This window comes from Paraburkholderia aspalathi (genome assembly GCF_900116445.1).
GTDB lineage: Bacteria > Pseudomonadota > Gammaproteobacteria > Burkholderiales > Burkholderiaceae > Paraburkholderia > Paraburkholderia aspalathi.
This window is the reverse complement of sequence record NZ_FPBH01000040.1, coordinates 1-55496: the sequence shown is the minus strand read 5'-3', so window position 1 is coordinate 55496 and position 55496 is coordinate 1. Positions and strand designations below refer to the sequence as shown.

Here is a 55496-nt window from a genome sequence, read left to right as displayed (position 1 = left end):
CGCATTGCCATTCGACGGCGGCACTTCAACGATCTGCGGCTCTTCCAGCATGCCCGACTGCGTCTGCGCATTGGTCTGGCCCGGCGCGGTGTTCGGCGGCGCCGGTTGCGCGGCTTGCGGCACCGGCTGGCCCGGCGTCTTGCCTTGCAGCGGACGGTTCGGGTCGTATTGCTGCGCCTGGCTCGCGCCGGTGTCGGGCGCCGCGGGCGGCGCGACCTTCGAGACGAACGGCGTAGGCGCACGGGTGATATACAGCGCCACCACTACCGCGATCGCGAGACCAACGATCAGGCCTAGCACGATGCCGAGAAAAGTCCCCCCGGTTTGTTTCGATTGCGATTGCTTTGTTGTGCGGCGTGGTTTTGCCATCGTATGAATCACCTGCAAAAAGAATCCTGGAACGGCCGTCGATTATAACGACGGCCGCATGCATGTTACGCCGGAGGACTTACATCTTGACGGGAGCGGAGACGCCGATCGTCGCGAGACCGTTGGCCAGCACCTGACGTGTGGCCGCAAGCAGCGCGACGCGTGCATTGCGCTCGGCGGCGTCGTCGACCAGCACGCGTTCGGCTCTGTCATTGTAGAACGAGTGGAATTCCCCGGCGAGGTCGCGCAGATAGAACGCGACCGCGTGCGGCGCGAGTTCGCCGGCGGCGTGCTCCAGCATGTCTGGGAATTCGGCGAGCTTGTTCAGCAGGGCCATGGCGCGTTCGCTGGTGAGCGGCGACACGTCCACCGTGGCCAGCGTGCTTTCGTCCGTGTTGTAGCGCGCCTTGCATTCCGCGATGACCGAGCAGATCCGCGCGTGCGCATACTGCACGTAGTGCACCGGATTTTCGTCGTTCTGTTTCAACGCCAGGTCGATGTCGAACACGAATTCCGTATCGGCCTTGCGCGAGATCAGGAAGAAGCGCACGGCGTCGCGGCCGCGGCGAATCGTCTCTTCGTCGATCAGGTCGACGGCGGCTTCCGAACCCGGCGTCGCGCCGCCCGACCATTCGATCAGATCACGCACGGTCACATAGCTGCCCGCGCGCTTCGAGATCTTCACCTCTTCACCGTTGCGCATCACCGTGACCATCTTGTGCAGGATGTAGTCGGGATAGCCCTTCGGAATGCCGATGCCGAGACCTTGCAGGCCGGCGCGCACCCGCGCGATCGTCCCGTGGTGGTCCGAGCCCTGAATGTTGATGACCTTGGTGAAGCCGCGTTCCCACTTGGCGACGTGGTAGGCGACGTCCGGCACGAAGTACGTGTAGGTGCCGTCGGTCTTGCGCATCACGCGGTCTTTGTCGTCGCCGTCGTCGGTGGTGCGCAGCCACAGTGCGCCTTCCTGTTCGTAGGTTTTGCCGGCGGCGATCAGCGCCGCGACGGTCTTCTCGACCCGGCCTTCCTTGTACAGCGATGACTCCAGGTAGTACTCGTCGAACTTCACGCCAAAGGCCTGCAAGTCCATGTCCTGCTCGCGGCGCAGGTAGGCGACCGCGAAGCGGCGGATCGCTTCGAGGTCTTCGACGTCGGCCGCGCCCGTGACGGGTTCGCCGTCGCTCGCGGCAACCGTGACGCCGTTCAGATAGTCTTTGGCGATGTCGGCGATGTACTCGCCGTTGTACGCCGAGGCGGGCCAGCCTTCATCGCCCGGGGCGAGGCCGCGGGCGCGCGCCTGGGTCGACAGGGCGAGCGTCTGGATCTGCACGCCGGCGTCGTTGTAGTAGAACTCGCGGTGCACGTCCCAGCCTTGCGAGGCCAGCACGTTCGAGAGCGCGTCGCCGAGTGCGGCCTGGCGGCCGTGGCCGACGTGCAGCGGGCCGGTCGGGTTGGCCGAGACGAATTCGATCAGCACATGCTTGCCGGCTTCGCGCTGCGAACGGCCGAAGGCGTCCTTTTCAGCGAACACCGCGGCGATCACGGCCTGCTTGGCGGCGGCCGCGAGGCGCAGGTTGATGAAGCCGGGGCCAGCCACTTCGGCGGCTTCCACGAGACCCTTGGCTTGCGGTTGCGCGAGCAGCGCGTCGACAATCTGTTGCGCCAGCTGGCGCGGGTTGGCGCGCAGCGGCTTGGCGAGTTGCATCGCCACATTGCAGGCGACGTCGCCGTGCGCGGCGACCTTGGGACGCTCCAGCGTGATCGTGGGCGACACGAAGGCGGCTTCGCTCGCGCCCTGGGTTGCGTCAGCAACCTGCTTCACCGTGTCGGCGAGCAGGGTTTCGAGGGTATGTTTATGTGCAGGCAGCATGCTTGTTGCGAGTCCAGTGAGGCAATCCGGTGATGCGGAAGAAGCGGCGGCCGCGCGCGAGGCGCAGCCGATTCGTCAGAAGCGTGGAAAGCGGCGCTGCACCGGCCGGGATGCGCCGGGCACGTCGGGGCGTCATCGGGCACGTGGCGTGCAACGCGTCTGGCGCGGTGTGCGGCGCGCTTTTCCGTCCAGACGGATTTTAGCAGGTGCTAATATGTTCAATGAGATGCCCACCAAGGGCCGTGGCCGCCGTGCCTGATCGGCGTGTCAACGTAACGCGCGCCGACGGTCGGCTTACAGCCGTTCGCGCGTCAATCCAACATAACGAAAAAGGGAACAGTCATGCTGATTACTTTCAAATGTCGCGCCGCGCCGGACGTGATGATGCTGGAAAATCTCGCTCAGTACCTGGTCGGCATTGTCGGCAAGCGCCTGGGTGAGCGTGGTGTCATCACCCACGACGAACTGAGCGTCGCGATCACGAAACTCGAATCGGCGATCAGCGTCGACAAACAGGAACGTGCCGAGCACGACGGCCATTTTCACGAAGGCGAAGACGGCCACGAGCATCATGAGATCCCGCCGGGACTCGCCCAGCGTGCGTATCCGTTCCTCGACATGCTGCGCGCCGCGCAGAAGGAAAACGCGGATATCGTCTGGGGTATCTGATCCCGCGGCGGTCCGCTGGCGGTGGAGTTCGCCGCGCTCGCGGCGCTGGTCGTGACGTGTCAATGAAAAGAGCCCGCATCTGCGGGCTCTTTGTCTTTCACGGGTCTTGACGGCCCTTCTGCCGAAACGGCTTACTGGCTGGCGGCGTCCGCCGGGGCAGCCGCCGGTGCCGACGCACCCTTCTTGGCTTTTTGCTTCTTGGGCTTCTTGACATGCTTCACGGTGGGCGGCGAATACGAACTGACCGCGCTGGAGCCGGCCGGAGCGGCGGGCTGGGCCAGCGCCACCGAGGCGCCTGCGGCGAGCGAAACAGCAGTCAATAACAGCGTCAGCTTCTTCATACGATTTTCTCCGTTGACGATTGCAATTTGATAAGCCGACGCGTTTTGGCCGCGTCTGGCGGGTTGATGCCGTTTCAGTCTACAAAGCCGAAAATTACACTGCCGCAAATATTCAGCCTAGCGTGCCCGATATAGTAGGTCGCCCGCCCCGCAAGGCTTACAGCAAAGGCGCGAGCGCCCGCTCAGCGTCTGTTTTCGACAACGACATGCGTTTTGCGTAGTCTTCCAGCTGGTCCTGGCCGATCTTGCCAACCGAGAAATAGGTGCTGTCCGGGTGCGCCAGATAGAAGCCGGAGACGCTGGCCGCCGGCAGCATGGCCAGCGATTCGGTCACGCTCATGCCGATTTCAGTGGCTTGCAGCACGTCGAACATGTCGCGTTTCACGAGGTGGTCCGGACAGGCCGGGTAGCCCGGCGCCGGGCGGATGCCGTGGTACTTTTCGGCGATCAGGTCTTCGTTGGAAAGGGTTTCGGCGTTCGCGTAGCCCCACAGATCGCGCCGCACGCGAGCATGCAGTCCTTCAGCGAAGGCTTCGGCGAAGCGGTCGGCGAGCGCTTTGAGCATGATCGCGCTGTAGTCGTCGTGATCCTTTTCGAACTGCTTTTCCTTCACGTCCACACCCAGACCCGCTGTGACCGCGAACATGCCGATATAGTCGGCCACGCCCGAGTCCTTCGGCGCGATAAAGTCGGCCAGCGACCGGTTCGGGCGCATCACGCCGTCCACCACTGGCCGCACGCTTTGCTGGCGCAGGTTGCGCCACGTGAGCGCGACTTCCGAGCGCGATTCGTCCGTGTAGATTTCGATGTCGTCGTCGTTCACCGTGTTGGCCGGCAGCAGCGCGATCACGCCGTTGGCCTGCAGCCAGCGGCCCTGAATCAGGCGCGCGAGCATCGACTTGCCGTCCGAGAACACGCGGCGGGCCGATTCGCCGACGATCTCGTCGTTCAGGATCGCCGGATACGGGCCGGCCAGGTCCCAGGTCTGGAAGAACGGACCCCAGTCGATGTAGTTCGCCAGCTCGTTCAGATCGTAGTTCTTGAACACGCGGCGGCCGATGAACTTCGGCTTGACCGGCTTGTAGCCGGCCCAATCGACCTTGGTCTTGTTCGCGCGGGCTTCGGCGAGCGTGACCATGGGCAGCGCTTTCTTGTTGGCGTGCTGGTCACGGATGCGGTCGTAGTCGGCTTTGAGGTCGTCGACGTATTTCGCTGCGCCTTCATCGGACAGCAGGCTCGACGCCACGGAGACTGAGCGGGAAGCGTCCGGCACATACACCACCGGTCCCTCATAGTGCGGCGCGATCTTGACCGCGGTGTGCACGCGCGAGGTAGTTGCGCCGCCGATCAGCAACGGGATCTTCTTCACGCGGAAATAGTCGTCGCGCTGCATTTCCGAGGCGACGTAGGCCATCTCTTCGAGGCTAGGCGTAATCAGTCCGGACAAGCCGATGATGTCCGCGCCTTCGACCTTCGCCTTGGCGAGAATGTCGTTGCACGACACCATCACGCCCATGTTGACCACTTCGAAGTTATTGCACTGAAGCACCACCGAGACGATGTTCTTGCCGATGTCGTGCACGTCGCCCTTCACCGTAGCGATGACGATCTTGCCCTTCGCGCGCACATCGGCGCCGGCTTCGGCCATCAGCTTCTTTTCTTCTTCGATGTACGGGATCAGATGCGCGACTGCCTGCTTCATCACGCGCGCCGACTTCACGACCTGCGGCAGGAACATCTTGCCCTGACCGAACAGGTCGCCGACGACGTTCATGCCATCCATCAGCGGGCCTTCGATCACATTGATCGGACGGCCGCCGGCTGCGGCGATTTTCGCGCGCACTTCCTCGGTATCTTCGACGATGAAGTTGGTGATGCCGTGCACCAGCGCATGCGACAGGCGCTTCTCGACGGGCTGGTTACGCCACTCGAGGTTCTCTTCCTTCTTCGCGGCGCCGGTCTTGAACTTGTCGGCGATTTCCAGCAGACGATCGGTGCCGTCTTCGCGGCGGTTCAGCACGACGTCTTCAACCCGCTCGCGCAACTCCGGATCGAGGTCGGCGTACACGCCGAGTTGACCGGCGTTGACGATGCCCATGTCCATGCCGGCCTGAATCGCGTGATACAGGAACACGGTGTGGATCGCTTCGCGCACCGGATCGTTGCCGCGGAACGAGAACGATACGTTCGACACGCCGCCGCTGATCTTCGCGTAGGGCAGGTTTTCCTTGATCCAGCGCGTGGCGTTGATGAAGTCGACGGCGTAGTTGTTATGCTCTTCGATGCCGGTCGCAATCGCGAAGATGTTCGGATCGAAGATGATGTCTTCCGGCGGGAAGCCGACTTCGTTCACGAGGAAGTCGTAGGAGCGTTTGCAGATCTGCGTCTTGCGTTCGAACGTATCGGCCTGGCCTTGCTCGTCGAAGGCCATCACGACCGCAGCCGCGCCGTAACGGCGAATCAGGTTCGCGTGGTGACGGAACGCTTCTTCGCCTTCCTTCAGCGAGATCGAATTGACGATTGCCTTGCCTTGCACACATTTCAGACCGGCTTCGATCACGTCCCACTTCGACGAGTCGATCATGATCGGCACGCGCGCGATGTCCGGTTCCGAGGCGATCAGATTCATGAAGCGGACCATCGCCGCTTTCGAATCGAGCATCGCCTCGTCCATGTTGACGTCGATGATCTGCGCGCCGTTTTCGACCTGCTGCCGCGCGACCGCGATCGCGTCGTCGAACTGGTCGTTCAGGATCATTCGCGCGAACGCCTTCGAGCCGGTCACGTTGGTGCGTTCACCGACGTTGATGAAGAGCGTCCCGGTCGTGACGTTGAACGGCTCGAGGCCGGAAAGGCGCATGGTGTGATCGGTCATGGCGTAGGTGCGGTTCGGTTGCGTGCGATTACTTGCGTCGGGTTCGATAGCGGACGTGCAGCGGATCAGGATCGAGTCGCCGGGCTCAGGCCGCGTCGCGGTATTGCGTCGGCCATTGGCGCGGCTTCACTTCAGCCAGCGCCTTGGCAATCGCCGCAATATGCTCCGGCGTCGTGCCGCAGCAGCCGCCGGCGATATTCACGAGGCCTGCCTGCGCGAACTCCTTCAGCAATCCCGACGTATCCGCCGGCAATTCGTCGAAGCCCGTATCGCTCATCGGATTCGGCAAACCGGCGTTCGGATAGCACGACACATAGGTGTCGCACAGCTTGGCCAGTTCGGCGATGTACGGGCGCATCAGCGCCGCGCCCAGTGCGCAGTTCAAACCAAAGGTGAGCGGCTTGGCGTGACGCAGCGAGTTCCAGAAGGCCTCGACGGTTTGTCCCGAGAGAATCCGGCCCGATGCATCCGTGACGGTGCCCGAAATCATGATCGGCAGACGCTCGCCGGTGTCTTCGAACAGCTCGTCCAGCGCGAACAGCGCGGCCTTGGCGTTGAGCGTGTCGAAGATCGTTTCAACGAGGAACAGATCGCAGCCGCCGTCGAGCAAAGCCTTTGCCTGCTGGTAATACGCCGTGCGCAGTTCGTCGAACGTCACGTTGCGTGCGCCCGGATCGTTCACGTCAGGGGAAATGCTCGCTGTTTTCGGCGTCGGTCCGATCGCGCCGGCGACGAAGCGTGGCTTGTCGGGCGTCGAGTATTTGTCGCAGGCAGCGCGTGCCAGCTTCGCCGATTCGAGATTCATCTCGATGGCGAGGTCTTCCATTCCGTAGTCGGCTTGCGCAACCGTGGTCGCACCGAACGTGTTGGTTTCGATGATATCCGCGCCCGCCGCGAGGTACTGCTCGTGAATCTCGCCGATGATCTGCGGCTGCGTGATCGACAGCAACTCATTGTTGCCCTTGATGTCGCGTCCATAGTCCTTGAAGCGCTCGCCACGATAGCGGGCTTCGTCGAGCTTGTAGCGCTGGATCATCGTGCCCATTGCGCCGTCCAGAATCAGGATGCGCGACTTGAGCAGCGCGGGCAGCGCCGTGCCGCACGTGTAGGCGGCGTCGGGACGGACTGGCGTGGCGGATTGAGCAGGCTGGTTCATGGCGGACGAGGGCTTGCGCCGGCTTTTCGGGAAACCTGTCATTGTAGCCGCTGTGGGGCGGTCCCGCCCGGCATGCGCTCAGCAGGCGGATGCGCGTGCCGCGGCAACGGTGGCTGGGGCTGTGGCCGCAGCGGAAACAAACAGAGGAAATGACAAAGGAAACTACAGGGGAAACAAAACGGCCCAGTCAGGTGAAAGCCTGCTGGGCCGCGTTACTTCAACTGACCGCCTTATAGAGGCCGCCGGCTAAGCCGGTCGGCGCGGTCGATATATGTCGCCAAACCGTTACGTTTAACCCTTCAGTTAGTGAAGAATCACCGGTTGATGCATCAGGCTGTCGAATTGCCCGAGGAATTCGTCTACCTCATCCAGCGACGGTTCCTCTTCGATCAGCTTTTGCACATGCTCGCGGAAACGCGCTGCCATTGCACCATCAATGTAGATTTCGCGCTGCATGTTCTTGTCGACGATCTCGTAGCCGCCTGATTTCATGGCCAGCGGGCCTTCCTGCGGCGGAAACTCGACGACACAATAGTTGGGGCTGTTATAGATCATTTGCATGGCGACACTCCTTATTTCCGTTGGCTCCTGGCCATTCCTGCGCCATAGGTGGAGCTTGTGGTGTGGAATTCAAGGGGTGGGTCCGGATTGACGCTTGTACAGTTCCGAACCTACCGGTTAGACCGGCTTTCCAAGAAACGTTTCAAGCAGTGCAGCAAAACGGTGAGATTGCTCGATGGGCGCGAGATGAGCGGCATCGAGTAGTTCGAACTGCGCGCCTTGGATGGCGTCTGCTATTGCCTGCGTAGCAGCAGGTAGCGTGCCCGTGTCATGGCGGCCTCCCACGGCCAATGTTGGGCGACGAATTGTTCCCAGCTTACCGCGTAGATCGAAATCGCGCAGGGCTTCGCACGCCATGGCGTAGCCTTCTGGCAACGTATGGCTCAGCACGTCGCGAATCTGCTCGACGGCTTCGGGATGTGCTGCCTGGAAATCGGGCGTCAGCCAGCGGCTCAATGTTGCGGGCACGAGGGACGCCATGCCCTCCGTGCGCGCCGTTGCCGCACGTTGGTCCCATATCGCGCGGCCTTCGGGCGGCGTGCCGCTCGTGGTGTCGGCAGCGGTCAGCGTGTCGACGCGCGACGGGTAGTCCAGCGTGAATTGCTGCGCGATCATGCCACCCATCGACATGCCGACGAGATGCGTGGTGGGTGCGCCGAGCGCATCGAGCAGCGCGGCGAGATCGCGGGACAGATCGGCGACGCTGAACGGTTCGCTCGATACCGCAGTCTTGCCGTGGCCGCGCAGGTCGTAGCGCAACACGGTGTACTCGTCGCGGAAATAGCCGGCGAGCTGGTCCCAGACAGACAGATCGCCGCCGAGCTGATGAATGAACGTCAGCCACGGGCCGCCGCCCTCATTGCTCAGGACATAGCGCGTCTCGATACCGTTGATTTTCACTTGCATGCAGGCTCCTTGAAGGGAACGCGGTGGAAAGAGCCGTTTGCGCGCTTCTCCCGCCGTCACTATACCTACGTGGCGGCCGCGCGAACGGTTGCGGTTCACGTGCGATTGAGCCGCGTCGCGGAAGTTTCAGCGATCTGTTCGAGACTCTGCTCGGGTTCAGGGTTTTTCGGGCGCGTTGCCGGGCACGGTCGTATCGACCGAGGGGGTGGTTTCGGGTGTTGGTGCGGGTGAGTTGCCGGGTGGCTGGTTTGCCGAATTGTCAGGTGAAGTATTGCCGGCGCCGCTGGTGCCATTAGAACCACTCGTGCTGTCAACGCTGCTGCCCGTACCGTCCGCATTGAGCTTGCCGCGCCACACCAGTTCGAATTGCGTGCCATTCGGCTCGGTCTGCATGATTCGCGCGGGCAGCCAGCCAAGCGAAGGCGCGAGCCAAACGTCGATACGGCGCAGATCGCCGTCATGGCGAGGCAAGCGTTTGAAGTGGCGCGTCTCGAGGTAGCCCTGCGCGGTGCGGATGGTTTCGTCGCCGATCGTCTCGACTGGCCAGTTCTCGCCGCTGTTGTTATCGACCACAAAGAATTGCCGCGTCACGCCCGGCTTATAGGCGGCCGGGTCGCCGCGCACGAGGCTGGCGAGTTGCATCACCATGCTGAAACGGTCTTGCGCGCCGTCGGGCAGCGGCAGCGTGGTGGGCGTGCGCGTGAAGGCGATATTTTTATCGGTGCGATTGAAGATCGCCACGTCTTCCGGACGACGGCCGCGCTTTTCGATGTATTGATCCGGCGCGAGGCCGAATGCGTCGATGCGGCCATGGCTCGAATACACGAACGTGCCGACGAACGGCAGCGGCACGGAGACGACCATTTCGTAACTCTGCGCGTTGCTGGTCCAGTGGATGGTGCCGGGCTGGTTGCGCACGCCGTTGTAGAACGTGTCGTACTGCAGTTCGCCTGATGGCGGAACGGAGAATTTCACGCCCGCGGCAGCGTGAGGCGCGCTCGCAGCAGCGGGTGCGCTGGCCGTGCCGGCGGCGGTTGCGCCCGCCTTGGCGTTGGTATCGGGTTGACTCGCTGCAGCCGATGCGCTCGCCGCGGCATCCGATGCGGCCGCGACCGCAGGTGCCTGCTTTGCCGGTTGCGTCGCCGTCAACACGTGTTCACGCGGCTTGCTTGCAACGGCCTTGTGCGCCGGAGCCGGCGTTGCTGCTTGCTGCGCGTCGGTAGCGGGTTTGCGTTCGACACGCTCGGGTGTCAGCAGTGCAACCTGCACGGGGACATGTTCGTTGTCTGATGGATTGAGCGACGCGCGGTTGCGCTCGACCCATTGCGCCGCAATCCAGTGCAGGACGGCCACCGCCAGCAGAACCGCCAGCCATCGCCCCACCCGCAAACCGGCGCGCGGCCCGACGGGCGGCGTGCGATCAGAGCGTTGTGCGGCGGAAGGTGAGGACATGGGTGAATCGTCAGCGTGGCGTTGCACTATACCCGAGCTCATACGAGAGCTTTTGCGCACATTCGCGCAGCGCCGTATCGATCTCGCCGCCCCAGCGGATATCGAATGCACCCTCATGACCGAGCGCGACCAGGCCGAGCGCGAGATCACCGGTCGAGTCGAAGACCGGCATGCAGAACGCGTGGATGGTCGGCAGCAACATGCCCTCCACACGCGCTGCTTCGTGCTGCCGCACGTCTGTCAGCGCCCGTTCGACTTCGTCCCGCGTGCGCGGCCCGCCCATGTGCGACGAGCGGCGCGAATCGGCCAGTTCGCGCTCCAGCATCGCGGCGGTCTTGCTCGACGGCAGATAGGCGGCAAACAGCAGGCCGGTGGCGGAACTGAGCAGCGGCATCACGTCGCCGAGCTTGAGCGACGCCTTGGCCGGATGACTCGATTCCATCCAGTGGACCATCGTCGGCCCCTGATTGCCCCACACCGCGATGCCTACGGTCAGATCGAGCCGGTCGCGCAGTTCGGCAAGCGCAATGCGCGCGAGCTTCACGCCATCGACGCGCGCAAGCCGCGCGAGCCCCAATTGCAACGCGAAGCCGCCCAGTTCGTAGCGGCCCGACAGCGGATCCTGCGCCACCACGCCGAGGCGCAGGAAGCTCACCAGATAGCGGTGCGCTTTCGCCGGGCTCATACCGGCACGCTGCGCCAGATCGCGCAGCATCATCGCGCGCGGTTCGTGGGTGAGCACCTCGAGCAATCTGAAACCGACTTCGATCGACTGGATGCCCGAGCGCAGTTTTTCCTCGCCGGTCTCGACGCTTTCGTCGTCGGATTCGGGCGCGTCGAGCGGTTCCTGCGGTTCAGCGGAAGCGGAGTCGGTATCGGTGCGGATCGCGCCGGAGCGGGCAATTGGAGGCATGAGCGAGGCGCATCGAGCGCGTTCAAAAGACAGTGAGAGAGGCGTTAGACGCAAGGGCGCTTGGGCCGCGCCGATTCACCATCGTAGAATAGATTCCTTCTATCGTCACTAACGGTTCACTCCCCTATGAAACTTGCCACGCTGAAGGACGGTACGCGCGACGGTCAGCTGATCGTCGTGTCCCGCGACCTGCATACCGCGGCCGTCGCCGACGCGATCGCGCCCACCATGCAGCGCGTGCTCGACGACTGGGCCTTCTACGCGCCGCAATTGCAGGATCTGTACGACGCGCTCAACCAGGGCCGGGCGCGCAACACCTTCCCGTTCGACGCCAAAGAATGCATGGCGCCGCTGCCGCGCGCGTTCCAGTGGGCCGACGGTTCGTCGTACGTGAATCATGTGGAGCTGGTGCGCCGCGCGCGTGGCGCGGAAATGCCGCCGGAATTCTGGACCGATCCGCTGATGTATCAGGGCGGCAGTGACGACTTCATCGGCCCGAAAGACGACGTGCTGTGCGCATCTGAAGAATTCGGCATCGACTTCGAAGCGGAAGTCGCCGTGATCACCACCGACGTGCCGATGGGCGCCACGCCCGACCAGGCGCTCAGGAGCGTGCGTCTGGTGACGCTCGTCAACGACGTTTCTCTGCGCAATCTGATCCCCGCCGAACTCGCGAAGGGCTTCGGCTTTTTCCAGAGCAAGCCGGCCACGTCGTTTGCGCCGGTCGCGGTCACGCCCGACGAACTCGGCGAGAGCTGGCGCGAAGGGCGCCTGCACCGGCCGATGATCGTCCACTGGAACAACAAGAAGGTCGGCCAGCCCGATGCCGGCACCGACATGGTGTTCCATTTCGGCCAACTGATCTCGCACGCGGCGAAAACGCGCAACCTTCGCGCCGGTGCGATTGTCGGCTCGGGCACGGTGTCGAACAAGGACGCTAAGCGCGGCTATTGCTGTATCGCTGAAAAGCGCTGCCTCGAGACCATCGAGCACGGCGCGCCGCAAACCGAGTTCATGAAGTTCGGCGATACCGTGAAGATCGAGATGTTCGACGAAGCCGGCAAGTCGATTTTCGGTTCAATCGATCAGGGCATCGCGCCGCTGGATTGATGCGCCGGTTTGGTGCGGACCGCGGCAATCAGGACCGCGCCGCGTGCGCTTCATTGCTTACGAAAGGGTTTCGCCCGATGCCGCCGTCACGACGCGCCGCTACACTGACTGGCGCGGCGGCGGCCCCGGGATAGCGGCTGTCCGTTGATCGCGAAACCAATGCAAAACCATCGCGAAGCCGCACGTGAGCAGGACATAAGCAACGCATAAGTAACACCCAGCAGCACATCGGCGCTACATCAAAACGAAAAACCGAGGTGAGGAGACAGCATGCCGCGATTTGAAACCACCGAACGAGGAATCCAGGGCGCTCGCGCATTGAGCGTACGCGCAACACCATCGTGCCGCGGACTCGCCCGTCTTGCCGCCGCGCTGTGTGCCGCGTTGCCCGCCATCGCCATTGCGCAGGCGAAGATCGGCCTCGTGCTGTCGCTGACCGGGCCAGCAGCTTCGCTCGGTATTCCCGCGCGCGACACAGTCACACTGCTGCCCAAACAGATCGGCGGTCAGAGCGTCGAATACATCGTGCTCGACGACGCGTCCGACACCACGCAGGCCGTGCAGGACACGAAGAAGCTGATCTCCGAGAATCATGTCGACGCGATCATCGGCTCGTCGATCACGCCGAATTCGCTCGCGATGATCGACGTGGTGGCCGATGGCGAAACACCCATGATCTCGCTGGCCTCGTCGGCGAAAATCATCGACCCGGTGGATGCGAAACGCCACTGGGTATTCAAGACCCCGCAGACCGATGCGATGATGGCCTCGGCGATTGCCGCTCACGCCAGTACGCACGGCGTCAAAACGATCGCGTTCATCGGCCAGGCCGACGCGCTCGGCGAAACCTTCTACACCGAAGTCGCGAAGTTCGCGCAACTGCATCACATCAACGTGGTGGCGAGCGAGCGCTTCAATCGCACCGATCCGAGCGTGACCGGCCAGGTTCTGAAGATTCTTGCGACTCATCCGGATGCAGTGGTGGTCGGCGCGGCCGGCACGCCCGCCGCGCTGCCGCCGAAAACCCTCAGGGAACGCGGCTACAAAGGGCTGATCTATCACAATCACGGCGTGGGCAATAACGACTTCCTGCGGGTGTGCGGCGCCGACTGCAACGGCACGTTCCTGCCCGCGAGCCCGGTGCTGGTCGCCGCGCAATTGCCGGCGGACCATCCGGCCAAACGTCTCGCGCTCGACTACATCGCGCGCTTCGAGGCGTTGCGTGGACCGGGCAGCGTGTCGGCGTTCGGCTCGTACACGTGGGACGCCGGCATGCTGCTCAGCAACGCGGTACCGATCGCGCTCAAGGTGGCCGCCCCCGGCACGCCGGAATTTCGCGGTGCGTTATGCGATGCGCTGGAAGCGACGCGTGGTCTTGCGGATACCAACGGCGTGGTCAACATGAGCGCCACTGATCACCTCGGACTCGATCAACGGGCGCGTGTAATGGTCGAGATCATGAATGCGAAGTGGGTTTATCAGCCGCATTGAAATTTTGCTGGGTTTGCGCGGGTCTAGCGCGGAATATGGCAAATGTGCCCTTAGCTTAGGGCGACGGTTTCAACCGACATACCGATAGACGGATTGCTCATCATGTCTCAGGCAACACACAGTAACGACGCGTTTTACGCGCACTACCACTCGCTGCAATTGCACCGCCATCCGCATGGCGTGCTCGAAGTCGTGATGAGCGGCGAGGGTGCGAACAAGAGCGGCCTCGCCACCGCTAATGCGCGAATGCACTTCGAACTCGCCGAAATCTGGCGCGATATCGATCGGGATCCCGACACGCGTGTCGCGATCATTCGCGGCGAGGGCAAGGGCTTTTCGGCCGGCGGCGACCTGCAACTGGTCGAAGGCATGGCGACCGATTTCGACGTCCGCGCACGCGTGTGGCGCGAGGCGCGCGACCTGGTCTACAACGTGATCAACTGCAGCAAGCCGATCGTTTCGGCAATGCACGGTCCTGCGGTCGGCGCGGGGCTCGTGGCCGGGCTGCTCGCAGACATCTCGATCGCGACGAAGTCGGCGCGCATTATCGACGGCCATACGCGTTTGGGCGTGGCAGCCGGTGATCACGCGGCCATCGTCTGGCCACTCCTGTGCGGCATGGCCAAGGCCAAGTACTACCTGCTGCTGTGTGAGCCGGTGAGCGGGGAGGAGGCTGAGCGGATCGGCCTCGTGTCGCTCGCCGTCGACGAAAACGATCTGCGGCCCAAAGCCTTCGAAGTCGCGCAAAAACTCGCCAACGGCTCGCAAACGGCGATTCGCTGGACCAAGTACGCGCTGAACAACTGGCTGCGCTCGGCGGGGCCGGCGTTCGATACGTCGCTGGCACTGGAATTCATGGGCTTCGCCGGGCCGGATGTGCGCGAGGGCGTGAACTCGCTGCGTGAGCGGCGCGCGCCGGATTTTGGCGGCGCGGACCCGTGGAATGGGCAGCCGCGGCACACACCGGGCGGCGGCGCATCGGGCGGTGGGCGCTCCTGAAACAGGAGGCCGGCGCGTATTGCGCAAAGCCCCGCCGGTCGGCACTTGAGGTGCTGCGCGAGCGGGGCAAACATGGGGCAAGCAGCAGCCCAAACTAAGCGCGATTCGCAGCACCGCGCGCGGTATGATCGAATTCGAATCAAACGCGCGCGGGACGGCGCTATTTCCTTCCCTTTATGCAGCGAGGCGACAAGCATGACTGATACATCTGGCACCACGCCGCCCTTTCCGGGCTTTCCCGGTTTCCCGCCCGCTGAAATGCTCGAACGCATGTGGGGCATGATGCGTCTCTCGCCGTTCGGCTCGGCGTTTTCGGGCGCGCAGCCTGGCAGCAACCTCGGGCCGTCGCTGTCGATGATGTCCGACATGATGGCGCCGCTTACCAACGTCGAAGAGCTCGATAAGCGCATCACCGATATGCGCGCGGTCGAGCAGTGGCTCAAGCTGAATCTGAACATGCTGCAGTCCGCCATTCAGGCGCTCGAAGTGCAGCGCGCCACGCTCGCGACGCTGCGTGCGTTTGGTGCGTTCGCGCAGTCGTCGATGGCGCAGCCGGCTTCCGCGGCTGCCGCGCCGAGTCCCTCGCCGACCGGCTGGCCGCACCCGGAAGCCTCTGCGGCTTCGGCCAGTGCAAGCCCATCGGCCGCGCCCGAACCGGCAGCCGAAGAAGGCGAAGCCGCCGCGGCACCGCCGTTCGATGCCTCCGGCTGGTGGAACCTGCTGCAATCGCAGTTCAATCAGATCGCCCAGTTTGCGATGACGCAGCCAGGCGCCGCGGCGGAAGGTTCGGTAATGGACTCGCCAGAAGGCGCGGCGAGCGCTTCAGCATCGGCCGGCGAAGCGGCGGCTGACGCGCCGGAAGGGGCCGCGGCCAAACGGCCTGCAGCGAAACGGGCAGCGCCGTCGGCTTCAACGACTACGAAGCGCGCAGGCAGTACGAGCGCCGCTCCCCGAGCGACGAAAAAGGATATTTGACGGCAGGAATGAAACGGGTCGGCGCGATCTGTGCGCCGACAGCGTGCGCAGCCGTGCCGACCGGCGGCGCTAACGAAGTGAATTCGCCGCCTGTCATGGTTTTGACCCCGATCGTCCGCCACACTCCGTGAATCGGGCTGTTTATTGAGACAAGTCAATCAGGCGCGGGAATTGCGTCTGCTAAGGCACGGGAACCGTAAAGTCAGCGTGCTATCATTGTGTAAGCTTCATTTGGCTTTTGGGCGTGCGCTGAAAACAACCCATGCGACCCGTCCTTGCGCCATTCGCCGCCGGTACCACCGGCGCAGAGCTGGACGGTGCGGATTCATCGCAGACTGGCTCGACCTCAGGCATAGGGTATCCCTCACCCACGGTTGGCCGCGCAGCGCGTAACTTCTGGTTAGCAGCGCCGCGCAAACGCCGGACTTCTTTGCTGCCCGGTGCATCTAGGCGGCCGATTACCGCGTAAAATTGAATGCTTGGCCGATAAACGGTGCACAAAACGGTGCGTTTCGTTCGTCATAAGCAAAAGTGCTACACGTAGTAGTTACAGACACAGACAGTATGCGCAGAACAGGGGTGGGACTATGAACACCATGCTTTATCCGGAACTTTATAAATCGCTCGAATCCGTTCGATGGGACATGGAGAAAGACATTCCCTGGGACAAGTTCGATGCATCGCTATTGACCGACGAGCAGGCAGCGACGATCAAGATGAACGCGATCACCGAATGGTCGGCGTTGCCCGCCACGGAAATGTTCCTCCGTGACAACCATCACGACAGCGATTTTTCCGCGTTCATGAGCGTGTGGTTCTTCGAAGAACAGAAGCATTCGCTGGTGCTGATGGAATATCTGCGCCGTTTCAAGCCGGAAATGTGCCCGACCGAAGAAGAACTGCACGCCGTGCGCTTCGAATTCGATCCGGCGCCGCCGCTCGAAACGCTGATGCTGCACTTCTGCGGCGAAATCCGCCTGAATCACTGGTATCGCCGTGCTGCCGAATGGCACACCGAGCCGGTCATCAAGGCCATCTACGAAACCATTTCGCGCGACGAAGCGCGTCATGGCGGCGCATACCTGCGCTACATGAAGAAAGCGATGGTGCAAACCGGCGACATCGCGCGTGCTGCGTTCGCCAAGATCGGCGTCCTGATGGCATCGGCGCGCCGCACGGAAAAGCCGCTGCATCCCACCAACCTGCACGTGAATCAGGCGCTGTTCCCGCGCGACACGATTCAATCGCGTCTGCCGGATCCGGAATGGCTCGAACGCTGGCTCGACGAGCAGATCCGTTTTGACGACGGTTGGGAAAAGAAGGTAGTCGAGCGGATTCTGCATAACCTGTCGATTCTGTTCGAGCGCACGTTCAACACGGCGCAGGAACTGAACCGTTATCGCAAGGAAGTCGTGCTGCGCTTGCAGGCCGATCAGAAATCGGCTGAACAGCCGGCTTGATGGGTTCAGGTTCGCGGTTTTAGAGTTTCAGGAACGGCCCGGCAGGCGTGAGCTTGCTGGGCCGTTTTGCTTCATGCCGTCCGGCGTGTATCGTGGCGGCACTTCTTTTTTCTTTTGCGACTCCGTCATGGCCGCTACTTTTGAACGCAAGATTTTTACGCGCGATGCGCTGGTGAAGCTCCGCGCTTCGATGTCCGCACCGGTTGTATTTACCAATGGTGTGTTCGACATCCTGCATCGCGGGCATGTGACATATCTGGCCGACGCCAAAGCACTCGGCGCTTGCCTGATTGTCGGCGTCAATAGCGATGCCTCCGTGCGCATGCTAGGCAAAGGCGATGACCGGCCGATCAATAACGAGGCTGACCGGATGGCTTTGCTGGCGGCGCTGGAGAGCGTCGATTATGTGGTTTGTTTTGGCGAGAAGACGCCCGTGGAGCTGATTTCGGCGCTGCGTCCGGATGTGCTCGTCAAAGGCGGCGACTACGACATGGATGTGTTGCCGGAGTCGGCCATTGTGCGGGGCTGGGGAGGCAAGGCTTTAGCGATTCCGTTCGAGCATGAACGGTCGACTACCGCGTTATTGAAGAAGGTTCGCGCGCAAGGGTGATCTTTACTGCGGCAGCGCAGATGCCGCGATCGGCGCCGTCGGCGCCGGGCCGCCTACCACGGCCTGGTCGGCGGCTTCGGCTGCCGTGACGGGCCGCACCTTCAACCACTCCGCATGGAGCTGGCGGTTCAGGTGGTTCGGCTCTCGGCCGCCGGCTGTGGGCGTCGGGCCGAATACGCCGCGCATCGCGACGAATGCCAGCATATTGGCAAGAAACAGGATGGCGATCAGCCAGCGCAGCATCGTTAGTATTCCCCGTTAATAAGTTCAGCCGCCGTTCTCGCGCTGCTATCCCGCCGTTGTCCGGAAGGTCGCGGCTCAGGCGTCGCGTTCCATCGCGTGCTCGGCCGCAATCAGCGCAAGCCCCGACAGCACCAGCGAATCGTGGCGAGTATGCGGCACTTTTAGCGCACTTGTCACTTCGTCCACGGCGCCGCCGCTTACCACCAGGCGCACCGGCACCTGCCATTCGTCCTGCAAGTCACGCCACATGCGTTCGATCAGACCGGCTTGCGCCAACGTGCATCCGGCCGACAACGAGCGCGGCGTGTCTGTCGCGAAGAATGGGCCGCGACGCTCGCGCTCAGACGGGGCGTCCTCATCGAGCAGGCCGCGCGCAGCATGGGCGTCGAGTGTCGGCAGTTGCGCCGTGTGCTCGCCGAGCGAGCGCATCATAAGAGTCCAGCCCGGCGCAATCAGGCCGCCGACAAAGCTACCGTCCGCACGCAGCGCTTCAAGCGTGGTTGCCGTGCCGAACGTTGCAATGAGCAGGTTCTCGCCGGGAAACGCCGCGTGCGCGCCGATCAGGCCCGCCCAGCGATCGCTGCCGAGCGCATGCGGCGTCGTGTAGCTATTGGTCACGCCGCACTGCTGCGCAGAGGCGCGGATCGTCGTGCGCGGCAGTTGCGGCCAGTGAGCGTCGAGTAGCGCGGCAATCCGTGCCGCGACGCTTTCGCCCGCCACGTTGGATAACCATGCGCCGCTCGGCGTCGGCAACGTCGACCATTCCGGCAGGTCAACGCCGCCGTGCGCGAGCGCGCCGGCTGCGATTTGCGTACCGTCCGGCTGCACCAGCGCCCACTTGACGCGGCTATTGCCCGCGTCGATTAACAGATAAGGCGCGCCGCTCGTCATGCCGTATCGTCGGCCAGACGCAGCGAGACGTCACCGGTCGCGACGGCGAGACGCCCGGCCGCCGTATTGAGCAGCAGTTGTCCGCTTTCGTCGACACCTGTGGCTACGCCGCGCGCCAGCTCTTTACCTTGCTCCAGCAGCACGACTTCGCGGCCTGCGTAGGCGTGCACCGCGTTCCAGCGCGTCTGGAACGGTGCGAAGCCTTCCGCGCCGAAGCGCTGCAGCGCGGGTTCGAGCGCGTTCAGTTCCGCAGCCAGCGTATCGGTGAGGTTCGCATTCGGCAGCGCGCGTTGCAGTGCGGTCGGTGTGGCGCCGCGCGCTTGCGCCGGCACATTCGCGTTGAGCGCGCCGACCTTGGCGGCGAGCTCGTCCGCACCCTTTACATTGGTGCCGATACCGATCACCACGGCGCTCGCTTCGTCCGTGCTCCATGCGGTTTCGATCAGGATGCCGGCCAGCTTGTCGCCTTCGAACAGCACGTCGTTGGGCCACTTCAGCGCGATCTGCCCCGGACCCGCGACCGGTAACGAACGCAGCCCGTCGACCAGCGCCACGCCCACCGCGAGACTCAAGCCCGCCAGCCCTTCAAGCGGGCGCGGCAGCACACATGCCACCGAAAACAACAACGCATTGCCCGGTTCCGCATACCATGGGCGGCCACGACGGCCGCGGCCCGCGGTTTGCAGATACGCGACCCGCACGATCGGTCGCGGCAGTGCGCCGGCCTTGCGCGGCAATGCCTTGACGCGCGTCATCAGGTCGGCGTTGGTCGAGCCGGTTTCCTCGACGATTTCGATCGGCCAGTCGTGCGCATGCGCACCGAACAGCGCGACGGCGCGCTCACGGTCGATGCGCCAGTCGGAGGCCGCAGCGGCTTGGGGTGGGGTCTTGGAGGCGTTCATGTCTCATATTGTAGCCACTGCGAACGCCAGGAGTCCGTGAGCACGGTTCAAGCGCCGCGCCTTCGTTACAATGACCCCTAATCCGATAACCAGATTCCAGCGATCCTTGAACTACGACACTCCGCCCGGCCTTGAAGTCGCGGCCGGCAGCCAAGGCAAGATCGTCCGGCTTTCGGGCCAGTGGACGGCGCTCGCGCTCGCACGCGACAAGGCCACTGGCCACGTGATCCCGCTGTTGCACTCGCTGGCTGGCGCTACGGGCATCCGCCAGTGGGACCTGTCGCGTATCGACCGGATGGATCACGTCGGCGGTCAGGCGCTGTGGCGCGTGTGGGGCCACAAGATGCCCCCGGACACCACGCTCACCGATACGCAACGCGACATTTTCGAGCGCATCGCGCTGCTCGACACGGCGCGCGAAAAAGTCGAGCCGGTGGTCAAGTTCGATCCGTTCACCCGGCTGGGCCTCTCGATCTTCTCGTTCTTCGAGCACCTGTACGGCGGGTTCGGCATGCTCGGGCAGGTCGTGCTCGATCTTCTCGCGATCGCGCGCAAACCGAAGATCACGCCGTGGACTGAGATCTCCGCGAACATCTATAACGCCGGCGCCAAGGCCTTGCCGATCACCGCGCTGGTCGCATTTCTGATCGGCATCGTGCTGAGCTATCTGTCGGCGCAGCAACTGCGGCTTTTTGGCGCGAATCAGTACATCGTCAATATTCTCGGGCTGTCGGTGATTCGCGAACTGGGACCGGTGCTGTCGGCGATTCTGGTGGCGGGCCGCTCGGGCTCGGCGATTACCGCGCAGATCGGCGTGATGCGCGTCACCGAAGAACTCGACGCGATGCGTGTGATGGGCATCCCGCACGGCCTGCGATTGATTTTGCCGCGCGTGGTCGCGCTCGGCGTCGCCATGCCGCTCCTCGTGATGTGGACTAACATCATCGCGTTGACGGGCGGCGCGCTCGCCGCGAAGATCGTCCTCGGAATCGACATGAGCTACTTCGCGCGCGCCTTGCCGGGCGTGGTGCCGGTCGCGAATTTGTGGATCGGCCTTGGCAAAGGCGTTGCGTTCGGCATGCTGATCGCGATTGTCGGCTGTCACTTCGGCTTCCGTATCAAGGCGAATTCGCAAAGCCTCGGCGAAGGCACGACGACCTCGGTGGTGACCTCGATCACCATCGTGATTCTCGCGGACGCGGTGTTCGCGATCCTCTTCCAGAACGTGGGGCTAGGATGATCGCGCCACTCACCCAGGCCGTACGCGGCCAACCGATGCCCGAAATCGCGGAGCCGGTGATCGAGGTGATCGACATCACCAAGCGCTACGGCCGCAACATCGTGCATCAGCATCTGAATTTCGACGTGCGGCGCGGCGAGATCGTCTCGATCGTGGGCGGCTCGGGCTCGGGCAAGACCACGCTGGTGCGGCAGATTTTGGGCCTGGAGCGGCCGTCGTCGGGAACCATCAAGCTGTTTGGTCAGGACATTGCGACCATTTCGCCCGAAGACGCGCTGCTCATGCGTAGCCGCTCCGGGATGCTGTTTCAGCGCGGCGCGCTGTTCTCGTCGCTCTCGGTGTTCGACAACGTCGCGCAGCCCTTGCGCGAACTCGGCAAGGTGCCCAGCGACCTGCTGCGCGACATCGTGATGCTCAAGCTCGAAATGGTCGGTCTGCCGTGCAAGCACGCGTCGAAGATGCCGTCGGCGCTGTCGGGCGGGATGATCAAGCGCGTGGGCATTGCGCGCGCCATCGCGCTCGAGCCCGAGTTGCTGTTTCTCGACGAACCGACCGCCGGCCTCGATCCGCAGGCGTCGGATGAATTCGTCGAACTGATTTCCGCGCTGCATCGCGCGCTCGGTCTGACGGTGGTGATGGTCACGCACGATCTCGACACGATGATCGCGCTGTCCACCCGCGTCGCCGTGCTGGCGGATCGCAAGGTGCTGGTCGCCGCGCCGGTCGAAGAGGCGGCGGGCGTCGATCATCCTTTTATCCGGGAATATTTCCTCGGCCTGCGCGGGCGTCGCGCGCTGCAGGCGCTGCCGCCGGAACGCCGCGCGAAATTGCCGCGCGCCGCGCTCGAATCGGCATCGTCCGAATTGCCGCTGTGAACCAGGGAACCTGACTATGGAAAACAAATCACATGCCTTCTGGGCAGGGATCTTCACGGTGGCCTTGCTGGCTGCGATCGCAGTGGCGGCTTTTTTGTTCAACGTCGACCGTTCCGTGCGGGTGCCGTACGATCTGATTGCGCGCACCAATGTCACGGGGCTCTATACCGACGCGGCGGTGCGCTATCGCGGGCTCGACGTCGGCAAGGTGCAGTCGATCAAATTCGATCGGGATCATCCTGGGCAAATCCTGATCCGCATCCTCGTCGACACGCACGCGCCGATTACGCATTCCACGTTCGGCAGCCTCGGGTTCCAGGGCGTGACGGGTATCGCCTTCATTCAGCTGGATGACAGTGGGCGCGATCCGACGCCGCTCGCGTCGTCGGCGAAAGCGGTGGCGCAATTGCCGATGCGTCCGGGCTTGCTCGATCAATTGCAGCAACGCGGCGACGTTTTGCTGCGCAAACTCGAAAGAGTCACTGACGACGTCGACAATCTGTTATCGCCGGAAATGGTCAGCCAGTTGCAGGGCACGGTAGCGAGCCTTCAGAAGGCCGCCGACGGCGTCGCCACGCTGACCCAGCAGATGGCGCCGGCAGCCGGCAAGCTGCCCGGCACGATCAACGCACTGGATCGCACGCTGGCGTCGACCAATCAGTTGATCACCAGTCTGAACCGCCCGGACGGGCCGTTCGAAACCAACCTGAACAAGGTCGGAACGGCGGCGCAGCAAGCGGGCGACGCACTGGTGTCGATGGACAGTTCGATCCAGGAGTTGTCGGCGCGCGTCGGTTACGACACGCTGCCGCGCGTCAATTCGCTCGCCGAAGACGTGCGCTCGGCGGCCCGTTCCGTGGACCGCGCTGCCGATACGTTCAGCACCAATCCGCGCAGCGTGCTGTTCGGTGCGCCGCGTTCGGCGCCGGGTCCTGGAGAGGCCGGTTTCTCATGGCCCGCCGCGCGCGCTGCTGCGCCCGGGGTTACACCCGCCGCCAAATGAAATGATTTGCAGGTTTTGAAGAAGGAAGATTGTCATGTCACGCTTGACCCACCGATTGTTGTCCTCTGGCGCCACGCTTGCGATGCTGCTCGCGTTCGGCGTGCTGGCCGCGGGTTGCGCCGGCACCCCCGCGGCGATCTCGGACATCCGCTACGACCTCGGGCCGCCGAACCCGGCGGCCTCGGCCGGCACGCAGCCGGCGGTGAAGGTGCTCGATGTCACCGCGCCCGACAACCTCGAATCCGACAAGCTGATTTACCGGCTCAGCTACGCCGACGCGCAGCAAACGGCGTCGTACGCGAATAGCCACTGGACCATGGCGCCGTCGCAACTGCTGACCCAGCGGCTGCGCGGTGCGCTCAGTTCGCGTGGCACCGTGCTGACCGGGGCCGACGGCGTGCACGCAGCGGTTCTGAAAGTCGATCTGAGCGAGTTCGAACAGGTCTTCGATAGCCAGTCGGAAAGCCACGCCGCGGTGACCGCGCGCGCCACGTTGACGCAAAACGGCAAAGTGATCGGCCAGCGTACCTTCCTCGCACGCGCGCCGTCCAGTTCGGCGGATGCCGCCGGCGGTGCGCAGGCGCTCGCTACGGCCAGCGACGACCTCGTCGCGCAGATCGGTGCATGGCTCGGCGTGCAGGCGCTGGTCGCCGCGCAATGACCGGCTCGCAGCGCAAAGAACGGAGCGCTGCATGAGCGTTAAGCCCTGGCAGCGCCGCCCGTCGGCGCTCGCCCGGCAGACGTTGGGGCTGTATACGGCGCTGATCGTCTACGGTTCGTGGTATCCGTTTTCCGGTTGGCGTTCGCTCGGCCTTGCTCCGTTTGCCTATCTGTCCGATCCCATGCCGCAGTACCTGACGGCGTTCGACGTCGTCACGAACGTGCTCGGCTATATGCCGTTCGGCGCGCTGGTGGTGCTCGCGGTGTATCCGCGCTGGCGGGGCACGCTGGCGGTCGCGTTGGCTTTCGTGCTCGGTGGCTTGCTGTCGGGCGTGATGGAAGCGGTGCAAACCTATCTGCCGACGCGCGTGGCCTCCAACCTCGACCTGGCCGCCAATGCGCTCGGTGCGCTGCTCGGCGCGGCGATCATGTCGCCGGCCACCGGCGCGTTGCTCGATCGCGGTTTGCTGCGGCGTGCGCGGCTCCTCTGGTTCGAGCGCGAAACGGCAGCGCTTGCCTGTCTCGTCGCCTTGTGGCCGTTCGCGACCATGTACCCGGCGCCGCGGCTTTTCGGTCTAGGCAACTGGCCGCGCGAGCTGTGGCTGCGTTTCGATTCGACGACGCAAGATGCCTTGCTCGCGTGGACGCCGACGGCCTGGCACGTCGGCGCGTGGCCGGCGCTGGTGGCCGCCTGGCTGCCGGACGACGCCTGGGAAGCCGTCATCACCACGCTCAATCTGTTCGCCGCACTGGCTCTCGCCTCGCTGCCGGTGCGCCGCCATGCGCCGCTCGTGCGCCTGTTGATCGTGTTTATCGTCATGACCTTGTGCGTGAAGGCGGGCGCGACCTTTCTGCAATCGCAATCCGGTCTTGCGTTCGACTGGGCGACGCCCGGCGCACTGATGGGGCTCGTGTGCGGCACCGTCGCCGCATTGCTGGCGCTGCGCTTGCGGCGCAGGTCGCGGGCGGCGCTCGCGGGATGCGCGCTGACGGTCGCGCTGGTGTTCGTCAATCTGCTGCCGGTCAATCCGTACTTCGATGCCGTACTGGCGGACTGGCGCCAGGGACGGTATCTGCACTTCAACGGTCTCGCGCACTGGATCGCGTGGATCTGGCCGTATGCGGCGCTGGTGTGGCTCGCCTATCTGGTTGAACAGGTGTGGCTCAAGCGGCGCGTGAGGGGTGCATGAAGCGCGCATGAAGCAGCGGCGGCGCATGCGTGCGGCCCGCCGTCCGCCGTTCAGCGACCGTCAGCCCCGCTCGCTATAATCTTCCGCACAACAGGCGCGCTGCGGCGCTTCCAGCGCCATCCCCACTCTTACAGTCTTGCCTCTCCGGACATCATGGATTCCTACTACAAGTACCACGTCTTCTTCTGTCTCAATCAGCGCGATCCCGGCGCGGAGCGTCCGAGCTGCGCGAATTGCAACGCGCAGGCGATGCAGGAACATGCGAAAAAGCGCGTGAAGCAACTCGGCCTTGCAGGCCCGGGCCAGGTGCGTATCAACAAGGCCGGCTGTCTCGAGCGTTGCGAACTCGGCCCGGCGCTCGTCGTGTATCCGGAAGGCGTCTGGTACACGTATGTCGACGAGAGCGACATCGACGAAATCGTCGATTCGCATCTTGTGAACGGCAAAGTCGTCGAGCGTCTGAAAATCGATCAATAAACCGCGCCATGAATGTACATACGAAGAAGTATCTGATCGACGGCCCAGTGGGCAAGATCGAAGTCGCGCTGGATCTGCCTGACGAGATGCGTGAGAACGGCGCCGCGCCGCGCGGCATCGCGCTGGTTGCGCACCCGCATCCGCTGTTTGGCGGCACGATGGACAACAAGGTCGCGCAGACGCTTGCCCGCACGCTCGTGCAGTTGAATTACGTGACGTACCGCTCGAATTTCCGCGGTGTCGGCGAAACGCAAGGCGAGCATGACGCCGGTATCGGCGAGCGCGACGATCTGCGCGCCGTGCTCGACCACATGCGCGCCCAGGCAGGGCAGGGCGATCTGCCCCTCGTACTGGCGGGTTTTTCGTTCGGCACCTTTGTGCTCTCGCACGTGGCCGCGAAGCTGCGCGAAGAAGGCCAGGCGATCGAGCGAATCGTGTTCGTGGGCACCGCGGCGAGCCGCTGGGAAGTCGCGCCTGTGCCGGAAAACACGCTCGTGATTCACGGCGAAATCGACGATACCGTTCCCATCCAGTCGGTTTTCGACTGGGCGCGGCCGCAGGAATTGCCGGTGGTCGTGATTCCGGGGGCAGAGCATTTTCTGCATCGCAAGCTGCACGTTCTGAAGCGGATCATCGTCGACGCGTGGCGCTAAGGGGCACACTTGGGGACGCACGCGAAGGGCGCCGCGCGTGTTTTCCGGGGTACAGGTATGTGCAAACGCAAATTAATCGCCGACCTTTGCTCAAAGATACCAGGATAGCGCGCGTATAATGAGCGCTCTTTTTTGGGCGCAGCATTGCCCACCCGGCAGTTCGCGCGACGCGTAGCTTCTTGCTCGTGCGCAGCGGTGCCGGATGCGAGGCGTGCTGCGCGAACCGATCGCGTCGCCGGAAGTCCAATGGGCGCCGCGCCGTTTTTACGGCCTGACGCTCGCCGACCGGCTCCTCCAATCTGTGCGCCCTGCGCGCGATGTATTTTTCCGCACGAATCGACCCTATGCGTTTCTCCACCTCCGGCCGCACGTCATTCCCGTCAGTTTCTTCTTTCGTTCCCACTACGCTTCGCCGTGCCGTGACCCTCGGCATCGTGCTGCCGGCAACGCTCGTTGCCAGCACGGCGTTCGCGCAGGTGCCGCCGCCGGCGGTGAACGCGCGCTCGTGGGTGCTTGTCGACGCCACCAGCAATCAGGTGCTCGCCTCGGGCAATGCCGACGAACGCGTCGAACCGGCCTCGCTGACCAAGCTGATGACCGCGTACCTCGTCTTCGAAGCACTGCAGACGAAGAAGATCACGATGGACCAGACGGTGATGCCGAGCGAAGCGGTGCGCCGTGTGCGCACCGACGAATCGCGCATGTTCATCGAAGCCAACAAGCCGGTGACCGTGCACGATCTGGTGTACGGCATGATCATCCAGTCGGGTAACGACGCGGCGATCGCGCTGGCCGAACTGGTGGGCGGGAGTGAAGCGCAGTTCGTCAACATGATGAACACCGAAGCGCAGAAACTCGGCATGAAGAACACGCATTTCGCCGACGTGAACGGCATGCCCGACGCGCAGCACTACACCACGGCGGGCGACCTCGCGGTGCTGTCGGCACGCCTGATTCGTGACTTCCCCGACTACTACAACATCTTCTCGGTCAAGGAATTCACGTACAACAAGATCAAGCAGCCGAACCGCAACCGTCTGCTGTGGATCGACCCGACGGTGGACGGCCTGAAGACCGGTCATACGCAAGCGGCCGGCTACTGCCTGATCGCCAGCGCGAAGCGTCCGCTGCCGGGCGCGGCCGACGGCTCGCGCCGTCTCGTCTCGGTGATGATGGGCGAGGTCAAGGAACACGACCGCGTGCAGGACAGCCTGAAGATGCTGAACTACGGCTACACCGCGTACGACACGGTGCGTCTGTACAAGGCGAACCAGGTGCTGGGCACGCCGCGCGTCTACAAGGGTGCGCAGGACACCGTGCAGATCGGCGTGAAGGGCGATCAGTACATCACCGTGCCGAAGGGCATGGGCGACAAGGTGAAGCCGCAGATCGAGCAGATCGATCCGCTGATCGCACCGATCGCGAACGGTCAGCAGGTCGGCACCGCGAAGCTCGTGGCCGACGGCAAGGTGCTGGCGCAATTCCCGATCGTCGCGTTGCAGGCTGTTCCCCAAGCCGGTGTGGTCGGCCGCGTGTGGGATTCGCTGATGCTGATGTTCAACAAGAAGAAGTAAGAGCCCGATTGCGATGACCGCTGTTTCCGATGTTTCGCTCGATCCGATCGTTTATCTGAACGGCGAGCTGGTGCCCTTGTCCGAAGCGCGCGTGCCCGTTCTCGACCGCGGTTTTATTTTCGGCGACGGCATTTACGAAGTCGCGCCGCTGTATCCGCATGCGAGCGGCCGTACGGCGTTTCGCTTCCGGCATCATCTGGCGCGCCTCGCGCGTTCGCTGGACAAGATCGGCATCGTCAATCCGTTCGACGATACCGGCTGGCGGGAGCTGATCGACCACGTAGTCGCGGCCAATGAAGCAGACGCCGGCCTGCGCGCCGATCAGGACGCGATTGCCTACGTTCAGATCACGCGGGGCGTGGCGAAGCGCGGTCACGCGTTCCCGGCCGGCATCCAGCCGACCGTGTTCGTGATGGTCACGCCGCTGAATCTGCCGGACGCTGCCCAGCGCGCGCAGGGCGTGCGCTGCGTTACCGCCGAAGACCGTCGCTGGCTCAATTGCGATATCAAATCGGTCTCGCTGCTCGGCAATGTTCTGATGGCGCAATACGCAGCTGAAAACGACGCGTTTGAGACGATCCAGTTTCGCGACGGCATGCTGACCGAAGGTTCGTCTTCGAATATCTGGATGGCGAAGGACGGCGTGTTGTATGCGCCGCCGCGCAGCCACAAGATTCTCGAAGGGATTCGCTACAGCCTGATCGAAGAGCTGACGGGCGAATGCGGCATTCGCTTCGAAGCGCGCGAGATCGCCGAAGCCGAGTTGCGTGCCGCCGACGAGATTCTGGTCAGCTCCGCCACCAAGGAAGTGCTGCCGGTCACGCAGCTGGACGGCCAGCCGGTCGGTAGCGGTAAGCCGGGTGCGGTGTTTGCGGCGTTGTACGCGGCCTATCAGCGCGCCAAGGCCAAGGAAGCGCAAGAAGCGCAAGGAGTAGAAAGTGAATCCAGCGAAAGAATCATTGCTTGAGTTTCCGTGCGACTTTCCCATCAAGATCATGGGCAAGTCGCATCCCGAGTTCGCCGAGACGATCGTCACGGTGGTTCGGCAGTTCGATAACGAAGTCGATCCTGCTCGCGTGGAAACGCGGCCGTCGAGCGGCGGCAATTACACCGGTTTGACGGTTACTGTGCGCGCGACCAGCCAGGCGCAGCTCGACGATATTTATCGCGCGCTTACTGGTCATCCGATGGTGAAGGTGGTGCTTTAAGGCCAGCCAGGTCTGTGCCTACGGATGCCTCCGGATTACGGCGTGACGCGCAATGCGTCCGCCGGGAGATCGGCGCTTGCAGCAGAGCCCACCTCGCAAGCCTGCTCGAAAAGCTGTTTGAACCGTCCCACTTCTTCGAATACCCAGGCGCGGAACGCCTTGACGCGCGCGGTTTCGAGCATCTGCGGCGGGCAGATGAAGTAGTACTGCCACGGGCTCGGTCCATCCACATCGAATAGCCGCACAAGGCGGCCTGCCGCGATCTCGTGCATCGCCAGAGAACGGCGCGTGAGCGCGACTCCCTGGCCGTCGATGGCCGCCTGCAACAGGTTCGACGAATCCTGATACAACACACCGCGTTTCGGCTCAGGCCAGTCTGTGAGGCCGGCGGCGTCGAACCACGGGCGCCAGAGTTCGTCGTCCGAGCGCAGCAACTGAACCTTGGCCAGATCGGCCGGCGTTTGCGGCAGCTTGCCGCCGTTGAAATTCGGCGCGCAAGCCGGAAAGAAGATCTCCTCCAGCAGCAACTCCGCGTGCAGCCCCGAATATTTGCCGTAGCCGAAGCGGATCGCCACGTCGACGTCGTCGCGCGCGAAGTCCGTCAGCGCGTTGGTGGACAGCAGTTCGAGGTCCCACTGGGGATGCGCCTCGATAAAGCTGCCGATGCGCGGCGTCACCCAGCGCGCCGCAAACGAGGACAGCATGGACACGACGAGGCGCCGTTCGCGGTCGCCGGCGCGGACTTCACGGGTGGCGTCAGCCAGCGCCATTAACGCGGTGCGCACGCGCGTGGCATAGCGGCGGCCCGTATCCGTGAGCCGCACGCGCTTGCCGTCGCGGGCGAACAGTGCGATGCCCAATTCCTCCTCCAGCGCGCGAATCTGGTGACTGACGGCGCCGTGCGTGACGAACAGCTCGTCGGCGGCGCGCGAGAAGCTCTCGTGGCGGGCGGCGGCTTCGAACGCCTTGATGGCGTTCAGCGGAGGCAATTGCCGGAGATCCATCGCAATATTTCTCACATAGAGGTGAAAATAGATCGTTTTGCGTAAACCCTTGCTACGCCTAGGATTGTAGTCACGAAACGAATTTTGGCGAGGGCATCATGCGAGAAATTTCCTCTAGTATCGGCTTTGAAATCCGCAATGGCGAAACCATTCCTATGAAGGTAGCACGCAGCACCAAGCTGGTCGTGCATGGTGGTGCGGTGTGGGTCACGCGCAGCGACGATACCGAAGACTACTGGCTGCAGCCCGGCCACACGCTGCGGCTGCGGCGCGGTGAACGGCTGTGGTTGAGCGCCGAGGGCAGCACGCATGCGAAGGTCGCGTTTTCAGTGCCGACACGCTGCGATGAGCGTGCGCTCAACTGGCTCGCGCGGGTGGGCGAACGGCTGGCGGCCCGCATGCGTGGGGGCTGGCGCACGGTGTGAGTGCTGGCGGCGCCGTGACGCGATGGCGGAGGGGCGCTGAAGTTGAACGGCGCTCAGGCGCGAAACGAAGCGCCCCGAGTCCTGAAGTGGGCGCGTCCGGCGGGGATGCCCAGATTTCGGTAAACTGCCGGGATCATGTGCACCACCCCGGTTTCCCCGTCCCCCTTGCCCGCCACGGCGCCGCTTACGCTGCGCTGGCTCGGCAACGAACCTTACGAAGCCAGTTTCGAAGCGATGCGCGCGTTCACCGACGCGCGCACCGCCGATACACCCGACGAGATCTGGCTGGTCGAACACCCCCCCGTCTTCACGCTTGGCCAGGCCGGCGACCCGGCGCATCTGCTGGCCGCCGACAGCGGCATTCCGCTTGTGAAAGTCGACCGGGGCGGGCAGATCACGTATCACGGGCCCGGACAGGTGGTTGCCTACCTGTTGCTGGACCTGCGCCGACGCAAGCTGATGGTGCGCGAGATGGTCACCCGGATCGAGCAGGCCGTGATCGACACCCTCGCGGCGTATAATCTCGCCGGAGAACGCAAGGCGGGCGCCCCCGGTATCTACGTGGCGCCAGGGCCAGACGCCGGGTTGCATACCGGCGCCAAGATCGCCGCGCTGGGTCTGAAAATCCGCAACGGCTGCAGCTATCACGGCGCGAGCCTGAATGTGAACATGGACTTGCGGCCGTTTCTGGCCATCAACCCATGTGGCTACGCGGGGCTCGAAACAGTCGATATGGCAACGCTGGGCGTTGCCGCCGGCTGGGACGACGTGGCCCGTACCTTTGCAGCACGCCTCACCGCAAACCTCGACGGCAGTCCCGCGGCCGTCGCCCAACCGCAGGCCGGTGCTCTCACCGCCTGACTGGACCGAACGAATGACTGACGTTACCGCGAACCTCGCAGCTTCTCCCGCTCCTGATGCCGTGCCGGCTCCCGCCGCTGCCTACGACGCCACCGCGAAGCAGAAGGCGCAAGCCAAAACCGCCCGTATTCCGATCAAGATCATCCCGATCGAAAAGCTGAAAAAACCGGACTGGATCCGCGTCAAAGCGGCCACCGGCAATTCGCGCTTTTCTGAAATCAAGCAGATCCTGCGCGAACACAATCTGCACACGGTGTGTGAAGAAGCGAGCTGCCCGAACATCGGCGAATGCTTCGGCAAGGGCACCGCGACGTTCATGATCATGGGTGACAAGTGCACGCGCCGCTGCCCGTTCTGCGACGTCGGCCACGGCCGCCCCGATCCGCTCGACGTGGATGAGCCGGGCAACCTGGCACGCACCATCGCCGCGTTGAAGCTGAAGTATGTGGTGATCACCAGCGTCGACCGTGACGATCTGCGCGATGGTGGCGCTGCTCACTTCGTGGAATGTATCCGTCAGACGCGCGAACTGTCGCCGGAGACGCGTATTGAAATTCTGACGCCGGACTTCCGCGGCCGTCTGGATCGCGCGCTCGGCATTCTGAACGCCGCACCGCCTGATGTGATGAACCACAACCTCGAAACGGTGCCGCGTCTGTACAAGGAAGCGCGCCCCGGTTCGGACTATGCGCATTCGCTGAAGCTGCTGAAGGATTTCAAGGCGCTGCATCCGGACGTCGCGACCAAGTCCGGCCTGATGGTCGGCCTCGGCGAAACCGAAGAAGAAATTTTGCAAGTGATGCGCGATCTGCGCGAGCACGACGTGGACATGCTGACGATCGGCCAGTATCTGCAGCCGTCGGAACACCATCTGCCGGTGCGCTCGTATGTGCATCCGGACACGTTCAAGATGTACGAGGAAGAAGCGTACAAGATGGGCTTCACGCACGCCGCTGTGGGCGCGATGGTTCGCTCGAGCTACCACGCCGATCTGCAGGCGCATGGAGCCGGGGTGGTTTAAACGGTTTAGTGTGTTGTCAGTTTGAAAATGCAAAGCCCGCACATGTTGCGGGCTTTGTTTTTTGGGCGCAGAAGTGGCGGTTCAGCAGTTCCGCCCTGAGATCTGCCTGCGTTGCCTAACGGTAATAACGTGCGAGCAGACTGCAAGTAACGGATATCATTCCGCCGATGATCGTGAACGGGTAAAGAAAGAGGATGAAGCGATGGCGCAGTGCGCGGTCTTCGATGAGGCGGTCGATCAAATTGGGCATGCTGGATCTCCGTGAGACTAGGATGAAAATTATAGATCAGAGCGCCGAATTTAGTTAGGTAAACGAATAATGAGATGCGGAAAAGGAGACTGCGACGACAACGGTTATGAGCAGCGAAAACCACATCAACCAACCATCACGCTCCTGCTCTCCCGCGTGACGCGCTGGGCGAGCCGCTGCATCGGCCGCACCCAGGCACACTAGTATTGACGCTGCGACGATAAAGAGCACGTGCCAGAGAAGTGCGGCCAACATGAGCGCTAACCTGCTGCGCGTCGGCGCTTCGCTCAACGCACCTCCAATCTCGTAGCATGCGCTGGCACACATCGAAATGACAACCCAGAAAAGCTGGCCATCCTGAATGGATCGCCGCGTAATACCTTTCGCCGCGTGCCGGTAGTAGCGCGAAAAGTTCAACAGAGGAAGCAATGCAATCGGCGCAAAAACAGGTACGCCGATATTGAAAAACAACCAGCTCAAGCGGCTAAGAAAATCGACCATAGGAATGCGAATTGAAGGCAATTCGCTGATCATGCCGTTGCCGCGGAAGCACGACAATCCGCCGAACGGCCAGCTTGCGCAAAGGCATCCCAATCCGTAACCCTTCGCTAGAACCCATCTACTGGCCACCGCAGCAGTCGCGCCGATCCAACTCAGCGTGAAAAGCAATGCTCGAACAGCGTCATTAGCAATCGTGGATTAATTGGAACCGTCCGCGGACAAACTCCCTATAGTCGAAAGCCTCCCAGACAACACACACTAAAGGGGTTTCTCGATGAACCGCTTGCTTCGTCCGCTCGCCGCGTTCGCTACGCTGCTCGCACTGTCCGCGCCGCTTTCTTCCATTGCACACGCCGACACCAAAGAAGTCGTGATCGCGTATCAGGACATGGTCGTGCCTTGGCGTTATGCGCAGGCCACGGGCGAAGTCGAGAAAGCCACCGGCTACAAGGTCACCTATCGCAAGCTCGGCAGCGGCGCCGACGTGATCCGCGCGCTGGCTTCGGGCTCGGTGCAACTCGGCGAAGCGGGGTCGAGTCCGATTGCCGCCGGACTGTCGCAGGGCGTCGATATTTCGCTGTTCTGGATTCTCGACAACATCAACGACGCCGAAGCGCTGGTCGCGCGAGACGGTTCCAATGTCACCAGTGTCGCCGGCCTGAAGGGGAAGAAGATTGGCGTGCCGTTCGTGTCGACTTCGCACTTTCATACGCTGGTTGCACTGCAGAGCGCCGGCGTGAATCCGTCGGATGTGAAGATCGTTAATCTGCGTCCGCCTGAAGTCGCAGCGGCGTGGGAGCGCGGCGACATCGATGCGACTTACATCTGGGACCCGGTGCTGGCGAAGGTGAAGAAGAACGGCAAGGTGTTGATCACGTCCGGGCAGGTCGCGCAGCAAACCGGCAAGGCGACGTTCGACGGCTTCGTCGTCGATCGCAAGTTCGCGAGCCAGAACACCGAGTTCGTCGCGCGCTTCGTGAAGGTGCTGGCCGCGACCGATGCGAGCTATCGCGATCACACGTCGGCATGGACCGCGACGTCGCCGCAGGTCGAGGCGGTTGCGAAGGAGTCCGGCGCCACCGCGCAGGAAGTGCCGGCGAGCCTCGCACTGTATGCATTCCCGACGCCGGCTCAGCAGGCCTCGAATGCATGGCTTGGCGGCGGTGCACAATCCGGCGCGGCTAAATCGCTCGCCGCAACCGCTGCATTCCTGAAGACGCAAGGCACGATTCAGAACGTGCTGGCCGATTACTCGACCGGCGTCGATCCGCAGTTCGTACAGCGTGCGGCGCATTAACTTTTTAAACGTGCTGACCCATCAGCATCATGGAGCATGGCGATGAGCGGTCTTGAGATACGGCGGCTGCACGTCGCCTACGAAGGCGCACGTGGCGCGGCGCCGCACATCGCGCTCGCTGACGTCGATCTGCACATCGAACCGGGTGAGTTCGTCGTTGCGCTGGGTGCGTCCGGTTGCGGCAAGACGACTTTGCTGAACTGCATCGCCGGTTTCATTCAGCCGACCGAAGGTGAGGTGCGTCTGAACGGCGAACCCGTGCTTGGACCGGGCGCGGATCGCGGTGTCGTGTTTCAGAAATACGCGCTGATGCCCTGGCTCGACGTACTCGACAATGTCGCGCTCGGCCTGCGTTTTCAGCGTGTGCCGAAGGCGCAGCGCGAGCGTGTCGCGCTGGAGATGCTGGCGCTGGTTGGGCTTGAGAAGCATGCGCGCTCGCGGGTCTACGCGCTGTCGGGCGGCATGCAGCAGCGCGTGGGCATTGCACGCGCGCTGGCAAGCGATCCGCAAGTGCTGCTGATGGACGAACCGATGGGCGCGCTCGACGCGATGACGCGCGAGTCGATGCAGGAACTCGTGCTCGACGTTTGGGGCCGCACACGCAAGACGGTGTTCTTCATTACGCATAGCGTGGAGGAAGCGCTGTTTCTGGCGACACGCCTCGTTGTGATGACACCGGGACCCGGGCGCATCGCCGAGAGCTACGACCTGCCATTCGCGCAGCGTTTTCTCGAGACACGCGACGCGCGTGCGGTGAAGTCGTCGCCGGATTTCATCGAGTGGCGCGAACGGCTGGTGCGCCGTCTGCACGAACGGGGTGAGCGCAACCAGGACCAGGAAGAGGTGCTGTCGTGACGGTCTCACGTGAATCGTTGGGCACCGTGCCCCTGACCCAGACAAGCGAGCCGCCGCGGCGTAAAACACGGGCGGTACGTGGCTGGCGTTTGCCGGGCGAAGGCCCGACTGCGGCGTTGAGCGCGGTCTCGGTCACGACGCTCGCGGCGCTATGGTGGCTTGCCACGCATCTGCACTGGCTGCCGCCACTCTTCCTGCCGGCGCCCGAGTCGGTTTGGGGCGCATTTCTGGACGCCTGGCACGGCCGTATTCAAGGCGGCTTGCCGCTCTCGGAGCATCTCGCATGGAGTGCGCTGCGCGTGTTCGGTGCGTTCGCGCTGGCGGCGGTCACGGCGGTGCCGGTCGGAATCCTGATGGGCGTAAGCCGGGTTGCACGTGGCTTGCTCGATCCGCCTCTTGAGTTCTACCGACCGTTGCCGCCGCTTGCGTATTTGCCGCTGGTGGTGATCTGGTTCGGCATCGACGAGACCGCGAAGATCGTCGTGATCTATCTCGCCTGTTTCGCACCGATTGCAATGGCGGCGCGTGCCGGTGTGCGCAGCGCGACCATCGAGCAGATTCATGCGGCGTATTCGCTGGGTGGCCGCTTCGGGCAGATCGTGCAACATGTGGTTCTGCCCGCAGCGTTGCCCGAGATTCTGACCGGCTTGCGGATTGCCATCGGCTTTGGCTGGACCACCCTGGTTGCCGCCGAGATGGTCGCTGCCACTGCCGGCTTGGGTCAGATGGTGCTCAATGCGTCGAGCTTTCTGCGTACCGATGTGGTGGTGATGGGCATCGTGCTGATCGGACTGATCGCGTGGCTGTTCGATCTCGGCATGCGTGCTTTGGAGCGGCGGCTGGTGCCGTGGAAGGGCCGTGTGTAGCCGCCGCCCGCGCCGAGAGTCCGCGCAGTCTCAAGCAAACAGCTCAATCACCGGCCAGCCGCGTTCCGTGGCAATGGCGCGCAGGCGCGGGTCGGGATTGGTCGCGACCGGATGCGTGACGAGCTCGAGCAAAGGCACATCGTTGATCGAATCGCTATAGAACCAGCTCTGCGGAAAATCCTGCAGACGATGACCGAGCGAAGCCAGCCAGCTCTCGGTGCGCGTGATTTTGCCTTCACGGAAGGTCGGCACGCCGACGGCGGTTCCGGTAAAGCGCGCCAAAGGATCGCCGCCTTCGGTGCCGAGATCGATCCCCAGCAGATGTTCGAAGCCGAGTGCCTTGCCGATCGGTTTCGTAATGAACACGTTGGTGGCGGTGACGATGCAGCACAGGTCGCCCGCTTCAATATGACGTTGCACGAGTTCCCGTGCAGCCGGCAGGATCGCCGGCGCAATCACATCCCTCATGAACTGCGCATGCCACGCGTCGAGCTGTTCGCGCGAGTGGCGAGCGAGGGGCGCCAATGTGTAGTTCAGATAGGCGGCCATATCGAGCGTGCCGGCCACATACTGCCGGTAGTAATCGTCGATTTCTTCCGCGTGCTGCGCAGCGCCTTCTATGCCCAGTCCGGCGATGAAATGGGCCCACGCCTGATCGCTATCGAGCGGCAGCAGCGTATGGTCCAGGTCGAACAGCGCAAGGTTGCGGCTCATCCAGAGTCCTTGTGATGAAGTGGGCAAACGAAGTGATCGAGTGAATTGCGGTCCGGACGACGAGCCGGTACACAGCAATCCACGGTTCGGCACGAGCGTATATTTAAAAGCACAAAATTACAATAAGGCAAAAATGTGCAACACTACTGTCATAAACGCCCCGGGTGCCGGTTCACGCGGCATGCGGTTCGGGTCATGGCAGCAGGAACGGATGCGCAGTGCCTTATGTTGATTCTCCTTAACCTTCTGGCTGGTGTGGCGCTCCTCGTGTGGGGCTCGCACATCGTACGTACCGGCATCCTGCGCGTGCTCGGCGCCGATCTGCGTACTGTCCTCGGGCGCAGCACCAGTAGCCGCTGGCGCGCCTTCCTTTCTGGCGTTGGCGTCACAAGCCTCGTGCAAAGCAGCAATGCAACGGCGGTGATCGTCACCTCGTTCGCCGCGCAAGGTCTTCTGCCGCTCACCAGCGGCCTCGCCATCATGCTTGGCGCCGACGTCGGCACCGCACTGATGGCGCGGCTGCTGACTCTCGATCTGACATGGCTGTCGCCGATCCTGATTCTGTTCGGCGTGCCGCTCTTTTTGTCGCGCAAGCAAACCCGCACGGGCCAGGTCGGGCGTACGCTGATCGGGCTTGGCTTGATCCTGCTGGCGCTGCACCTGATCGTTGAAGCCGCCCAGCCGATGATGCAAGGCGCCGGCGTACGCGTGATGTTCGGCGCGCTGACCGGCGACACCATGCTCGACGCGCTGGTCGGTGCGGCATTTGCCATGCTGTCTTATTCGAGTCTCGCGGCGGTCCTGCTGACAGCAACGCTTGCCTCGTCGGGCGTGATCTCGCTCAAGGTGGCGCTGTGTCTCGTGATCGGTGCGAATCTCGGCAGCGGCTTGCTGGCGCTGATGGGCACCCTCGCGCAGAACGCGGCGGCGCGGCGTCTGGCCCTGGGCAGTCTGGCGTTCAAACTGGCCGGCGCGTTGCTGATCCTGCCGTTCGCGCCGCTGCTTGCACGCGGGCTGCCGGTGCTGATCGCGAATCCACGCGAAGCCGTGGTCGGCTTTCACGTGATCTACAACACACTGCGTTGCTGCGCATGTCTCTCGCTGATCGATCCGGTGGCGCGCATCTGCACGCGGGTGTTGCCGGACCGGCCGCAGCCCAACGGCGAACTGCGGCCACTGCATCTGGATGCCGCCGCGCTTTCCACGCCCACGCTCGCACTCGCGAACGCCGCACGCGAGGTGCTGCGCATTGGCGACATTGTGCGCACCATGCTCGATAACGTTGCGGGCCTGATCCATGAAAACAGCCTCGACAAGGCGCGCGAAACGGTCCGGATGGACGACGACGTCGACCAGCTCTACGCCGCGGTCAAAACCTATCTGACGCTGATCTCGCGCGAGCAACTCGACGAAGCCGATAGCCGCCGCTGGACCGACATCATCTCGTTGACGATTAACCTGGAGCATGCGGGCGACATCATCGAGCGGATCGTCGGCGATATCGAGGAAAAGAAGATCGCGCACCGGCTGTCGTTTTCGGAGGAGGGGCTGGGCGAACTGGACGACCTTCAGGCACGGCTCGTCAGCAATCTGCAGCTTGGCCTCTCGGTGTTTCTGAATAACGATCTGCGTTGCGCCGAGCGGCTGCTGGCGGAGAAAGAGCGCTTTCGCGATCTGGAGCGCGCGTATTCATACAAGCACCTGGATCGGCTCGCCGGACAAACCTTGCGCAGCATCGAGACCAGCGCGTTGCATCTGGATCTGATCAGCGACATGAAGCGGCTCAATTCGCTGTTCTGCTCGACGGCCTATCCGGTGCTCGAAGCTGCCGGCGCGCTGCGCGACACGCGCTTGCGCAAGCGCGTGCTCGACACGATGCATGTGAAGGAATAAGCGGCTTGCGCGGCGCGCTTGCAGCGCTCCATGAAGTGTTCCTTGAAGCGTTCGTGCAAAGCGCCGAACGCACCGGCGCCCTAAGCCAGAACGATCTCTTCCAGCTTCTTTTTCAGCGATGCAAAGTCGGCGGCTTCGGCCGCCTTTTTGTTGGTGACCAGCACATCGATCCGATCGACCGGACAGTACGAAATCCGGCTGCGTTGACCGATCTTGCTGTAGTCGGCGAGGATCACGACGCGGTCTGCGTTGGCGACCATGGCGCGCGCCACTTCGGTTTCAGCGTGATCGTAGTTGGTCGCGCCGTGCCGGTGATCGATGCCGACCGGCGAGAGCAGGGCCATGTCCGCACGATAGCGCTGGATGTCGAGCACAGTGGTCGCGCCGGTGGTCGCCATCGCCCGATCGCTGATCGAGCCGCCCAGCAGGATCACTTCGTTGGCCGTTTCCGTTTGATCCACGGCGCCACGCATTTTCAGTGCGACGTCGATGGAATTGGTGACGATCGTCAGGTTCGCCAGTTTGGCCAGTTCTTCAGCGAGCGCTGCGGTGGTCGTGCCCGCGTCGATGAAAAGTGTCTGGCCGCTCGCGATCAAACCGATGGCCGCCTTGGCAATCGCCGTTTTGGATTTGACGCGCGTGTGGGCGCGCTCGGCGATCGGCGCTTCGTCGGCGGGTTTGATCGCACCGCCATGCACGCGCCGCAATTCACCGAGCGCCTCAAGGTCGAGCAGATCGCGCCGCACCGTTTCGCGCGATACCCCGAGGTCCGCCATGATCCGTTCGGTCGACACGCGTTGAAGCGTGGACAGCAACGCGCGAATTCTCTGATGACGGTCTTCCTGCCACATGCATTATTCCTTGGATGCGAACGCGCGTTCACACAGCTTGTTTTAATAGTGTCATCGTGGACATGGATGTGTGTCCGGACAATGACAAGCGTACTACTTTAGTCGAATTGTGTTGTATTTTTTTGGCAGCTTGCAAGTTTGTGTATTTAACCTTAGCCTTCGCAGATCGAAGCGCAGCGCATATTTCGAACATCAAATGTTCGAAAAGGAATTGAAATGTCCGATTTCGAGCATTTCGCGGCGTTTTTTGGCAATTTGATGGACACATGTCATTGCCATAATGGACCTTGGGATCTGCCGTCTGAACCATTTGCTGCTGAATGCGGCGCTGCCGGGACGCCGCACGGTTCGGCATCCTGACAATAAGATTGCAGCAGTGCGCGGCGTTGGCCGTGCGGCCAGCTATCGCAGCGTCGCCCATTGGCGCGATACTACGCGCGGGGCTCACGCGTAAAGGCTGCATGGCGCAGGTGTGGCATGACGGCAGTGGCAGCTGGGAACGTGTCGAGAGCATATTTAACCCGCTCTATCTGGAAGGTAACGAGACGTGGGAAACGGGATTGATCGCACCTTATCCGCAGACTGGCCGTATCCGAGGCTGGTTGCGCATCGCTGCGGCGGCACGCTGGCGCCGGAGAACACGCTGGCCGGTTTCGACGCATGCGTGCGCTACGGCTACCGCATGGTTGAGTTCGACGCCAAACTCTCTGCTGACAACCAGCTCTTTCTGTTGCACGACGACACGCTGGAACGCACCACCAACGGTCATGGCGCCGCTGCCGATCACACATGGGACCAGTTGGCCGCGCTCGATGCCGGCGCCTGGTTCGGGCCGCAGTTCGTCGGCACGCATCTGCCGACGCTCGCCGAGGCCGCCGCGCGCTGTGCACAAGATGACATCGCCGCCAACATCGAAATCAAACCCTGCCCAGGGCGCGACGAGATCACCGGGCGCCTGGTCGCAAGCGGCGCGCTGACTTTGTGGCAAGGGCAAACGCCGCCACTGCTGTCATCGTTTTCGTTCGAGGCGCTGGCTGCTGCGCGCGAGGCGGCACCCTCGCTGCGGCGCGGCATGCTGTTCGAAGAGGTGCCGGCTGACTGGCTGCGCATCGTGCGGGAACTGGACTGCGTGTCGCTGCATGCGAGCCACCGGTACCTGACCGAGCCGCTCGTCGCCGAGATCAAGGCGGTCGGACTGCGCGTGCTGGCCTACACGGTAAACGATCCCGAGCGCGCGCAGTTGCTGGCGCAATGGGGCGTCGACATGATTTGTACAGATCGCATCGATAGACTGGAGCACGACATGTTTTCGGCGCCGGTGAATCCAGACTGAGCCGGACTGAGCATGGCGCGGGTGCGCGAGTGCGAGCTTGCACAGGTGTGCGCCCATAGAGCTAGAAATTAGAAATTTTCCAAACGTAGCAATTTCGGCAGAGGATGGGGATAACTATGAAGCGCACCGCGTTAGCTCGTTTACTTTCGATGTCGGCCGCTGCGGGTGTCGCCGCAGCCGGCGTGAGCAGCGCCTCGGCCGCGCCGCTCGACGCACTGGTCGCAGCCGCCAAGCAGGAAGGCCAACTCACCGTGATCGCGTTGCCGCACGACTGGTGCAACTACGGTGCACTGGTGGCCGGCTTTCAGAAGAAATACGGCATCAAGATCAACGAGCTGAATCCGGATGCGGGTTCGGGCGACGAAGTCGAAGCCATCAAGGCGAACAAGGGCAATAAGGGTCCGCAAGCGCCTGACGTGATCGACGTGGGTCTGTCGTTCGGTCCGACCGCGAAGGCCGAGGGTTTGCTGCAGCCGTACAAGGTCGCTTCGTGGAACTCGATTCCCAAAGAGTCGAAAGACGCCGATGGCTATTGGTATGGCGATTACTACGGCGTGCTGTCGTTTGAAGTGAACGCCGACATGATCGACAAGGCGCCGTCCGACTGGAGCGATCTGCTCAAGTCAGACTATAAGAACGCCGTCTCGCTGGCCGGCGACCCGCGCACGGCCAATCAGGCGATCCAGGCCGTGTTCGCAGCAGGTCTGTCGCAAAGCAAGGGCGACGTAAGCAAGGCCGACAAGGCCGGCCTCAAGTATTTCGCGGACCTGAACAAGAACGGCAACTTCGTGCCGGTGATCGGCAAGGCCGCATCGCTCGCGCAAGGCACCACGCCGATCGTCGTGCGTTGGGACTACAACGCGCTGGCTGACCGCGACACGCTGAAGGGCAATCCGAAAGTGCAGGTGGTGATTCCGAAGACCGGCGTGGTCGCGGGTGTGTACGTTCAGGCGATCAGCGCCTACGCACCGCATCCGAACGCCGCCAAGCTGTGGATGGAATACCTGTACTCCGACGAAGGCCAGATCGGCTGGCTGACCGGCTATTGCCACCCGATGCGCTACAACGAATTGGTGGCAGCGAAGAAGGTCCCGCAAGCGCTGCTCGACAAGCTGCCGCCGCCGTCGTCGTACAAGAACGTGGTGTTCCCGACGCTGTCCCAACAGGACGCCTACAAGGACACTATCACGAAGCACTGGGACGAAACGGTCGGCGCGAACGTCAAGTAATCGCCGCGGCGCACGCGGTTGCGGCGGCAGTGGGGCGGCGATCTATCGCATGCCGCGCACGCCGCCGCCTCTAACCGCAACGCGCAGTTTCAAAGATAGCGTGCCGCTCCATGAGCGCGGCGCGCCACGCGTTAGCCAGATTGCCTAAGGGTGAGCTATGAGCGCTTCATCGGATGCTGGATCGGTGCAGCCGGAATTGCTGGTTCCGCCTGTGCCCACGCCAACGCCTCGCGTCAACGGTCCGGGCCGCGCGTCGCAGTTTCTCGCCTGGATCGGCGTGGTGCCGTTTTTCACCTTCGCACTGCTGTTCCTGATTCTGCCGACCGGCTTCCTGATGGTCGGCGCGTTTCAGGATCCGCAAGGCCACTTCACGCTCGGCAACTTTCGCGACCTGCTCCAGCCCACGGTGCTGGACGCCTACTGGATCAGCTTCAAGGTGAGCGCCGCTTCCGCGCTCGGCGGCGCGTTGATCGGCTCGCTGCTCGCGTGGGCGGCGGTGCAAGGCAAATTGCCGGGCTGGATTCGTCCTACGTTGATGACGTTCTCCGGTGTCGCCTCGAATTTTGCCGGTGTGCCGCTCGCGTTCGCCTTCATCTGTACGCTGGGGCGCGTCGGTCTCGTGACCGTATTGCTGAAGAAGTACCTCGGCTTCAATCTGTACTCGACGGGCTTTAGCGTTCTGAGCTTCTCGGGGTTGACGCTGACTTACCTGTACTTCCAGATTCCCTTGATGGTGCTGATCGTCACGCCCGCGCTCGACGGCCTGAAGCGCGAGTGGCGCGAAGCCTGTGACTGCCTCGGCGGGACGGCCTTCCAATACTGGCGTCACGTGGCGTTGCCGGTGTTGTGGCCGAGCGTGCTTGGCGCGACGCTGCTGCTGTTCGCCAATTCGTTCGGCGCGGTCGCCACGGCTTACGCACTGACCGGCAGTTCGCTGAACATCGTCACGATCCTGCTGTACGCGCAGATTCGCGGCGACGTGATGCACAACCAGAACCTCGGCTACGCACTCGCGCTCGGCATGGTGCTCGTGACGGGCTTGTCGAATGGCGGCTACATCTGGCTGCGTTCACGCGCTGAAAGGGGCCGTCGATGAAAAGCCAGTCGCGTGTGGGTGCATGGACCGCGATGATCGTCGGTTCGCTGTACTTTCTGATTCCGTTACTCGCCACTTTCGAATTCAGCCTGCGCATGAAGCGCGGCGTGTACAGCTTCGAGGCGTATAGCGTCGTGCTGAGCGATCCGCGCTTTCAGGCCTCGTTCGGTTATTCGATCCTGATGGCGGTGCTGACGATCATTGTCGGCGTGTTGCTGGTGGTGCCGACCGCGTACTACGTGCAGTTGCGGCTGCCGAAACTGCGGCCGGTCGTCGAATTCATCACGCTGTTGCCGCTGGTGGTGCCGGCAATCGTGATCGTGTTCGGTTATCTGCGCATCTATAACAGCAGTTCGATTCTGCCGCTCACGGCCAACGAGCGCGCGACCGACCTGTTGCTGGTGTTCGGTTACGTGACGCTCTCGCTGCCGTATATGTATCGCGCGGTCGACGCCGGTTTGCGCGCGGTCGATGTGCGCTCGCTCACCGAGGCCGCCGAATGCCTCGGGGCGAACTGGCCGACGATTCTGTTCAAGGTGATCTTCCCGAATATCCGCTCGGGCATTCTGTCCGGCGCGTTTCTCACCTTTGCGGTGGTGATCGGCGAGTTCACGCTGGCAAGTCTGCTCGACCGCCCCGCGTTCGGCCCGTATCTGCAATTGATCGGCGCGAACCGCGCGTATGAACCGTCGGCGCTTGCGATCATCGCGTTTGTGATTACATGGGCGTCGATGGGTTTGATTCAGGTATTCGGCTCGGCACGCGCGCTTAGCGGCCAGAAAATTTGACGGACTAATTTGACCGACTAAGGCAGCGAATCATGGCATTCCTTGAGATCGAAAATCTGCATAAGTCCTTCGGGGCGAACACGGCGCTGCATCACTTCGACATGAAGATCGAGCGCGGCGAATTCATCACGTTTCTTGGGCCGTCCGGCTGTGGCAAGACCACGGTGCTGCGCATGATCGCCGGCTTCGAAACGCCGACGCGCGGCATCATCCGGCTGGATAACAAGGACGTGACGCACCTGCGTACCCGGCAGCGCAAGGTCGGCATGGTGTTCCAGTCGTATGCGCTGTTTCCGAACATGACGGTGGCCGATAACATCGGCTTCGGTTTGAAGATCACGCACCGTCCGCAGGCGGAGATCAAGAAGCGCGTCGAGGAGATGCTGCAACTGATCAAGCTGCCGCATCTCGGTGAACGCTATCCGTGGCAATTGTCGGGTGGCCAGCAGCAGCGCGTGGCGCTGGCGCGCGCGCTTGCCGGCAAGCCGCAGGTGCTGTTACTCGACGAACCGCTATCGGCACTCGACGCGAAGATCCGCATTTCCTTGCGGCAAGACATCCGTGCGTTGCAGCGCGAGTTGGGCATCACGTCGATTTTCGTCACGCACGATCAGGAAGAGGCGCTGTCCATTTCCGACCGCATCGTGGTGATGAACGAGGGGCGCGTCGAACAGATCGGCTCGCCCTCGGAGATCTACAACTATCCGCGCACGCGCTTTGTCGCGTCGTTCGTCGGCACGCTGAACATTCTGGCGGGGCATGTGATCGACCCGAAAACCGGCAAGATGGCCGTCGACGGTCAGGAACTGACCACCACGCAAGAATTGCCGGCAGACGACGCGGGCAAAAAGCGCATGCTCGCCCTGCGCCCCGAAGCGATTGTGCTGGAACCGGCCGCGCCGGGTCGCAATACGCTGAACGCGACTGTCGAAGAAGTGAATTTCCTCGGCGCGGTGGTGCGCATCAGAACGCGCGTGAAAGACGCGGTGATTTCACTCGATGTGTTCAACGACCCGAATCGCGGCTTGCCCGAACGGGGTCAACCGGTATCGCTGGGTTTCTCGCACGAGAACTTGCTGGTGCTGGAAGAGGGTGGTGCATAGAAGCCGAACAGCCGTGTCTGAGGTGGGCGAAAACCCCGCGTACAGACCAGGTGGTTTCGGCTGAAACAGGCGAAAGCCGCAGCCCCAAAGGCTCTCCGGGTTTTCCCGGATTCGCGGCCTGTACGGATTCCGGATTCCCCGACACCCCTCGTCCGGATTTCCGGAATCCCGGACGGCGGGTGCTGTAACACGCCAAAAAACCTATAAAAATCAAAGCGATTCGCTTTGCATCAAGCTGGCATCGACCTTGCAATTTAGAAACCGCGGCCGCAACGGTCCGACAACTAAAGCAAGGAGACAACGATGTCTGATTTCCCCTCCCGGTATTTCTGAATTCGTCGTCTTGTCGCGGCCTAATGCCGTGCACAGGCGTGACGACTATTCGTTCGCATGATGCGCAGCGTGGCAGGCCTTGAGCTCACCCATATCGCAGGAAACATCGTGAAGAAACCTATCCACAAAGTGCTGTACGTCCAGGTGATCGTGGCGATCATCATCGGCATCGCGCTCGGCCATTTTTCGCCGGACTTCGCCGTCGACATGAAGCCGCTCGGCGACGGCTTCATCAAGCTGATCAAGATGGTGATCGGGCCGATCATCTTCTGTACGGTGGTGACGGGTATCGCCGGTATGGAAGACATGAAGAAGGTCGGGCGCGTCGGCGGTAAGGCGCTGCTGTACTTCGAAATCGTCTCGACGTTCGCGCTGGTGCTCGGCCTGATCGCGACCCACGTGCTGAAGCCCGGTGTCGGCTTTAACATCGATCCGGCCACGCTCGACGGCAAGGCGGTCGCCTCGTATGCCGCGAAGGCGCACGGCCAGACCACGGTCGATTTCCTGATGCACCTGATCCCGGACACGCTGGTATCGGCGTTCGCACAGGGCGAAATCCTGCAGATCCTGCTGATCGCGCTGCTGTTCGGCGCGGTGCTGGCCACGGCTGGTGAGAAGGGCAAGGTCGTCACGAACTTCATCGACGGGCTCTCGCATGTTCTGTTCGGTATTGTGCGCATCATCACGAAGCTGGCGCCGATCGGCGCCTTCGGCGCGATGGCGTTCACCATCGGCAAGTACGGCATCGGCTCGCTGCTGCCGATGCTCAAGCTGATCGGCACGTTCTATCTGACTTCGATCGTGTTCGTGGTGGTCGTGCTCGGCATCATCGCGCGTGCGGTGGGCTTCAACATCCTGCGCTTTGTCGCCTACATCAAGGAAGAGATGCTGATCGTGCTCGGCACGAGCTCGTCGGAAGCCGCGCTGCCGCAACTGATGCTGAAGCTCGAAAAGCTCGGCTGCTCGCGCTCGGTGGTGGGCCTCGTGGTGCCGACTGGTTACTCGTTCAACCTTGATGGCACCAACATCTACATGACGATGGCCGTGTTGTTCATCGCTCAGGCGACCAACACCGACCTCACGTGGACGCAGCAGCTCACGCTGCTGGCGGTGACGATGCTGACGTCGAAGGGCGCGAGCGGTGTGACGGGTGCAGGCTTCATCACGCTGGCCGCCACGCTCGCTGTGGTGCCGACCATTCCGCTGTCGGGCATGGTGCTGATTCTCGGTATCGACCGCTTCATGAGCGAATGCCGCGCGCTGACGAACATCGTCGGCAACGGTGTGGCGACGGTGGTGGTGTCGGCATGGGAAAAGGAACTGGACCGCAACAAGCTGAACGCTGCGTTGCGGGGTGACGTGGCGGTCAAAGAGCCGGCCGAGGCGTAAGCCAGGCAACCGTCACGAGCACGACTTCGGCCGCGGACGCCCACCTATGAAAGCGGCGACCGCGAGCCCGGACCCCGCGCCGTCAGCCGACGAAGCTTACGCCGGCGACGCGGCGCCTTATGCCACAATATCCGATCCTTACCGATCGGATATTGCCAACGTGACGCGCCGCCTGCTGATCCTCTTCGCGCTCGTCGCCGGGCTCGTGGTGGCGTGCGGGCTGACTTACACCATTGCGTGGCAGAGCGGGATCGACAATTTGCGGCGCAACGCCGCGGTGCGGGTCGATCGCACGGCCAGCGCGCTGAAAAGCACGCTCGAGCGCTACGAATCGCTGCCTTATCTGCTGGCCGAGCATCCCATTGTGCAAGACGTGCTGGTCGATCCCAGCCCTGCCAACGTCGAACGCGCCAATCTCTATCTCGAAGACCTCAACCGTCACGCGCGGGCAACGGTCACCTACATCATTCCGCTCGACGGCTATTGCGTCGCCGCGAGCAACTGGCACGGGCCGGGCAGCTTCATCGGCGCGGGCTATCAATTCCGGCCGTATTTTCTCGATGCGGTGAAGGGTGGCGTGGGCCGCTTCTTTGGTATCGGCACGGTTTCGCAGGCGCCGGGTTATTACATCTCCCAGCCGGTGCGGCGTGACGGCAAGATCGTCGGCGTGGCCGTCGTCAAGCTCGATCTCGAATGGTTTCAGGGCGCGGATGCGTCCGAGCCTCTGGTTGTCGCCGACGATCACGGCGTGATCTTTCTGTCGTCGGTGCCGGCGTGGAAATATCACACGATCCGCCCGTTATCGGGGCAAGTCGCCGATTCGATCTACCAGGCGCGCCAGTATGCGCAGCAACCGATCGCGCCACTGCCGGTGACGATCGAGCGCACGCTCGAAGGCAATGCGCAGATCGTGCGGATCGGCGGTGGCCGCTATGCACCGCGTTATCTGGCGTCGCGGCGCGGCATGGGCGAGCCGGACTGGCATCTGATTACGATGTCGCCCGTCGGTCCTGTCGACGCCGATGCGCGCAAGGCGACCATTGTGACGGGCTTCGGCTACGTGTCGCTGGTATTGCTCGCGTTCTACTGGAGAATGCGTCGCGCCCGGGTGCGCGAAGTAATGCGCAGCCGTTCGCTGCTGCAAAAGGCCTACGCTGAACTGAACCGGCGAGTGGCGGAGCGCACCGCGGATCTCTCGCAGGCGAATGAGCAGTTGCAGAAAGAAGTCGCCGAGCGGACGCGCGCCGAACAGGAACTGCGCGACGCGCACGACGAACTGATTCAGGCCAGCAAGCTCGCCGCGCTCGGTCAGATGGCGGCGGGCATCACGCATGAATTGAATCAGCCGCTTGCCGCGCTGCGCGGTTTCTCGGACAACACACGCGTGCTGCTCGAACGCGGCGATCAGGCCTCGGCGTTCGAAAATCTCGAAGCGATCGCGGCGCTCACCGAGCGCATGGGCAAGATCACCAATCAGTTGAAGTTGTTTGTCGGCCGCGCGCGGCCGCGCAGTGCGCGTGCGCCGGTCATGCGAGCGTTGCGCAACGTCATCGCGCTGCTGCAGAAACGCCTGCAAGGCGTGGAAGTCGAGTTCGTCTTGCTCGATGCCGGCACCGGCGTGCGCACGCCGCTGAATCTCGCCGACGATCCCCCCGATCTGGTTGCCAATTGCGACGATCTGCGACTCGAGCAGGTGTTGATCAATCTGCTCGGCAACGCGCTGGACGCAACGGCGGGGCTGATGCCGCCGCGCATTTCGATCGAGATCGAAACCGCTGAGTCGAGCGTGTCGTTCGCTGTGCATGACAACGGCCCAGGCATTCCGGACGATGTGCTGCCGCGTCTGTTCGAACCGTTCTTCACTACGAAAGAAATGGGTCAGGGGCTGGGGCTCGGCCTTGCGATTTCATCGTCGATTGCGCGCGACTGCGGCGGCACACTGGTGGCGCGCAACGCGCCGGACGGCGGTGCATTATTCGTATTGACGCTGCGCCGCGCGCGCGTGCAGACGAGCTACACATCGGACCCGCTCACCACGGGTTCCTGAATCAGACGAGAACAACATGCTGAACGACGGCCTGCAAGTGCTGTATATCGAAGACGACGAACTGGTGCGGCGCGCCAGCGTGCAGAGTCTGCAACTGGCGGGCTTCGAGGTGATCGGCCATGCGTCGGCGGAATCCGCGGCGAAGATGATTAGCGCGGACTTCTCCGGGGTGATCGTCAGCGATATTCGCTTGCCTGGCGCGAGTGGACTCGAATTGCTTGCGCAGTGCCACGAACGCGCGCCCGACGTGCCGGTGATTCTGGTCACCGGTCATGGCGATATTTCCATGGCCGTGCAGGCGATGCGCGACGGCGCGTATGACTTCATCGAAAAGCCCTTCGCATCCGAACGTCTGATCGAAACCGTGCGGCGTGCGCTGGAACGCCGCAAGCTGGTGCTCGAGAACCTCGCGCTGCGCCGTGAGCTGGCCGGGCAGAACACGGTTGCGCCGCGCATCATCGGCCGTAGTCCGGCGATCGAGCAGGTGCGGCGGCTGATCGCGAATATCGCGCCGACCGACGCCTCGGTGCTGATCAACGGCGACACCGGCGCGGGCAAGGAGTTGATCGCGCGCAGTCTGCATGAACTGTCGCCGCGCCGTGACAAACCGTTTATCGCGGTGAACTGCGGCGCGCTGCCGGAACCGATGTTCGAGTCGGAAATGTTCGGCTATGAACCCGGTGCATTCACCGGCGCGGCAAAACGCCGAATCGGCAAGCTCGAACACGCTTCGGGCGGCACGCTGTTTCTCGACGAAATCGAGAGCATGCCGCTCGCGTTGCAGGTCAAGCTGCTGCGCGTATTGCAGGACGGCGTGCTGGAAAGGCTCGGCTCGAACCAGCCGATTCGCGTGAATTGCCGTGTGGTGGCTGCCGCGAAGGGCGATATGGCGGAGCATGTCGCGGACGGCTCGTTCCGTCGCGATTTGCTGTACCGGTTGAACGTGGTGACGATTGCGCTGCCGCCATTGGGTGAACGCCGCGAGGACATCGTGCCGCTCTTCGAACACTTCCTGCTGGATGCGGCCGTGCGTTATCAGCGCCCCGCGCCGATTCTCACCGACCGGCAGCGTGCCAGCCTGATGCAACGGGAATGGCCGGGGAATGTGCGCGAACTGCGCAATGCCGCTGACCGTTTCGTGCTCGGCGTCGCCGACGACCCCGTCATGTCTTTCGCCGACGACGGTGTAGCGACGCAACCCTTGAAGGAACGTGTCGAGCAATTCGAGCGGGCGGTGATCGCGGAGGCGTTGGAGCAGGCGGGCGGCGTAGTGGCGGTCGCGGCAGACAAGCTGCAGCTTGGAAAGGCAACGCTCTACGAGAAGATCAAGCGATATGGCCTCGCGGCCAAAGGGGAAGGGGAGCGGTGAGAATTAAAAACGCCGGCGGCGAGGCGGTATAACCTCGGCGCCGGCGTGTTTGAATCTGGGTGTTGTTTAATTCACGCTTTCGTAGCAATCAGGCAGCGTTCAGCGCTTTTTCCAGCAACTGGTCGAGTTCCGCGAATTGCGGTTCGCCGACATAGCGCTTCAGAATCTTGCCGTCCTTGTCGACCAGGAAGGTCGTCGGCGTGAGCTGCACGTTGCCGAACTGCTTGGCGGCCGAGCCGTCGTCCATGGCAACCTTGAACGGTAGCTGGCGGGTTTGCGTGTAGTTGGCCACGTACATCGGCGCGTCGTAGTTCATTGCGACGGCGACGAATTCGAGCCCTTTGCCCTTGAAGCGGTTATAGGTCTGGACCATCTGCGGCATTTCCTTCATGCAGGTGTCGCAGCTGGTCGCCCAGAAGTTGACCAGGTAGACCTTGCCCTTCAGATCGGCAGTGGAGACCTTCTGACCCGAGAGCAACGTGAAGGTCGCATCGGGCACGCGCTGCTGGCCAGCGAACGCGAAATAGCCGGCAGTCGCAATCGCGATGGCCACGACGGCGATGATGATGGCGCGAAGCGGATTCGCGCGCCGTGCGGCAGTGGACGGGGTGGAACTCATGAACGGAACCTCGAGAGTCGCGCAGAACGCGCGGAACAGTACGTGGATTTGGCCTGTTAAATCCGGTATTGCTTGGCCTCGCTATTGTAGCCCGATTCCGGCAACGCGGCAGCGGGCGGCCCGGGAGGCGATAATAGGACTTCACGTTCCTGTCAGTCCGATCTTCTGTCCCCATGCTCCGAACTGCTTTTCGCTTCCTCGCCCGAGTCTCGATCATCCCGTTTGGCCGCCCCGTTAGCCGTTCTCCACGTTTCGCCCTGACAGACGGTCGCCCGGCCGGCGTCGCTTTCCCCTTGCAGCGAGCGCGAGCAGTTCTCCGCACGGTGGCCTGCACGCTGGCGTTGGGCGGCGCGTTGGCAGCGTGTTCGCCGACCTTCGACTGGCGCACCATCATGAATAACGACAACGGCTACACGGTCGACTTGCCGGCCAAGCCGGACAACGATCAGCGCGCGGTCCAGATCGACGGCAAGCCGATGCAGATGGCGATGCAGACGGCCGAAGCCGGCGACGCCGTGTTCGCGGTCGGCACCGTAATGCTGCCGAGCGATGACGAAGCGACGCAGCGCGCCGCCCTCGAATTCCTGCGCACGGGTCTCGCCCGTAACGTCGGCGCCGCGCCGGATGCGCACGCGGTGCAAATCCCGTTGGCCGCAGGCGGCAAGGTGCTGGGTCTGGAAATGAAACTGAGCGGCGAGGCTGGTTCGCAACACGAGACGCGCACCGTCTATGCGCGGCTGGTCGCGCGTGGCCGGCATGTGTATCAGGCCGCGATCATTGCTTCCAAGCCCGTGCAGCAGGAACAGGTCGACCAGTTTTTTTCGTCGTTCCGGCTCTATTGAACGTATAAAGCGACATGTTTTTTGGCCGACTGGGTGGGCGACAAGTTTGTGGAAGACAGTGAAAGTTCCTTCGTAGCATCGCGTGCTAATTCCCGGTTTACGTTGAAGTTTTCCGGTTACTCACAGGTCCTGTGGATAACTCTGTTGAGAACTTCGCTTTTTTTGCCGTAGATGCCCATCCCGTGGGCATTCTGTCAGATCGAGTCCGCTCCGGTCGCTTGAAAAAGTCCAATCGAATCAATGCCTTTTGGATGCATGCTTCCGCGTGCCTTTCAGATGTTTCAAAATCTATCCGGAACGCGTACATGTGCATAAGTCAAGTCTTGACAGCCGATTTTTCGCCTTATACCGACCCAAAAGCCCGGCGATATTGGATGGCTTCACCGACTTGTGCAGCGCTCGGCATGGCGGTGCCGGCCAGGTCGGCGATGGTCCGGGCCACCTTCAGAACTCTGTAGTAAGCACGCGCCGACCAGCCGAAACGTTCGCCGGCCTGGCGCAGCAAAGCTTCTCCTTCCGCGTCGGGCCGACAGACCTCGTCCACTTCCCGTCCGCCCAGTTCCCGATTGGTTTTGCCTTGCCGGGCGAGTTGCCGCTCACGCGCGGCATTCACCCGCAGTGCGATCGCCGCACTGGACTCACCGGTGGTGGCGGAACGCGCCGACAGTTCCGCCGGCGTGAGCGCAGGAATCTCGAGCTGGATGTCGATCCGGTCGAGCAGCGGCCCGGACAGCTTGCGCAGATAGCGCGCCGCGATCTCAGGCGTGCAGCGGCAGCGGCCGTTGGGGTCACCGCGCCATCCGCAGGGGCAGGGGTTCATCGCCGCGATTAGCTGGCAAGCGGCTGGAAAATCCGCTTGCAAGGCGGCGCGCGAGATGGTGATGCGGCCGGCCTCGAGGGGCTCGCGCAGGGTCTCCAACACATGGCGGTCGAACTCAGGCAATTCGTCCAAAAACAGTACGCCCAGATGCGCCAGGGTGATTTCGCCGGGTTGCGGCGGATTGCGCCCGCCAACCAGCGCCGGCCCGCTCGACGAATGATGCGGCGCGCGAAACGGCCGCTGCCGCCATTGCGAGGGCGTAAAGCCGGCCCGGCTGGCGGACAGCAACGCGGCCGAGCTGAGCGCTTCGTCATCGGTCATGGGCGGGAGCAGGCCTGGCAGGCGGGCGGCGAGCATCGATTTGCCCGCGCCAGGCGGCCCGACCAGCAAGACGTGGTGTCCGCCGGCCGCAGCGACTTCAAGTGCGCGGCGCGCGCCGCGCTGGCCGATCACGTCGGCCATGTCCGGAATGGCGGTGGGCGCGGTCTCGCTGAGGTCGGGGGCCACGACAGGGTAAAGCCGGGCGTCGGGCGCTCCGGCCAGATGTGCGCACAGCGACGGCAGATCGGTGGCGCCATAGACGTCGACACCCGGCACTAGCGCTGCCTCGGCCGCGCTCGCGGCGGGTAGATAAAGCTGCGGGGCAGATTGAGCGGGCGTAACAGGCGTTGCCGGTCCGGCCGAAGTAATACAAGTACAAGTAGAAGCAGACACGCCCGCCACGCCGCCAGGAGAAGCAACGCTGCGGGCCGTTCCGCAGGCCATCGCGAAAGCCCCGCGCATCGGCCGCAGCGCGCCGGTCAGTGACAGTTCGCCGGCGAATTCACGATGCAGGAGCGACTCGGCCGGAATCTGCCCGCTCGCCGCCAGAATGCCTAAAGCAATCGGCAGATCGAAGCGGCCGGATTCCTTGGGCAAGTCGGCAGGCGCGAGATTGACAGTAATGCGCCGCACAGGGAAATCGAAGCTGCAGTTCTGCAGCGCCGCGCGCACGCGCTCGCGGCTTTCGCGCACTTCCAGATCAGGAAGGCCGACGATCGAAAAAGAGGGTAATCCGTTCGCGAGGTGGACCTCGACGGTTACTTCGGGCGCGCGGCCAGAGGCCGGCGCGCGACTGCGCACCACGGCAAGCGACATGTTTTCTCCCGTCGGACCGCGCGCAGATGGCGCGCGCAAATCCCCTAAAACGCTGATGACGTCACGGCTCGCTTGCCAGTGATGTGCAGCACTACGCAGCTAAAGCGCTGCGAGCCAAGCTTCAGGCTGCTGGCGTTGTGACCGGCAGTTTCTGTTCGAGCTCGGCGACGCGGCGCTCCAGTTCCTCGAGGCGCGCGCGAGTGCGCACCAGCACCTGGGTCTGCGTATCGAATTCCTCACGTGTGACCAGGTCGAGCTTGGAGAAGCCTTGCGACAGCATGGCTTTCACGTTGCGTTCGACATCTTTGGCCGGCGAGTTCTTGAACAGCTCGCTCATGCGGGCCTGAAAATCGTTAAAGACATCGTTCGGTTGTTTCATGGTGTTCCCCTTAATGCACAAAAAATGTGCATGTTTCATTGCGCCTGTGCTTTGTCACGTTGAATGGGCCGTCTTGGTGCATGGCCTGTTGCCTGCCGCTGCCGCATGAGCCCGTTTGGTGCGTGCTCAAACGTTAAAAGCCTTCGAACACTCTAGCAACGATCCATACGCCGCGCCACCGGTCCCCGCCAACGTTGGCCATCCGGCCAGGGCCGCTTGCGCCCCTTCTGCAGCATGCCCCGGACGAAGTCTGACACAACATGGCATGCGAGTTGCTGTTACTGCCCCGCGCGCACTGCCGGGTGCTTTTTACCGGCAGCGGAACGAGACCACGCGAACGGGTTACAGGGTACGCAAACAGGGTTACGCAACGGGTTACGCAACTTAGCGAGGGATTTCATGAAACTCATTACCGCAATCATCAAGCCGTTCAAGCTCGATGAGGCGCGCGAAGCCTTGTCGGCCATCGGCGTCTCAGGCATCACGGTGACGGAAGTCAAAGGCTTCGGTCGTCAGAAGGGCCACACGGAACTGTATCGGGGCGCTGAATACGTCGTCGATTTCCTGCCGAAGGTGAAGATCGAGGCGGCTGTCTCGGACGACATCGTCGATCAGGCGATCGAGGCGCTCGAACGCGCGGCACGCACAGGCAAGATCGGCGACGGCAAGATTTTTGTCACGCCGATCGAGCAAGTGATTCGGATTCGCACCGGGGAGACCGGCGCGGACGCTCTGTAATACCAAAAGATAGCGACACAGATAGCGACAAGAGGAAACGAAGATGCGCAAATTATTGATGTCCATGCTGATGGCCGGTTCGCTGCTCGCGGGCGGTATCGGCGCCGCCCTCGCGGACGACGCTTCCGCCCCTGCAGCCGCCTCGGCGCCTGCTTCCGATACGACGGCGAGCGCGCCGGCGCCTGACGCTTCGGCAGCGCCTGCTGCCGCCGCGGCTTCGGCACCGGCCGCTGATGCGTCCGCCGCACCGGCTGCCAGCGCCGCTGCAGCCGCGCCGGCAGCATCGGACGCCGCACCTGCCGCCCCGACCGCGCCGTTCTCGGTCGATTCGTCGAAGATCAATTCGGGCGACACCGCCTGGATGCTGACCTCCACCGCGCTCGTCCTGTTCATGACGATCCCGGGTCTGGCGCTGTTCTACGGCGGCATGGTCCGCAAGAAGAGCGTGCTCGCGATCCTGATGCAGAGCTTCGCGATCACCTGCCTCGTGTCGATCATCTGGGTGGTGGTGGGCTACAGCCTCGCCTTCACGCCGGGTAACTCGTTCATTGGCGGCTTCTCGCGCTTCTTCATGGCGGGCATGAACTACATCAAGGGCGACAAGGCCACGACGCTGACCGTCAGCCACCTCGCGCCGACGATCCCGGAAACGGTCTACGTCGTCTATCAGATGACGTTCGCGATCATTACCCCGGCACTGATCACGGGCGCGTTCGCCGACCGTATGAAGTTCTCGGCAATGCTCGTGTTCATGACGCTGTGGTCGATCATCGTCTACTCGCCGATCGCGCACATGGTCTGGGAACCGACCGGCTGGCTGGCTAGCGCGGGCATCCTCGACTTCGCGGGCGGCACGGTGGTGCACATCAACGCCGGTATCGCGGCGCTGGTCTGCGCTCTGGTGCTCGGCAAGCGTGTCGGCTACGGCAAGGAAGCAATGGCCCCGCACAACCTGACGCTCACGCTGATCGGTGGCGCCATGCTGTGGGTAGGCTGGTTCGGCTTCAACGCGGGTTCGGCAGTGGCAGCAGACGGCCGTGCCGGTTTCGCGATGTTCGCAACG

The 55496-nt window shown here is 63.0% G+C and carries 56 protein-coding genes (1 of these 56 running past the window's edge); 36 read left to right on the top strand and 20 right to left on the bottom strand.

Annotated elements, in window-relative coordinates; translation table 11 throughout:
* Positions 1 to 387: the 5' portion of an SPOR domain-containing protein gene (locus BM438_RS38920; RefSeq protein ID WP_093645706.1), read on the bottom strand. The gene continues 432 nt to the left of window position 1, outside the view; the window shows 387 of its 819 coding nt (coding positions 1–387); the start codon lies at positions 385 to 387; the stop codon falls past the left edge of the window.
* Positions 388 to 448: 61 nt separating this feature from the next.
* On the bottom strand, positions 449 to 2239 hold the full coding sequence (argS, locus tag BM438_RS38915) for an arginine--tRNA ligase (RefSeq protein WP_093645704.1): 1791 nt from the start codon (positions 2237 to 2239) through the stop codon (positions 449 to 451).
* A 342-nt stretch (positions 2240 to 2581) separates the two neighbouring features.
* Here argS and BM438_RS38905 point away from each other — a divergent pair, with 342 nt between their 5' ends.
* The gene (locus tag BM438_RS38905) at positions 2582 to 2908 is read left to right on the top strand and encodes a DUF1840 domain-containing protein (protein ID WP_093645699.1); all 327 of its coding nucleotides are present in this window, start codon (positions 2582 to 2584) and stop codon (positions 2906 to 2908) included.
* A gap of 131 nt (positions 2909 to 3039) precedes the next feature.
* Here BM438_RS38905 and BM438_RS38900 read toward each other — a convergent pair whose 3' ends face one another.
* The 7 genes from BM438_RS38900 to BM438_RS38865 form a co-directional block, all read right to left on the bottom strand.
* Positions 3040 to 3249 (bottom strand): acid-shock protein, encoded by a 210-nt coding sequence (locus BM438_RS38900; protein ID WP_093645696.1) that lies wholly within the window; start codon positions 3247 to 3249, stop codon positions 3040 to 3042.
* 157 nt (positions 3250 to 3406) lie between these two features.
* Positions 3407 to 6172, bottom strand: a complete 2766-nt coding sequence (gene metH, locus BM438_RS38895) for a methionine synthase (RefSeq protein ID WP_279630579.1) — start codon at positions 6170 to 6172, stop codon at positions 3407 to 3409.
* Positions 6173 to 6209: 37 nt separating this feature from the next.
* Positions 6210 to 7280: a homocysteine S-methyltransferase family protein gene (locus tag BM438_RS38890; RefSeq protein WP_093645692.1), complete on the bottom strand. Its 1071-nt coding sequence runs from the start codon at positions 7278 to 7280 to the stop codon at positions 6210 to 6212.
* 303 nt (positions 7281 to 7583) lie between these two features.
* Complete coding sequence (locus tag BM438_RS38880; RefSeq protein ID WP_007179533.1) at positions 7584 to 7841, bottom strand: BTH_I0359 family protein; 258 nt, start codon at positions 7839 to 7841, stop codon at positions 7584 to 7586.
* Positions 7842 to 7958: 117 nt separating this feature from the next.
* The gene (locus BM438_RS38875; protein ID WP_093645687.1) at positions 7959 to 8747 is read right to left on the bottom strand and encodes an alpha/beta fold hydrolase; all 789 of its coding nucleotides are present in this window, start codon (positions 8745 to 8747) and stop codon (positions 7959 to 7961) included.
* Positions 8748 to 8903: 156 nt separating this feature from the next.
* The gene (locus BM438_RS38870) at positions 8904 to 10199 is read right to left on the bottom strand and encodes a DUF3108 domain-containing protein (protein ID WP_093645684.1); all 1296 of its coding nucleotides are present in this window, start codon (positions 10197 to 10199) and stop codon (positions 8904 to 8906) included.
* A gap of 10 nt (positions 10200 to 10209) precedes the next feature.
* The gene (locus BM438_RS38865) at positions 10210 to 11112 is read right to left on the bottom strand and encodes an IclR family transcriptional regulator (protein ID WP_093645682.1); all 903 of its coding nucleotides are present in this window, start codon (positions 11110 to 11112) and stop codon (positions 10210 to 10212) included.
* A gap of 126 nt (positions 11113 to 11238) precedes the next feature.
* Between BM438_RS38865 and BM438_RS38860 the strand changes: the two genes are divergently transcribed.
* The 6 genes from BM438_RS38860 (at position 11239) to rfaE2 (ending at position 17757) form a co-directional block, all read left to right on the top strand.
* Positions 11239 to 12222 (top strand): fumarylacetoacetate hydrolase family protein, encoded by a 984-nt coding sequence (locus BM438_RS38860; protein WP_093645679.1) that lies wholly within the window; start codon positions 11239 to 11241, stop codon positions 12220 to 12222.
* A gap of 270 nt (positions 12223 to 12492) precedes the next feature.
* Positions 12493 to 13713: an ABC transporter substrate-binding protein gene (locus BM438_RS38855; RefSeq protein ID WP_093645676.1), complete on the top strand. Its 1221-nt coding sequence runs from the start codon at positions 12493 to 12495 to the stop codon at positions 13711 to 13713.
* 102 nt (positions 13714 to 13815) lie between these two features.
* Entirely contained in the window at positions 13816 to 14712 is an 897-nt protein-coding gene (locus tag BM438_RS38850) for an enoyl-CoA hydratase/isomerase family protein (RefSeq protein ID WP_093645674.1), read from the top strand.
* A gap of 195 nt (positions 14713 to 14907) precedes the next feature.
* Entirely contained in the window at positions 14908 to 15687 is a 780-nt protein-coding gene (locus tag BM438_RS38845; RefSeq protein ID WP_093645671.1) for a PhaM family polyhydroxyalkanoate granule multifunctional regulatory protein, read from the top strand.
* A 587-nt stretch (positions 15688 to 16274) separates the two neighbouring features.
* Complete coding sequence (locus BM438_RS38840) at positions 16275 to 17147, top strand: ferritin family protein (RefSeq protein ID WP_054035670.1); 873 nt, start codon at positions 16275 to 16277, stop codon at positions 17145 to 17147.
* A gap of 127 nt (positions 17148 to 17274) precedes the next feature.
* Complete coding sequence (rfaE2, locus tag BM438_RS38835) at positions 17275 to 17757, top strand: D-glycero-beta-D-manno-heptose 1-phosphate adenylyltransferase (protein WP_054035671.1); 483 nt, start codon at positions 17275 to 17277, stop codon at positions 17755 to 17757.
* Between the two features lie 3 nt (positions 17758 to 17760).
* Here the strand turns inward: rfaE2 and BM438_RS38830 are convergent, their stop codons facing one another.
* The 3 genes from BM438_RS38830 to BM438_RS38820 form a co-directional block, all read right to left on the bottom strand.
* Complete coding sequence (locus tag BM438_RS38830) at positions 17761 to 18000, bottom strand: hypothetical protein (protein ID WP_093645669.1); 240 nt, start codon at positions 17998 to 18000, stop codon at positions 17761 to 17763.
* Between the two features lie 75 nt (positions 18001 to 18075).
* Positions 18076 to 18891 (bottom strand): type III pantothenate kinase, encoded by an 816-nt coding sequence (locus BM438_RS38825; protein WP_093645666.1) that lies wholly within the window; start codon positions 18889 to 18891, stop codon positions 18076 to 18078.
* On the bottom strand, positions 18888 to 19793 hold the full coding sequence (locus BM438_RS38820) for a biotin--[acetyl-CoA-carboxylase] ligase (RefSeq protein WP_093645664.1): 906 nt from the start codon (positions 19791 to 19793) through the stop codon (positions 18888 to 18890). Before BM438_RS38820 ends, BM438_RS38825 begins: the two co-directional genes overlap by 4 nt.
* 106 nt (positions 19794 to 19899) lie before the next feature.
* Here BM438_RS38820 and BM438_RS38815 point away from each other — a divergent pair, with 106 nt between their 5' ends.
* The 10 genes from BM438_RS38815 to BM438_RS38770 all read left to right on the top strand — a co-directional run bounded on the left by BM438_RS38815 (position 19900) and on the right by BM438_RS38770 (position 28673).
* The gene (locus BM438_RS38815) at positions 19900 to 21033 is read left to right on the top strand and encodes an MlaE family ABC transporter permease (RefSeq protein WP_093645661.1); all 1134 of its coding nucleotides are present in this window, start codon (positions 19900 to 19902) and stop codon (positions 21031 to 21033) included.
* Positions 21030 to 21908 carry an ABC transporter ATP-binding protein gene (locus BM438_RS38810; protein WP_093645659.1) on the top strand — a complete coding sequence of 293 codons (879 nt, stop codon included), beginning with the start codon at positions 21030 to 21032 and terminating at the stop codon, positions 21906 to 21908. The genes BM438_RS38815 and BM438_RS38810 overlap by 4 nt, the downstream gene beginning before the upstream one ends.
* A gap of 16 nt (positions 21909 to 21924) precedes the next feature.
* Entirely contained in the window at positions 21925 to 22911 is a 987-nt protein-coding gene (locus tag BM438_RS38805) for an MlaD family protein (protein ID WP_093645656.1), read from the top strand.
* 34 nt (positions 22912 to 22945) lie between these two features.
* The gene (locus BM438_RS38800; protein WP_093645654.1) at positions 22946 to 23572 is read left to right on the top strand and encodes an ABC-type transport auxiliary lipoprotein family protein; all 627 of its coding nucleotides are present in this window, start codon (positions 22946 to 22948) and stop codon (positions 23570 to 23572) included.
* A gap of 31 nt (positions 23573 to 23603) precedes the next feature.
* Positions 23604 to 24761 carry a VanZ family protein gene (locus tag BM438_RS38795; protein ID WP_093645651.1) on the top strand — a complete coding sequence of 386 codons (1158 nt, stop codon included), beginning with the start codon at positions 23604 to 23606 and terminating at the stop codon, positions 24759 to 24761.
* 153 nt (positions 24762 to 24914) lie between these two features.
* Positions 24915 to 25238 (top strand): (2Fe-2S) ferredoxin domain-containing protein, encoded by a 324-nt coding sequence (locus tag BM438_RS38790; RefSeq protein ID WP_054035677.1) that lies wholly within the window; start codon positions 24915 to 24917, stop codon positions 25236 to 25238.
* Between the two features lie 8 nt (positions 25239 to 25246).
* Complete coding sequence (locus BM438_RS38785; RefSeq protein WP_093645649.1) at positions 25247 to 25891, top strand: alpha/beta hydrolase; 645 nt, start codon at positions 25247 to 25249, stop codon at positions 25889 to 25891.
* Between the two features lie 344 nt (positions 25892 to 26235).
* Entirely contained in the window at positions 26236 to 27465 is a 1230-nt protein-coding gene (locus BM438_RS38780) for a D-alanyl-D-alanine carboxypeptidase family protein (protein ID WP_093645646.1), read from the top strand.
* 13 nt (positions 27466 to 27478) lie between these two features.
* Positions 27479 to 28432 (top strand): D-amino acid aminotransferase, encoded by a 954-nt coding sequence (locus BM438_RS38775; protein WP_093645644.1) that lies wholly within the window; start codon positions 27479 to 27481, stop codon positions 28430 to 28432.
* The gene (locus BM438_RS38770) at positions 28404 to 28673 is read left to right on the top strand and encodes a DUF493 family protein (RefSeq protein WP_054035680.1); all 270 of its coding nucleotides are present in this window, start codon (positions 28404 to 28406) and stop codon (positions 28671 to 28673) included. The genes BM438_RS38775 and BM438_RS38770 overlap by 29 nt, the downstream gene beginning before the upstream one ends.
* 35 nt (positions 28674 to 28708) lie before the next feature.
* On the opposite strand, the gene BM438_RS38765 is transcribed toward BM438_RS38770, so the two are convergent.
* The gene (locus tag BM438_RS38765; protein WP_093645641.1) at positions 28709 to 29677 is read right to left on the bottom strand and encodes a transcriptional regulator GcvA; all 969 of its coding nucleotides are present in this window, start codon (positions 29675 to 29677) and stop codon (positions 28709 to 28711) included.
* Positions 29678 to 29775: 98 nt separating this feature from the next.
* Between BM438_RS38765 and BM438_RS38760 the strand changes: the two genes are divergently transcribed.
* The 3 genes from BM438_RS38760 (at position 29776) to lipA (ending at position 31984) form a co-directional block, all read left to right on the top strand.
* Positions 29776 to 30102 (top strand): DUF2917 domain-containing protein, encoded by a 327-nt coding sequence (locus tag BM438_RS38760; protein ID WP_093645639.1) that lies wholly within the window; start codon positions 29776 to 29778, stop codon positions 30100 to 30102.
* Positions 30103 to 30237: 135 nt separating this feature from the next.
* Positions 30238 to 30963 carry a lipoyl(octanoyl) transferase LipB gene (gene lipB / locus BM438_RS38755; RefSeq protein WP_093645637.1) on the top strand — a complete coding sequence of 242 codons (726 nt, stop codon included), beginning with the start codon at positions 30238 to 30240 and terminating at the stop codon, positions 30961 to 30963.
* 13 nt (positions 30964 to 30976) lie between these two features.
* Positions 30977 to 31984, top strand: coding sequence for a lipoyl synthase (gene lipA, locus BM438_RS38750; protein ID WP_054035853.1), 1008 nt, complete (start codon positions 30977 to 30979; stop codon positions 31982 to 31984).
* 115 nt (positions 31985 to 32099) lie between these two features.
* Here lipA and BM438_RS46795 read toward each other — a convergent pair whose 3' ends face one another.
* Both BM438_RS46795 and BM438_RS38745 read right to left on the bottom strand, forming a co-directional pair.
* A complete protein-coding gene (locus BM438_RS46795; protein WP_266211018.1) occupies positions 32100 to 32234 on the bottom strand; it encodes a hypothetical protein in 135 nt (44 codons plus the stop codon).
* A 54-nt stretch (positions 32235 to 32288) separates the two neighbouring features.
* A complete protein-coding gene (locus BM438_RS38745; RefSeq protein WP_244179548.1) occupies positions 32289 to 32768 on the bottom strand; it encodes a hypothetical protein in 480 nt (159 codons plus the stop codon).
* A gap of 241 nt (positions 32769 to 33009) precedes the next feature.
* Here BM438_RS38745 and tauA point away from each other — a divergent pair, with 241 nt between their 5' ends.
* Genes tauA through BM438_RS38730 form a run of 3 tightly spaced genes read left to right on the top strand, consistent with a single transcriptional unit; the run spans position 33010 to position 35753 of the window.
* Positions 33010 to 34032: a taurine ABC transporter substrate-binding protein gene (tauA, locus tag BM438_RS38740; protein WP_093645632.1), complete on the top strand. Its 1023-nt coding sequence runs from the start codon at positions 33010 to 33012 to the stop codon at positions 34030 to 34032.
* A gap of 42 nt (positions 34033 to 34074) precedes the next feature.
* Positions 34075 to 34887: a taurine ABC transporter ATP-binding protein gene (locus BM438_RS38735; protein ID WP_093645630.1), complete on the top strand. Its 813-nt coding sequence runs from the start codon at positions 34075 to 34077 to the stop codon at positions 34885 to 34887.
* Positions 34888 to 34919: 32 nt separating this feature from the next.
* A complete protein-coding gene (locus BM438_RS38730; RefSeq protein WP_244179549.1) occupies positions 34920 to 35753 on the top strand; it encodes an ABC transporter permease subunit in 834 nt (277 codons plus the stop codon).
* Between the two features lie 30 nt (positions 35754 to 35783).
* Here BM438_RS38730 and BM438_RS38725 read toward each other — a convergent pair whose 3' ends face one another.
* The gene (locus BM438_RS38725; RefSeq protein ID WP_093645625.1) at positions 35784 to 36467 is read right to left on the bottom strand and encodes a histidinol-phosphatase; all 684 of its coding nucleotides are present in this window, start codon (positions 36465 to 36467) and stop codon (positions 35784 to 35786) included.
* A 225-nt stretch (positions 36468 to 36692) separates the two neighbouring features.
* On the opposite strand from BM438_RS38725, the gene BM438_RS38720 reads away from it, so the two are divergent.
* Positions 36693 to 38360, top strand: coding sequence for a Na/Pi cotransporter family protein (locus BM438_RS38720; RefSeq protein WP_093645623.1), 1668 nt, complete (start codon positions 36693 to 36695; stop codon positions 38358 to 38360).
* Between the two features lie 80 nt (positions 38361 to 38440).
* Here the strand turns inward: BM438_RS38720 and BM438_RS38715 are convergent, their stop codons facing one another.
* Positions 38441 to 39211 carry a DeoR/GlpR family DNA-binding transcription regulator gene (locus BM438_RS38715; RefSeq protein ID WP_093645621.1) on the bottom strand — a complete coding sequence of 257 codons (771 nt, stop codon included), beginning with the start codon at positions 39209 to 39211 and terminating at the stop codon, positions 38441 to 38443.
* 216 nt (positions 39212 to 39427) lie between these two features.
* Here BM438_RS38715 and BM438_RS45760 point away from each other — a divergent pair, with 216 nt between their 5' ends.
* From BM438_RS45760 to BM438_RS38675, 9 genes are all read left to right on the top strand, one after another.
* Positions 39428 to 39571 carry a hypothetical protein gene (locus tag BM438_RS45760; RefSeq protein ID WP_167378521.1) on the top strand — a complete coding sequence of 48 codons (144 nt, stop codon included), beginning with the start codon at positions 39428 to 39430 and terminating at the stop codon, positions 39569 to 39571.
* A gap of 187 nt (positions 39572 to 39758) precedes the next feature.
* Positions 39759 to 40544, top strand: a complete 786-nt coding sequence (gene ugpQ / locus BM438_RS38710) for a glycerophosphodiester phosphodiesterase (protein WP_093645619.1) — start codon at positions 39759 to 39761, stop codon at positions 40542 to 40544.
* A gap of 116 nt (positions 40545 to 40660) precedes the next feature.
* Positions 40661 to 41773 carry an ABC transporter substrate-binding protein gene (locus BM438_RS38705; RefSeq protein ID WP_093645616.1) on the top strand — a complete coding sequence of 371 codons (1113 nt, stop codon included), beginning with the start codon at positions 40661 to 40663 and terminating at the stop codon, positions 41771 to 41773.
* Between the two features lie 157 nt (positions 41774 to 41930).
* Positions 41931 to 42869, top strand: coding sequence for an ABC transporter permease (locus BM438_RS38700; RefSeq protein WP_093645614.1), 939 nt, complete (start codon positions 41931 to 41933; stop codon positions 42867 to 42869).
* Positions 42866 to 43657 (top strand): ABC transporter permease, encoded by a 792-nt coding sequence (locus BM438_RS38695; RefSeq protein ID WP_093645611.1) that lies wholly within the window; start codon positions 42866 to 42868, stop codon positions 43655 to 43657. Before BM438_RS38700 ends, BM438_RS38695 begins: the two co-directional genes overlap by 4 nt.
* A 32-nt stretch (positions 43658 to 43689) precedes the next feature.
* Positions 43690 to 44760 carry an ABC transporter ATP-binding protein gene (locus BM438_RS38690; protein ID WP_054035689.1) on the top strand — a complete coding sequence of 357 codons (1071 nt, stop codon included), beginning with the start codon at positions 43690 to 43692 and terminating at the stop codon, positions 44758 to 44760.
* 441 nt (positions 44761 to 45201) lie between these two features.
* Complete coding sequence (locus tag BM438_RS38685) at positions 45202 to 46482, top strand: dicarboxylate/amino acid:cation symporter (RefSeq protein WP_093645738.1); 1281 nt, start codon at positions 45202 to 45204, stop codon at positions 46480 to 46482.
* 46 nt (positions 46483 to 46528) lie between these two features.
* Positions 46529 to 48529 carry a sensor histidine kinase gene (locus BM438_RS38680; protein WP_093645609.1) on the top strand — a complete coding sequence of 667 codons (2001 nt, stop codon included), beginning with the start codon at positions 46529 to 46531 and terminating at the stop codon, positions 48527 to 48529.
* A 16-nt stretch (positions 48530 to 48545) separates the two neighbouring features.
* Positions 48546 to 49898 carry a sigma-54-dependent transcriptional regulator gene (locus BM438_RS38675; RefSeq protein WP_200651366.1) on the top strand — a complete coding sequence of 451 codons (1353 nt, stop codon included), beginning with the start codon at positions 48546 to 48548 and terminating at the stop codon, positions 49896 to 49898.
* A gap of 88 nt (positions 49899 to 49986) precedes the next feature.
* Here BM438_RS38675 and BM438_RS38670 read toward each other — a convergent pair whose 3' ends face one another.
* Complete coding sequence (locus tag BM438_RS38670) at positions 49987 to 50517, bottom strand: TlpA disulfide reductase family protein (protein ID WP_093645606.1); 531 nt, start codon at positions 50515 to 50517, stop codon at positions 49987 to 49989.
* Between the two features lie 173 nt (positions 50518 to 50690).
* On the opposite strand from BM438_RS38670, the gene BM438_RS38665 reads away from it, so the two are divergent.
* On the top strand, positions 50691 to 51359 hold the full coding sequence (locus BM438_RS38665; RefSeq protein WP_093645604.1) for a hypothetical protein: 669 nt from the start codon (positions 50691 to 50693) through the stop codon (positions 51357 to 51359).
* A 343-nt stretch (positions 51360 to 51702) separates the two neighbouring features.
* Here BM438_RS38665 and BM438_RS38660 read toward each other — a convergent pair whose 3' ends face one another.
* A complete protein-coding gene (locus BM438_RS38660) occupies positions 51703 to 53316 on the bottom strand; it encodes a YifB family Mg chelatase-like AAA ATPase (protein ID WP_093645602.1) in 1614 nt (537 codons plus the stop codon).
* A gap of 121 nt (positions 53317 to 53437) precedes the next feature.
* Entirely contained in the window at positions 53438 to 53695 is a 258-nt protein-coding gene (locus BM438_RS38655) for an accessory factor UbiK family protein (protein ID WP_093645600.1), read from the bottom strand.
* Between the two features lie 399 nt (positions 53696 to 54094).
* Between BM438_RS38655 and BM438_RS38650 the strand changes: the two genes are divergently transcribed.
* Entirely contained in the window at positions 54095 to 54433 is a 339-nt protein-coding gene (locus tag BM438_RS38650; RefSeq protein WP_006048089.1) for a P-II family nitrogen regulator, read from the top strand.
* Positions 54434 to 54476: 43 nt separating this feature from the next.
* A partial coding sequence (locus BM438_RS38645; protein WP_093645597.1) for an ammonium transporter occupies positions 54477 to 55496 on the top strand: 1020 nt, incomplete at its 3' end.

What these genes read in the sequence shown, in the direction of transcription:
- argS (WP_093645704.1), bottom strand. Translation starts at nt 2,239, where the DNA reads ATGCTGCCTGCACATAAACATACCCTCGAAACCCTGCTCGCCGACACG.
- BM438_RS38905 (WP_093645699.1), top strand. Translation starts at nt 2,582, where the DNA reads ATGCTGATTACTTTCAAATGTCGCGCCGCGCCGGACGTGATGATGCTG.
- BM438_RS38900 (WP_093645696.1), bottom strand. Translation starts at nt 3,249, where the DNA reads ATGAAGAAGCTGACGCTGTTATTGACTGCTGTTTCGCTCGCCGCAGGC.
- BM438_RS38890 (WP_093645692.1), bottom strand. Translation starts at nt 7,280, where the DNA reads ATGAACCAGCCTGCTCAATCCGCCACGCCAGTCCGTCCCGACGCCGCC.
- BM438_RS38880 (WP_007179533.1), bottom strand. Translation starts at nt 7,841, where the DNA reads ATGCAAATGATCTATAACAGCCCCAACTATTGTGTCGTCGAGTTTCCG.
- BM438_RS38875 (WP_093645687.1), bottom strand. Translation starts at nt 8,747, where the DNA reads ATGCAAGTGAAAATCAACGGTATCGAGACGCGCTATGTCCTGAGCAAT.
- BM438_RS38870 (WP_093645684.1), bottom strand. Translation starts at nt 10,199, where the DNA reads ATGTCCTCACCTTCCGCCGCACAACGCTCTGATCGCACGCCGCCCGTC.
- BM438_RS38865 (WP_093645682.1), bottom strand. Translation starts at nt 11,112, where the DNA reads ATGCCTCCAATTGCCCGCTCCGGCGCGATCCGCACCGATACCGACTCC.
- BM438_RS38860 (WP_093645679.1), top strand. Translation starts at nt 11,239, where the DNA reads ATGAAACTTGCCACGCTGAAGGACGGTACGCGCGACGGTCAGCTGATC.
- BM438_RS38855 (WP_093645676.1), top strand. Translation starts at nt 12,493, where the DNA reads ATGCCGCGATTTGAAACCACCGAACGAGGAATCCAGGGCGCTCGCGCA.
- BM438_RS38850 (WP_093645674.1), top strand. Translation starts at nt 13,816, where the DNA reads ATGTCTCAGGCAACACACAGTAACGACGCGTTTTACGCGCACTACCAC.
- BM438_RS38845 (WP_093645671.1), top strand. Translation starts at nt 14,908, where the DNA reads ATGACTGATACATCTGGCACCACGCCGCCCTTTCCGGGCTTTCCCGGT.
- BM438_RS38840 (WP_054035670.1), top strand. Translation starts at nt 16,275, where the DNA reads ATGAACACCATGCTTTATCCGGAACTTTATAAATCGCTCGAATCCGTT.
- rfaE2 (WP_054035671.1), top strand. Translation starts at nt 17,275, where the DNA reads ATGGCCGCTACTTTTGAACGCAAGATTTTTACGCGCGATGCGCTGGTG.
- BM438_RS38830 (WP_093645669.1), bottom strand. Translation starts at nt 18,000, where the DNA reads ATGCTGCGCTGGCTGATCGCCATCCTGTTTCTTGCCAATATGCTGGCA.
- BM438_RS38825 (WP_093645666.1), bottom strand. Translation starts at nt 18,891, where the DNA reads ATGACGAGCGGCGCGCCTTATCTGTTAATCGACGCGGGCAATAGCCGC.
- BM438_RS38820 (WP_093645664.1), bottom strand. Translation starts at nt 19,793, where the DNA reads ATGAACGCCTCCAAGACCCCACCCCAAGCCGCTGCGGCCTCCGACTGG.
- BM438_RS38810 (WP_093645659.1), top strand. Translation starts at nt 21,030, where the DNA reads ATGATCGCGCCACTCACCCAGGCCGTACGCGGCCAACCGATGCCCGAA.
- BM438_RS38805 (WP_093645656.1), top strand. Translation starts at nt 21,925, where the DNA reads ATGGAAAACAAATCACATGCCTTCTGGGCAGGGATCTTCACGGTGGCC.
- BM438_RS38800 (WP_093645654.1), top strand. Translation starts at nt 22,946, where the DNA reads ATGTCACGCTTGACCCACCGATTGTTGTCCTCTGGCGCCACGCTTGCG.
- BM438_RS38795 (WP_093645651.1), top strand. Translation starts at nt 23,604, where the DNA reads ATGAGCGTTAAGCCCTGGCAGCGCCGCCCGTCGGCGCTCGCCCGGCAG.
- BM438_RS38790 (WP_054035677.1), top strand. Translation starts at nt 24,915, where the DNA reads ATGGATTCCTACTACAAGTACCACGTCTTCTTCTGTCTCAATCAGCGC.
- BM438_RS38785 (WP_093645649.1), top strand. Translation starts at nt 25,247, where the DNA reads ATGAATGTACATACGAAGAAGTATCTGATCGACGGCCCAGTGGGCAAG.
- BM438_RS38780 (WP_093645646.1), top strand. Translation starts at nt 26,236, where the DNA reads ATGCGTTTCTCCACCTCCGGCCGCACGTCATTCCCGTCAGTTTCTTCT.
- BM438_RS38775 (WP_093645644.1), top strand. Translation starts at nt 27,479, where the DNA reads ATGACCGCTGTTTCCGATGTTTCGCTCGATCCGATCGTTTATCTGAAC.
- BM438_RS38765 (WP_093645641.1), bottom strand. Translation starts at nt 29,677, where the DNA reads ATGGATCTCCGGCAATTGCCTCCGCTGAACGCCATCAAGGCGTTCGAA.
- BM438_RS38760 (WP_093645639.1), top strand. Translation starts at nt 29,776, where the DNA reads ATGCGAGAAATTTCCTCTAGTATCGGCTTTGAAATCCGCAATGGCGAA.
- lipB (WP_093645637.1), top strand. Translation starts at nt 30,238, where the DNA reads ATGTGCACCACCCCGGTTTCCCCGTCCCCCTTGCCCGCCACGGCGCCG.
- lipA (WP_054035853.1), top strand. Translation starts at nt 30,977, where the DNA reads ATGACTGACGTTACCGCGAACCTCGCAGCTTCTCCCGCTCCTGATGCC.
- BM438_RS46795 (WP_266211018.1), bottom strand. Translation starts at nt 32,234, where the DNA reads ATGCCCAATTTGATCGACCGCCTCATCGAAGACCGCGCACTGCGCCAT.
- BM438_RS38745 (WP_244179548.1), bottom strand. Translation starts at nt 32,768, where the DNA reads ATGATCAGCGAATTGCCTTCAATTCGCATTCCTATGGTCGATTTTCTT.
- tauA (WP_093645632.1), top strand. Translation starts at nt 33,010, where the DNA reads ATGAACCGCTTGCTTCGTCCGCTCGCCGCGTTCGCTACGCTGCTCGCA.
- BM438_RS38735 (WP_093645630.1), top strand. Translation starts at nt 34,075, where the DNA reads ATGAGCGGTCTTGAGATACGGCGGCTGCACGTCGCCTACGAAGGCGCA.
- BM438_RS38725 (WP_093645625.1), bottom strand. Translation starts at nt 36,467, where the DNA reads ATGAGCCGCAACCTTGCGCTGTTCGACCTGGACCATACGCTGCTGCCG.
- BM438_RS38720 (WP_093645623.1), top strand. Translation starts at nt 36,693, where the DNA reads ATGTTGATTCTCCTTAACCTTCTGGCTGGTGTGGCGCTCCTCGTGTGG.
- BM438_RS38715 (WP_093645621.1), bottom strand. Translation starts at nt 39,211, where the DNA reads ATGTGGCAGGAAGACCGTCATCAGAGAATTCGCGCGTTGCTGTCCACG.
- BM438_RS45760 (WP_167378521.1), top strand. Translation starts at nt 39,428, where the DNA reads ATGTCCGATTTCGAGCATTTCGCGGCGTTTTTTGGCAATTTGATGGAC.
- BM438_RS38705 (WP_093645616.1), top strand. Translation starts at nt 40,661, where the DNA reads ATGAAGCGCACCGCGTTAGCTCGTTTACTTTCGATGTCGGCCGCTGCG.
- BM438_RS38700 (WP_093645614.1), top strand. Translation starts at nt 41,931, where the DNA reads ATGAGCGCTTCATCGGATGCTGGATCGGTGCAGCCGGAATTGCTGGTT.
- BM438_RS38695 (WP_093645611.1), top strand. Translation starts at nt 42,866, where the DNA reads ATGAAAAGCCAGTCGCGTGTGGGTGCATGGACCGCGATGATCGTCGGT.
- BM438_RS38690 (WP_054035689.1), top strand. Translation starts at nt 43,690, where the DNA reads ATGGCATTCCTTGAGATCGAAAATCTGCATAAGTCCTTCGGGGCGAAC.
- BM438_RS38680 (WP_093645609.1), top strand. Translation starts at nt 46,529, where the DNA reads ATGAAAGCGGCGACCGCGAGCCCGGACCCCGCGCCGTCAGCCGACGAA.
- BM438_RS38675 (WP_200651366.1), top strand. Translation starts at nt 48,546, where the DNA reads ATGCTGAACGACGGCCTGCAAGTGCTGTATATCGAAGACGACGAACTG.
- BM438_RS38670 (WP_093645606.1), bottom strand. Translation starts at nt 50,517, where the DNA reads ATGAGTTCCACCCCGTCCACTGCCGCACGGCGCGCGAATCCGCTTCGC.
- BM438_RS38665 (WP_093645604.1), top strand. Translation starts at nt 50,691, where the DNA reads ATGCTCCGAACTGCTTTTCGCTTCCTCGCCCGAGTCTCGATCATCCCG.
- BM438_RS38660 (WP_093645602.1), bottom strand. Translation starts at nt 53,316, where the DNA reads ATGTCGCTTGCCGTGGTGCGCAGTCGCGCGCCGGCCTCTGGCCGCGCG.
- BM438_RS38655 (WP_093645600.1), bottom strand. Translation starts at nt 53,695, where the DNA reads ATGAAACAACCGAACGATGTCTTTAACGATTTTCAGGCCCGCATGAGC.
- BM438_RS38650 (WP_006048089.1), top strand. Translation starts at nt 54,095, where the DNA reads ATGAAACTCATTACCGCAATCATCAAGCCGTTCAAGCTCGATGAGGCG.